The sequence below is a fragment of the Micrococcus sp. Mcc28 genome (assembly GCF_024519775.1).
Lineage (GTDB): Bacteria > Actinomycetota > Actinomycetes > Actinomycetales > Micrococcaceae > Micrococcus > Micrococcus luteus.
Genome location: NZ_JALJRH010000002.1, coordinates 111,596 through 167,656 on the forward strand (window position 1 = coordinate 111,596; position 56,061 = coordinate 167,656).

Here is a 56,061-nt window from a genome sequence, read left to right on the forward strand (position 1 = left end):
CACCGCCCTCGTGGACCGCCTGGCCGCCGCGGGCCACGTCCGCCGCCGCCGGGACGAGGGCGACCGGCGGCGCGTGCTGGTGGAGCACACGGACACGGCCCGCCGCGACGGACAGCGCGCGTTCGAACCGATGTCCCAGCGGCTGAGCGCCGCCCTCGAGGGATTCTCCGCCGCGGAGCTGCGGGCTGCGGTGCGGGTGCTCGAGGCGGCCACCGCCGCACTGACGGACCCCGCCCCGGAGGACCCGTGACTCGACCGGCGCTCATCGGCCTCGACGGCCGCTCGGGGTCGGGCAAGACCGTCCTCGCCGCCGCGCTCGCGGCCCGGATCGCACCGTTCGCGCGCGTCGAGGTGATCGAGATCGAGTCCATGTACCGGGGCTGGGACGGGCTGGCCGCGGCGGTGGGCGACGACGGCCCCTACCCGGCCGTCGTGCGCGCGCTGCGGGAGGGCGGCACGGCGACCTGGACCACATGGGACTGGCACCGTGCCGCCCCCGGTCCGCCGCGGGGGACCGCGCCGGCCGACGTCGTGGTGTGCGAGGGCGTGGGCGCGCTCAGCACCGCCGCCCGGCCGCTGCTCGACCTGGCGGTGTGGCTCGAGCTCGAGACCCCCGCGCGGCGCACGCGGGCGCTGGCCCGGGACGGTGAGACCTTCGCCCCGCACTGGGACCGCTGGGCCGCACAGGAGGAGGACTACCTGGCCCGGCACGCCCCGCGCGCCGCGGCGGACCTGATCCTGCGTCTGCCCTCCGCCTGACGGCGGCGGTGCCCGGGGCCGGGGGCGTCGGGGTCTGCGTGCGGGCCAGCCGGGCGCCCGCGCCGGGACCGGAGCGGTTCGCTCCGCTTAGGTGTAGCATCGGAGGCGGCGCGCCGCGTCCGGCCGCGTCCCACCCCAGCGCACGGAGACCTCCCCTTCCCATGGCAACACTGCTCTACCGTCTCGGCCTCGGCGCCGCCCGCCGCCCCCTCCTCGTGATCCTCGCCTGGGTGCTCGCCCTGGCCCTCGCCGTCGGCGGGTTCCTCGCCTTCGGCGGCACGCTCTCCTCCACCGTCACCATCCCCGGCACCCCCACCGCCCAGGTCACGGACCGTCTCAAGGAGGAGTTCCCCGAAGCCTCCCGCGGCAGGGGCCAGGTCGTGTTCACCACCGAGGACGGCTCCCCCCTGACCGACGCCCAGCGCGAGCAGATCACCGCCCTGCTGGACGACGTCGCCGAGCAGCCGGCCGTGGAGGGCGTCGTGGACCCGTTCGAGGCCCAGGCCCAGCAGGACGACGCCCGCACCCGGCTGGACGAGGGCCGCACCGAGCTGGCCGACGGCGAGCAGCGCCTCGCGGACGGACGCCAGGAGATCGAGGACGGCCGGGCCGAGCTCGAGCGTCGCACGGCCGAGGCCGACGCGGGCGAGCAGCGCCTGGCCGAGGCCGCCGCCCAGCTGGAGGAGGGGCAGGCGAAGCTCGACGCCGCGCGCGCCGACCTCGAGGAGCGTGGCCTGGACGCCCTGCCGGCCGAGGCCCTGGCCCCGCTCCGGGAGGCCGAGCAGCAGGTGGCCGAAGGCCAGGAGCAGCTCGACGCCGGCCGCGCCGAGCTCGAGGAGCAGGCGGAGCGCCTCGAGGCCGGGCAGGCCGAGATCGACGCGCGGCGTCAGGAGCTCGAGGCCGCGCAGGCCGAGCTCGACGCCCGGTGGGCCGAGCTCGAGGCCGGGCAGGCCGAGCTCGACGCCCAGGCCGAGCAGCTGGCCGCGGGCCGCGCCGAGCTCGAGCAGGCCCGGGACGCCGCACTGGCCGAGGCCGAGGCCGCCGGCATCCCGGCGGAGCAGGTCGCCGCGCAGTTCGCCGACCAGGAGGCGCAGCTCGCCGCCGGCGAGGCGCAGCTGGCGGCCGGTCAGGACCAGGCCGACGCCGCCCGCGCCCAGCTGGAGGCCGCCCAGGCCGAGGCCGACGCGGGCGCCGAACAGCTCGCGGCCGCCCAGGCCGAGGCCGACGACGGCGCCGCCCGACTCGCCGCCGGCCGGCAGCAGCTGCAGGAGTCCGAGGCCGAGCTCGAGGCCGGCCGCGAGCAGGTGGCCGCGGGACGGCAGCAGGCCCTGGACGCGGCCGAGGCTGAGCTGGACGCGCAGCAGCAGAAGATCGACGAGGGCCGGGCCGAGTACGAGCGTGGCGTCGCCGAGCTCGAGGACGGCCGGGCCCAGCTGGCCGCCGGCGCGGAGCGCCTGGACCAGGCCGAGGCCGACCTCGCCGACGGCCGCGCCGAGCTGGACGAGGGCCGCGTCGAGGCCGAGCGCGGCGAGCGCACCCTGGCCCTCGCGGAGGACTTCCGCACCGTGTCCGAGGACGGCAGCACCGCCGTCGGGATCGTCACCTTCACGACGCCGACCCTGGACGTGACCGCCGAGGACAAGGAGGCGGTCACCGGCGCCCTCACCGGCGCGGACATCGACGGCGTCGCGGTGCATCCGTCCCAGGAGCTCAACGCCACCGTGCTCTCCCTGCTCGGCCCGGGCGAGGTCGTGGGCCTCGTGGTCGCCGCGATCGTGCTGATGGTCATGCTCGGCACCCTCGTGGGCGCGGGCCTGCCTCTGATCAACGCGCTGGTGGGCGTGGGCGTGGGCGCCGCCGGGGCGCTCGCGTTCTCCTCCGCCGTGGAGATGATGTCCGTGACCCCGGTGCTCGGGGTGATGCTGGGCCTGGCCGTGGGCATCGACTACGCGCTGTTCATCGTCAACCGGCACCGCCATGAGCTGCGTCGCGGCACGGGCCTGCACGAGTCGATCGCGCTGGCCACCGGCACCTCCGGCAACGCCGTGGTGTTCGCCGGCGTGACCGTGGTGATCGCCCTCGCGGCCCTGAACGTCACCGGCATCGGCTTCCTGGGCCTGATGGGCACGGTGGGCGCGGCCTGCGTGGCCGTCGCCGTGCTCGTGGCGGTGACCCTGACCCCGGCCCTGCTGGCCCTGGCCGGCCCGCGCGTGCTCTCCCGCCGGGAGCGCGCACGGCTCACCGACACCTCCCCGGCCGTCGGCGAGGGCGCCCACGCCGTGCGCCGCGCCCACCGCCGCGCCACGCTGTCCACGCCGACCGCCCTCGCCACGGCACTCGCCTCCGTGGCCCTGCTCGTCCTCGTGGCCCTGCCGGTCGGCTCGATGCGCCTGGGCCTGCCGGACGGCGGGTCCGAGCCGGAGGGCTCCGACTCGCAGGTTGCGTACGAGCTCACCGCCGAGAAGTTCGGCTAGGGCTACAACGGCCCGCTCGTGGTGACCGTGGACCTGCCCGCCGGCCTGGACGAGGACGCGGCCGAGGACGCCCGCCTGGCGGTGGGCGAGCAGCTCGCCGGCCTCGAGCACGCGCACGCCGTGGTGCCCGCGGGCTTCAACGAGGACCGCACCGTCACCATGTTCCAGGTGCTGCCCGAGGAGGGCCCGAACGCCGTCTCCACCGAGGAGCTGGTGCGCGAGCTGCGCGCCACCGAGCCGGCCGGCGAGGCCTCCAACCTCGGCGTGGCCGGCATGACCAGCGGGTTCATCGACGTCTCGGAGAAGCTCTCCGACGCCCTGCCCCTCTACCTGGGCGTGGTGGTGGGCCTGTCCCTGCTGATCATGGTGCTGGTGTTCCGCTCGATCCTGGTGCCGCTGATCGCCACCGGCGGGTTCGTGCTCTCCATGTTCGCCGCCATGGGCGGCGTGGTGGCCATCTACCAGTGGGGCTGGCTCGGCTCGGTGTTCGGGGTCCACAACCCCGGCCCCGTGCTCAGCTTCCTGCCGACCATCATGATCGGCGTGCTGTTCGGCCTGGCCATGGACTACCAGCTGTTCATCGCCTCCGGCATGCGCGAGGCCTACGCCCACGGCCTGCCCGCCCGCCAGGCCGTGCTGACCGGCCTGCGCTCGGGCCGGGCCGTCGTGATCGCCGCGGCGATCATCATGATCTCCGTGTTCGGCGGGTTCATCTTCGCCCACGACGCGATGATCCGCCCGATGGGCTTCGGCCTGGCCTTCGGCGTGCTGCTGGACGCGTTCGTCGTCCGGCTGCTGCTGATGCCGGCCCTGATGCACCTGCTCGGGGACGCGGCGTGGTGGCTGCCCCGGTGGCTGGACCGCATCATGCCGGACGTGGACGTGGAGGGCGCCCAGCTCGAGCGCGCCCACGCCCCGGCGCACCCCTCCGGCCCCGCCCCGGACGGCGGCGCCCACCGGGCCTGACCGCCCCCGCCTGACGCCCGCCCCCGGCCCCGATCGGCCGGGGGCGGCGTCTATCCTGGGCGGATGCGTCCCACCTCCTTCTCCCCCGCCGCCGGCTCGCCCGTCCTCGTCCTGCTCGGGACGGACGCGGACGGTGCCCCCGCCCCGCGGCTCGCGGACCCGGCCGTCCCGCACCTGAGCGTCACGGACCAGGGGGTCACGCGCGGCGACGGCATCTTCGAGACCGCGCTCGCGGTCGCCGACGGCCTCGGGACCCTGCGCATGCGCAAGCTCGGAGCCCACCTCGGCCGGCTGGCCGCGTCTGCCTCCGCCCTGCAGCTGGCCGCTCCCGAGGCGGCGGCGTGGGAGGCCGCCGTCGCGCTCGGCCTGCGGGCGTTCACCGAGGCCAACGACGTCGCGCCCGGGGACCGTCTCGCCGTGCGCCTGACCGTCACGCGCGGCCCGGACGCGGCTCCCGGCGCGGTGCCCACGCCCACCGCGTGGGCGCTGCTGAGCCCGGCCCCAGTGGTCGAGGACGAGGAGCGGCGGCGGGGGCTGCGGGTGCTGCTGCTGGACCGCGGCATCGACTCGCAGGCCCCCGAGCGCTCCCCGTGGCTGCTCACCGGCGCGAAGACCCTCTCCTACGCCGTGAACATGGCCGCCCTGCGCTACGCCCGCGACCACGGCGCCGACGACGTCGTCTTCACCAGCGCGGACGGCTACCTGCTCGAGGGCCCCACCTCCACGGTGCTGATCGTGCGCACCGGGGAGGACGGCGTCCGCCGCCTCCTCACCCCACTGCGCCAGAAGGGCATCCTCGCCGGCACGTCCCAGGCCGTGATCTTCGCGGCCGCCCACGCGGACGGCTGGGAGCTCGGCTACGGCCCGCTCGTCCCGGCGGACCTCCAGGGCGCCGAGGGCGTCTGGCTCGTCTCCTCGGTGCGCGGCGTCCTGCCGGTGCGCGCCGTCGACGGCGTCGAGATCCCCGTGGACCACGAGCTCACCGGCATGCTGCAGGCCCATCTGGACGCCGACGGCGACCCCGGCCGGCACGTCAGCGGCGACCCGGTGCCCACCGCGGGCTAGGCTGGAGACCGGCCCGTCCGACGTCGTCGGCCGCGACCGCAACCGCACGTGATATCCCCGACCACGGAAGGCGCACCATGAACACGCTCGTCCAGAAAGCCCTGTCCGCCGGCATCACGCTGGTCGGCGGCATCGTCGGCTCCCGCGTGGTCGCGGGCGGCTGGCGGCTCGTCACCGGCCACAGCGCCCCGGACGACGCGGCCGACGAGACGCTGCCCCTCGTCGAGGCCCTGTCCTTCGCGTTCATCTCCGCGGGCGTCGCGGCGCTGCTGAAGGTCGCCGGCCAGCGCGGCGCCGGCGCCGCGATCCGCAAGGTGTCCGAGTCCACCGCGCACCGCGTGGACCACGAGGTCTGAGCCGCCCCGCCACCACGACGACGGCCGCCGTCCGGAGGGATCCGGACGGCGGCCGTCGTGCTGTGCGCGGTGGCGTCAGCGGCGCCCACGCGGCCGGGCGCCGGCGCGGCGGGGCCCGGGGTCCGCCGGGGGCTCGGCCCGACGGCCGACGGCGGCCAGCTCGTCCCGGTGCAGCAGCTCACGGCGGGCGTGCTTGGTGCGGTAGCCCGTGCGGCCCACCAGGTGGGAGGCCACCGGGGCCGTGACCATCTGGGTGATCCACGCCAGGAACAGCACGGGCAGCCACACCCACGACCGCCACACGATCCCCAGCCCGGCGAGCATGAGCAGCAGGCCGAGGACCTGCGGCTTGGCGGCGGCGTGCATGCGGGCCAGCAGGTCCGGCAGCACGAACAGGCCCACGCCGGCCACCAGGGAGAAGAAGGCGCCGCTGACGAGCAGGAACGCGGCCAGCCAGTCCAGGAGCGTGGCGGTGTCGGTCATCGGCCCTCCTCCCCGCCCGGCACGTCCGTGGTGCCGGGCACGCGCGCCTGGTCCTCGAGCGAGTGGTCCGGGCGCCGGTCCTCCGCGAAGCGCGCCACCGTCACCGAGCCGACGAAGCCGACGGTGGCGGCCAGCACCACGAGGACCACGTGGTGGGTGTGGCGGTGCGCGGCCATCTCCAGGACGAGCATCCCGGAGAACACCACGAGCAGCACGTCCGTGGCGACCGCCCGGTCCAGCAGCGAGGGGCCGCGCACGATCCGGTAGAGCGCACCGACGGCGCCGACCACGAGCAGCGCCCCGCCGGCCCACGTGGCCAGGTCCATGGGGTCCATCAGGCCTCCTCCTTCGGGGGGCGGGCGGCGGGGGGCGCCGAACTCGGGAAGCGGCGGACCAGCTCGAGGTCCTCACGCGTGCCGACGGCGCGGATGATGCCCGCCTCCACGTCGAGGGCCTTGGCGCGGAAGCCCTCCACGTCCTCGTCCGTGGTCGCGTCGAGCACGTGCAGGTACAGGACGGAGCGGACCCGGTCCACGTCCAGCACGATCGAGCCCGGCACCAGGACCAGGGCGTGGCTGACGAGCGTGATGATGAGGTCGTCGTGGCTGCGCAGCGGGACGCCCACGATCGAGCCGCGGGCGCGGCGGCCACGCAGCAGCACCACCCCGGTCACGTTGACCGAGGCGCGCACGACGTCGACGAGGAACCGCACCGTGAACACGAGGGACCACCAGGGGTTCAGACGGCCGCTGAACGGGATGCTCGGCATCGGGAAGAGCCCGAGGATCAGCAGCGCGAAGGCGAGGCCGGCCAGGGCCACGTGCGGGGCGAAGTCCTGCCACAGGGCGCACCACACGGCCACCATCACGAGGATCAGCGGCCACTGGGCCACGATGCCCCGGACCCGGTCGGGGCGCACCACGTCGCGGCGGGCGGAGTCACTTCCGGGCATCGTGCACCTCCGTCGGGTCGACGCTGAGGGTGGCCGCGGCCCGCTCCGCCGCGGCGTCGTCGAGCACCGCCGCGATGTAGGGCGAGCGGTCGAGCATGTCCGTGGCGGCCTCGTCGGCCAGGGCGAACAGCGGACCGGCGGCCACCGTGAACACCAGCGTCAGGCCCACGAGCGCCGTGGTGGGCAGCACGAGGCCCGGCTCGAGCGGGCGGGGGCGCTCGCCACGGGCGACGGCCCGCTCGTAGGCGGCCACGAGCTGGGCGGGCGGGTGCTCCACGTCCTCGACGCGGCGCCAGAACGCGCGGGTCCACACGCGCACCACCACGAGCAGGGTCAGCAGGGACACGAGCAGGGACACGCCCACCAGCGTGTAGGCCAGGGGCGTGGCCTGCTCGACGCCGCCGCGCAGCAGGCCGACCTTGCCGAGGAAGCCGGAGAACGGCGGGATGCCGCCGAGGTTGAGCGCGGGCACGAGGAACAGGACGCTCACGAACGGGGAGACCTTCGCCAGGGACCCGAGGCGGTCGATGTTCGCGGTGCCGGCGCGGTTCTCGATCAGACCCGTGACGAGGAAGAGCGTGGTCTGCACGGTGATGTGATGGGCCACGTAGTACACGGTGGCCGCCAGCCCCGCCTCCGTGGCCAGGCCCAGGCCGAAGATCATGTAGCCGATGTGGGAGACGAGGATGAAGGACAGGATGCGCTTGATGTCCGTCTGGGCCAGCGCGCCGAGGATGCCCACCACCATGGTCAGCGCGGCCACCACGAGCAGGAGCGCGTTGACGTGCTCCCCCGGGAAGAGCAGCGTCTCGGTGCGGATCATCGCGTACACGCCCACCTTGGTGAGCAGGCCCGCGAACACCGCGGTCACCGGGGCGGGCGCGGTGGGGTACGAGTCCGGCAGCCAGAAGGACAGCGGGAACACGGCCGCCTTGATGCCGAAGCCCACCAGGAGCAGCACGTGCAGGACCATCTGCACGTCGGTGGGCAGCTCGCCCAGCTTCACGGCCAGGTCCGCCATGTTCACGGTGCCGGTGGCCGCGTAGATCATCGCGATCGCGATCAGGAACACCACCGAGGAGAGCACGGAGACCACCACGTAGGTGATGCCCGCGCGGATGCGCTGGGCGGTGCCCCCCATGGTCAGCAGCACGTAGGAGGACGTCAGGAGGATCTCGAAGCCCACGTAGAGGTTGAACAGGTCGCCGGCGAGGAACGCGTTGGACACGCCCGCCACGAGGATCAGGAACGTGGGGTGGAAGATCGAGACCGGCCCACCCTCGTCCCGGTTGATCAGCCCCTGCGCCGAGGCGTACAGCAGCACCGCCAGGGTGATCAGCGCCGACACCACGAGCATGAGGGCCGAGAGCCGATCCACCACGAGGCTGATGCCCAGCGGGGCCGGCCAGCCGCCGAGGTGGACGGCCGCGACCCCGGTGTCCCAGACCGCGGCCAGCAGCAGCGCGTCCAGCACGAGGGTGAGCACGAGCGCGGAGACCGTGACGGTGATCTGCGCGCGGGGGCGGCGCACGAGCATGAAGGTCACGGCCGCGCCCAGCACGGGCAGCATGACGGCCAACGGGGCCAGGTCGGTCAGGGGGAGGGTGCCGATGCTCACGGGCGCGGCCCCCCGTCGGCGCGGTGGGCACGGACGGCGGACGCCGGGCCGGGACGGGCGGGCGGCGTAGGCGAGGCGTGGCGCACGTGGGGTCGGGACTCCGTGGCGTGCTCGTAGTGGGCGTTGGGGTCCGCGGCGTCGTCCAGGAACTCGGAGGACTCCTCCACGAGCTCCGCGTCGTCCTCCGCGTCCCAGGCGGGCATCCGGGCGATCTTGACGTCCTCCGCGTCCACCTCGACCTCGTCCTCGCGGATGAGCAGCCACGAGCGGTAGATCATGGCGGTCAGGAAAGCGACCACGGCGAAGCCGATCACGATCGCGGTGAGGATCAGCGCCTGCGGCAGGGTGTCCGCGTACTCGTGCGGGTCCCGGCCGCGCACAAACAGCGGGGCCAGGCCGACGCCGCCGGAGGCGAGGAACAGCAGCATGATGGCGCCGTTGTTGATCAGCATGATCCCCAGCAGGATGCGGGTCAGGCTGCGCTCGAGCACCAGGTAGATCCCCCCGGCGAACATCACGCCCATCGCCAGGAGCAGGGCCAGGTCGACGGTCATCATCGGGCGGCCTCCGGGGCGTCGGGGGTGGACGGGGTGGGCATGCGCGGATGACGACGGCGGGCCGCGGCGCGCAGGCGGGCGCGGCGGGCCTCCTCGCCCCGGCGGTCCACCTCACCGCCGAGCGAGCGCAGCACGTCGATCACGAGCCCGACCACCACGAGGTACACGCCGATGTCGAACGCCGTGGCCGAGACCAGCTTGAGGGCGTCGCCGAACAGCGGCAGGTCGGTGAACTCCACCACATAGGACTGCAGGATCTGCCCGCCGAAGAAGAGCGGGGCGATCCCGGTGAGCGTGGCGATCGCCAGGCCCAGGCCGATCATGGGCCCGGCCGGGATCACGGAGGCCTCCTGCAGCTCGTACCGGCCGCCGGCGAGGAAGCGCAGCGTGAGGGCCAGGCCTGCGAGCAGGCCGCCGGCGAAGCCGCCGCCGGGGGTGTTGTGCCCGGCCAGCAGCAGGTAGACGGAGAGCAGCATCATGATCGGGAACATGAAGCGGGTGACGACCTCGAGGATGATCGAGCGCCGCTCGGGGGCCATCGTGTGGCCGGCCACGAGCCACTGGCCCTTGCGATCGTCCACAGCGAAGCTGCGCACGACGGACAGCTCGCGGGCCCCGAGCGAGGAGTCGGCGCCGAAGTCGCCGACGGAGCCGGGGGCGACGTCGTCGATGCTGCGGGTGCGCCCGTCGCGGTGCTGCAGGAAGATCAGGGAGGCCACGCCGGTGGCGGCGGCGGCCAGCACGGTGATCTCGCCCCACGTGTCCCACGCGCGGATGTCCACGAGGGTGACGTTCACGGCGTTGGCGCCGTAGCCGTCCGTGTAGGCGAGCTCCGGCATGGGCAGCGAGATGCGCTCGGCGGTGCGGGCGGCCAGCGCGGTGGCGGCGATCCACATCATGGTCAGCGCGAACCCGACGGCCACGGCCAGGCGGCCCAGCCGCCGTGAGCCGGTGCGGCGGTCGTACCAGTCCGGCGGCAGCACGCGCAGGCCCAGGATGAGGGTGACCAGGATGATGGTCTCCACGAGCACCTGGGTGATGGCGAGGTCCGGGGCGCCGCGCAGGGCGAACAGGGCGGCGGCGCCGTAGCCGGTCACGGACACCAGCATGATCGCCTTGAAGCGGCGGCGGGCGCGGACGGCGAACACGGTGGCGACGGCGATCATGAGGACGATGACCAGCTGCGCCGGGCTCTCTGCCCAGATGATGTCCCCGTCGAGGAACGCGGTGGCCAGGAGGCGGTCCTCCCGCCCGGCGGGGAACAGGAGGAAGGCGACGGGCAGGCCGGCCGCCGTCGTGAGGATGATCGCCAGGTAGCGGCGCAGGGAGCCGGTCTGGGTGCGGCCCGTGACCCAGACGGCGACCTCGTCGAGGGCGCCGGTGATCTTCCGGTACGTGCGCAGGGCGTCGACCGGGAACTCGACGCGGCGCTGGAACGCCTCGACTCCCGGCCGGCCGAGGGCGAGCAGGGCACCGAGCAGCCACACCGCGGCGGAGACGGCGAGGGCGGGCGTCCAGCCGTGCCAGAGGGCCAGGTGGGCCGGAGAGGCGGCCGGGTCCAGGGCCGGGATCGTGGCCGTGTGGGCGGCCAGCAGGTGCTCGAGGGGCCCGGGCAGGACCGCGAGCACCAGACCGGTGAGCGCCAGCAGCCCGGCGGGGGCGAGCTCGAGGAAGGTCACGCGCGTGTGGAATCGGGTGGCGGGCACGGGGGCGCCCTCGGGGGTGCGCTTGGTGGCGAAGGCGCCCCAGAGGAAGCGCCACGTGTAGGCCACGGTGAGCACGGACCCCGCGGCCATCAGCACGAGGGGCGCCCACGCGAGCGGGCCGCCGTGGGCCGCGCCGTGGTCCGTCAGGCTCTGCAGGACCGCCTCCTTGGCCACGAACCCGAAGAACGGGGGCAGGCCGGCCATGGAGGCGGCGGCCAGGACGGCGACGGCGGCGAGGACGGGGTGGCGGCGGCCGATGCCGGAGAGCTCGCGCAGGTCGCGGGTGCCGGCCTCGTGGTCGATGATGCCGACCACCATGAACAGCGGGGCCTTGAACAGGGCGTGCGCCAGGAGCATCGCGAGGCCGGCCAGCGCTGCGTCGCGGACGCCCAGCCCGTTGGCCACCATGAGGAAGCCGAGCTGGGAGACCGTGCCGTAGGCGAGCACGAGCTTGACGTCGGTCTGCCGCAGGGCCCGCCAGCCGCCCAGCATGAGGGTCCACAGGCCCAGGCCGAGCACGAGCACCTGCCACGTGGCCAGCTCGTGGAAGGCGGGGGCCAGGCGGGCCACGAGGAACACGCCGGCCTTCACCATCGCGGCCGCGTGCAGGTAGGCCGAGACCGGGGTCGGGGCGGCCATCGCGCCCGGCAGCCAGAAGTGGAACGGCGCCTGGGCGGACTTGGTCAGCGCACCGATCAGCACGAGCCCGACGGCGACCTCGAGCAGGACGCGCCCGCCGTCGTCCGCGAGGAGGCGGGGGGCCGCGGCCAGCACGCCGGAGATCCGCCAGGAGCCGGCCGCGTGGGCCAGCATGATCAGGCCCGCCAGCATGGCCAGGCCGCCGAACGTGGTGACGATCAGGGCGGTGATGGCGGAGCGGCGGGCGAAGATGCGGTGGCCCGAGTAGCCGATCAGCAGGAAGGACAGGACCGAGGTGATCTCCCAGAAGGTGTAGAGCACCATGAGGTCGTCCGTGGTCACCAGGCCGAACATCGCGCCGGCGAAGGCCAGCAGCTGGCCGCCGAACACCGCGTTGCGCGGCTCGTGCTCGCGGAAGTAGCGGGCGCAGTACGCCAGCACCAGCGCGCCGACGCCCAGCACGATCAGGGACATGAACGCGGCCAGCACGTCCATGCGGAAGGCGAGCTCGATGTCCAGGTACGGCACCCACGGCACGCTGCGGTCCAGGTGGGCCGCGGAGGCCGGGATCGGCCGGCCCGCGTCGAGCGCCTCCTGCAGGGCGAACACGTGCGGCAGCTGGGTCAGGAGCCACACGAAGCCGGCGGCGGGGACCGCGGCGAGGAGGTAGAAGCCCTGACGTCCCGTCCACCGGAAGAGCACCGGGGCGGCGAGCGCGACGACGAAGAGCGCGGTCAGGGTGACGAGCATGCGGTCCCTTCGTCAGGCACGGGCGAGGGTCCTGTCCAGACTAGCGGAGGGATGCGCCCCGCCCGGGGTCAGCGAATCGATTCCGCGCTCCGCGTGATCGGCTCCGTGACCCGGGCGAACAGCAGCCCACCGGCCACGAGCACGACGGCGATCACGGGGATGACCACCCGGTTGTCCGGGTGCAGGGCGAGCGCGAGCGTCACGAGCGCGGGCGTGATGAACCCGACCGCGCGGCCCGTGGTGGCATACAGCCCGAACACCTCGCCCGCCGTCCGCGGCGTGGTGAGCCGGCCCAGGAACGCGCGCGAGGCCGACTGCACCGGGCCCACGAACAGGCACAGCGCCAGCCCGCCGACCCAGAACGCGAGGGTGCCCGAGGCGAAGAACAGCGCCCCGGCCACGAGGACCATGGCGGCCAGCGAACCGAGGATCACCCGGCGCGGGCCGACTGCGTCGTCGAGCCGCCCGCCCACGAAGGCGCCCAGGGCGGCCACCACGTTGGCCGCGATCGCGAACAGGACCACGTCCGAGGCCGCCAGCCCGTAGACCGTGGTGCCCAGGATGGCGCCGTAGACGAACACCGCGCCCACGCCGTCGCGGAACACCGCCGAGGCCACGAGGAACCACAGCGTGTTCCGGTCCTCGCGCCACATCCGGGCCAGCGTGGCCCCGAGCTCGCGGTAGGAGCCCAGCACCGACTCACGGCGCGGCCCGCCGTCCGCCGCCGGGGCGGGGGCCGGGTCCGGCACGGCCACCAGCACGGGGATCGCGAACACGAGGAACCACGCCGCGGCCACCAGCGCGACCACCCGGATGTTCAGCCCCTCGTCCTCCGTGATCCCGAACCAGTGCGCGTCCCCCGAGACGAAGCCCACGAACACGATCAGCAGCAGCAGGATCCCGCCGAGGTAGCCCGCTCCCCAGCCGATCCCCGAGATCCGGCCGATCGTGGCCGGCGTCGAGATCTGCACGAGGATCGCGTTGACCTGCACCTCCGCGAACTCGAAGAACACGGTGCCCAGGGCGATCAGGGTGACGCCCAGCAGCAGGGAGGACTCCCGGGGCGTGACGAAGAAGCACGCCGCGGTGCACGCGATCACCGCCGCCGTCATCACCCCCAGCCAGAGGCGGCGCCGGCCCGCGCCGTCCGCCCGCCGCCCCAGCACGGGCGCGGTGACCGCGATGACGACGCCGGCCACCGCCATCGCCGTCGAGAGCCACGCCGTGCCCCGCTCGTCCGGCCCGAACGCGTCCGAGGCCAGGTAGGTGCCGAACACGAAGGTGACCATGACCGCGTTGAACGCGGCCGAGCCCCAGTCCCACAGCGCCCACGCGGCCACCTGGCGACGCGGGGCGGCGGAGGCGACCGGCGGGAGCGCGACGTCGGTCATCGCTCGATGCGGGTGAGGTGGAAGTCGCGGTGCGCCCGCGAGGCCGTGGGCCCGCGCTGACCCTGGTACCGGTTCTGGTTGGCCCCGGTGCCGTACGGCGACTGGGCCGCCGAGGAGAGCCGGAAGAAGCACAGCTGACCGATCTTCATCCCCGGCCACAGCGTGATGGGCAGCGTGGCCACGTTGGACAGCTCGAGCGTGACGTGCCCGGAGAACCCGGGGTCGATGAACCCGGCGGTCGAGTGCGTCAGCAGGCCCAGCCGCCCCAGCGAGGACTTGCCCTCGAGGCGGGCGGCGAGGTCGTCCGGCAGCGTGACCTGCTCATAGGTGGAGCCGAGCACGAACTCCCCCGGGTGCAGGATGAACGCCTCGTCCGGGTCCACCTCCACCAGCCGGGTCAGCTCGTCCTGCTCCTGACGCGGGTCGATGTGCGCGTACCGGTGGTTGTCGAAGAGCCGGAAGAACCGGTCCAGGCGCACGTCCACGGACGCGGGCTGGACCATCGCCGGGTCGAGGGGGTCCAGGCCCACGCGGCCGGAGGCGAGCTCGGCGCGGATGTCGCGGTCGGAGAGCAGCACGGCTCAGTCCATCCGCACGACGACGGCCAGCGGGGTGCGCTCACGGCCCTGGCCCAGCGGGTTGTCCGCGAAGGCGGCCTCGAGGACGGCGGCCGACGCGGCGGTGTCCTTGCCGAGGGCGTTGCGGCCGATGTCGTTGGCGTCCATCACGACGGTGCCGGCGAAGGAGGCCTTCGCCCAGGCCGGGATGTCCGCCGCCCGGATCATCGCCGAGACCTCGGCGGCCACCCGGTCCGGCTCGGCCGGGGGCAGCTTGGCCGAGACGTTGGCCGGGAACGTGGAGTAGGTGGTGGGCCCGTCGATCGCGCGGACGTTGCCGCCCACCACGTTGTAGAACACACCGCGCTTGCCGGCGACCTTGCCGGCGGCGCCGGCGGCCGCGGAGAGCACGATGCGCGGCAGGCCGGCCTCCTGGATGGCCAGCTGCATGGTGGTGGGATCGCCCAGGCCGATGCCCGCGGGCGTGCGGGTGACCAGGCGGGAGAGGACGCGGGCGGCCACGGAGGGACGGACCTCCCACGTGTAGTAGGAGCGACCCTGGGTGATGGCCACGATCTTCTCGGACACGGAGAAGTGCCACGGGGCGTCCTGCGGCATCGCCTCCGCGGGCAGGTCGCGGAAGAAGTCCTCAATCTCGCCGCGCAGGTAGGCCTGCAGGTCCGTGTCCCGGTCCACCAGGCCGGTCTGCACAGGGAAGCGGCGGTAGCGGCGGCCGTCCTCGGCGGAGACCAGGTCGAGCTCCTTGCCCGGGTTCGGCTCGTGGTCCGGCTTGGCCGGCGCCGGGGCGCCCGCGGCCTCGTCGACCGCGGCGGCGGGGCTGGCCGGGGCGGCGTCGGGGTCCACGGCGTCGCGCAGCCACAGCTCGAGGTTCAGCAGACGCCAGAAGCGCTCGGGGTCGTGCCGGCGCGGGTGGGCGAGGAAGTCCTCGAACAGCGCGCGGACGGTGGGCGCATCGGCGTACGGGCGGGCGGCGAACGAGTCGGAGGCGAACACCTCGCGGACCGGCTCGCGCAGGGCGAGCAGCAGGCCGGCCGCGGCGTCGTCGTCCGCGGGACGGGCCGGCGGGAGGACGGCGTCCACGAGACCGGCGAGCCGCCCGCGCGGCACGCCGCGATCGGCGGGGCGCTCGTCCGCGTGGGCGTCGACGAAGGCCGAGTTCAGCAGCGCCTCGACGGGCACGTCGGCGCGCTCGCGGGAGTCGGCCAGGCGGGCGGCGACGTCGCGGCGGGTCGCGGTCAGGGTGCGCGCGGCACCGCGCAGGCCACGGGACGCGCCGGCGGCCGAAGGCGTCGGGGCGGGGCGGCCGCACACGTGCGCGGTCGAGGCCAGGGGGCCGCCGTGGGCGCGGATCGCGGCGCGGACCGGCTCGAGGTCGGCGACCGGGGACGGCGTCGCGGCGGGGGCGGGCGGTGCGGGCCGGGGACCGCCGACGAGGAAGGGGCGGTCCGCCTCCCCGAACGCGAGGTAGCGGTACACCGCCGCGTCGTCGGGGCGGGCGGGGACCTGGGCCGCGTCGGCCGTGGTGTCGCGCATGGGACGTCCTTCCGGGACAGGGGCTGCCGGACGCGTCCGGCCGCGGCCGGGCGCGGTTCGGACTCTACCAGCGGCCCCCGGCGCGCTTTCGTTCGGGAAACGGCGGCCCCTGGTGCGCTTTCGTTCGGGAAACGGCGTGGCCGGCCGCTGGCGCGCGGGTGCGGCCCTGACCATCCGCGGGAAGTTCTCCATCGTGATCGCCGGGCCGGTGCTCACGCGGTACGCGGACGCGTTCGGTCGTTCGCGCGCCCGGGCGGCGACGCGGCGGGTGCAGGCGCGCGAGGTCGCCGTGGCGGACCCGGTGCACTGACGTACGGGGCCGTGGGGCGCGAGGACGACGCGGGGCCGGTGCACCGGCCGGGCTGGTGTATGGTGGTGCCCGCGCCGCAGGCGGAAGCAGAGCGGTTGCGCGGGCGTAGCTCAATGGTAGAGCGCTTGCTTCCCAAGCAAGATACGCGGGTTCGATTCCCGTCGCCCGCTCCACACCACGACGACGGCCCCGGGCCCCTCACGCGAGGGACCCGGGGCCGTGTCGGTCCACGTCGCCCCGCCACGGCCGCACCGGGAACGCAAGACGTCGGAATGCGGCCACATTCCGGCGTCATGGCGACCGCTGGCGTTCCAGGTCGCCGCGTGGGGTCCCGCTCCCCTCAACGGCCCGCGCGGATCTCGCGCAGCCGGCGTTCCAGGTCGACCGGCAGGTCCGCGGCGAAGCGCGGGTCGAGGTCGGGCCCGGCGTCCGCCAGTCGGTAGACGCCGTCGGCGCGGGCGAGGAACCCGTAGTCCACGAGTTCGCGACGCAGCGTGGCCACGTCCTCGTGGGCGGGGCGCAGCAGGTCGTTGACCTCGGCCTCCGCGTAGGCGCGGCCCGCTCTGAAGCGACGCAGCAGCTCGAGAAGGACGGCCACCCGCGGCTTGCGACGCGCAGGGATGGAGCGCAGCCGGTCCCCGTCGAAGAAGCGGGTGAGCACGGTCGCGTGGTAGCGCTCGGCGGACTGCCACTCGTCGGCGAGGGCCGCCGCCGCGGCGGTGTACCGCTCACCGGTGACGGCCATGCGGGCGCGGATCAGGGTCTTGAGGTCGGACTGACGGGTCATGGTGCATCCTCGCCGGCGCGCTCCCGGCCATGCCGCGCCGCGGGTCGGGGACGACGTCCGTCGCGTGCGGGTGGGCCCGAGGATCCGCTCCCCTTCGCGCCGGGCCGCCGGGCCCTGCCGCGCGGGGCCGGGCCGCGTGGCGCGCTCGGCGGTGGGCGCCGCCGTCGTGATCCAGGCTAGCCGACGCCCGCGACGTAGGATCGCGCCATGCCCCTGACCCCGCCGCGGACCGCCCCACCCCGACCTGTGGAGGCCCGTCCGTGACCCAGGTGCTCTCCGGCTTCGCGGTCGTGTGGGTGATCATCCTCGTGGGCGTCCTGGTGGGGCGCACGGGGGTGCTCGGTGAGCACGGCCGCACCGTGCTCTCCCGCGCGGCGTTCTTCATCGGCAACCCGGCGCTGCTGTTCGTCACGCTCTCCCGCGCGGACGTGGGCGCCGTGCTGGGCCCCCAGCTGTGGGTGGCCACGCTGTCCGCGTTCACCGCGGCCGCACTGTACCTCGCGGTGACGGTCCCGCTGCTGAAGGGCAGGTCGGCCTCGGAGCGGATCATGTCCGCGCTCAGCGCCTCGCTCGTGAACTCGGCGAACCTCGGCATCCCCATCGCGGCCTACGTCCTCGGCGACGCCGCCCTGGCCGCCCCGGCGCTCATCTTCCAGCTGGCGATCTACACGCCGCTCTACGTGGCCGCGATGGACGCCGCCACCGCGCGCGAGGCCCGGCGACGCACGACGGCGGGCCGGCGCCGGGCGGTGCGCCGCTCCCCCGGGCGCGCCGTGGCCGACCAGGTCCGCCACACGGTCACCAACCCCCTGATCCTGGGCTCGGTGGCCGGCCTGGTCTTCTCCCTCACCGGCTGGTCGTTGCCGGGCCCCCTCATGGAGTCCGTGGAGCTCATCGGCGGGCTGTCCATCCCGGCGATGCTCCTGGCGTTCGGCATGTCGCTGGTCGGCTCGCGGCCGCTCGAGCGGGCCGGCGGGCGACGCGCGGACGTGCTGCTCGCCTCGGCGGTGAAGCTGGTGGTGCATCCGCTGCTGGCCTGGCTGCTCGCGCAGTTCGTGTTCGGCCTGGATGCGCGGCACGTGTTCGTCGCCGTCGTCCTGGCCTCCCTGCCGACCGCACAGAACGTGTTCGTCACCGCCGTGCGCTACGACGCGGGGCTGCGCGTCTCGAAGGACACGATCCTGGTCACCACGATCGTCGCGATCCCGGCGATGATCGCCGTCGCCCTGCTGCTGGCCTGAGGCCGACGACGGCGGCGCCCGGCCCGGTGTCACGCGCCGGACGCCTCGCCGCGGCTCAGACGTCCCGGCGGATCAGCTCGTCCAGCCCCGTGGGCGAGAGCAGGTACGGGGCGACCTCGAGCACGGTGCGCGCCCCCGTCTCCCCCTGGGCCTTCAGCCGCGCGGCGGCACGGCCGTAGGCGACCTGCGCGGCGGCGGTGAAGTCGGGGTTGGACTCCAGCTCCAGCACGAACTCGACCGCGCTGCGCGAGCCGCCGAGGTCGCCCGAGGTGACGACGTGGCCGCCGTGCGGCATGCCCTGGTGGTCGCGCTCGAACTCCTCCTCGGAGATGAAGTGCACGGTGGTCTCGTACGGGGCGAAGTAGTCCGGCATCGTGGTGATGGCCTCGGTGATGGCCGCGTGGTCGGCCTCGTCGGCCACCACGTAGCACTCACGCACGTGCGCGGAGGCGCCGGTGATCTCGGCGCCCCGTCCGGCGCGGGCCTCGGCGATCGCCTCCTCGCTGGGGATCGTGTACTGCACGCCGCGCCGGACGCCGGGGACCCGACGGACGGCGTCGGAATGGCCCTGCGAGAGGCCCTTGCCCCAGAACGTGTTCTGCTGCGGCTGAGGGAACAGCGCCGCGCCCAGCACCCGGTTCACCGAGAACAGGCCCGGGTCCCAGCCGGTGGAGATCATCGCCACGTGCCCGCCCTCCCGGGCCGCGGCGTCCATCTCGGCGCGGTGCCGCGGGATGAGCTGGTGGTTGTCGTAGGTGTCCACGGTGGTGAAGTGCCGCGCGTAGCCGGCCGCCTGCTCGGGGATGTCCGTGGCGCTGCCGAGGCAGAGGAACAGCACGTCGATCTCCCCGGCGTGCTCGGCGGCCCGCTCCGCCGGGAGCACGGGCGTGTCCGTGTCCAGGCCGGTGCGGCGCGAGAAGATGCCCACCAGCTCCATGTCCGGCTGGAGCTTCACGAGCTTCTCCACACTGCGTCCGAGGTTCCCGTATCCGACGATGCCGGCGCGGATGGTCATGTGCGTCCTCCTGGTGGGGTCGTGGTCAGGTCGGTCCCGCCAGCCTAGGCCCGGCGCCGCGGGGCGCCGAGTCCGCCCACCGGACCGCGCAGCAGGAGCACGACGACGGCGACCAGCCCCGCCAACGCCAGCACGCTGACCACGTAGATCGGCCAGGCCCACGGGCTGTGGTCGCCCCCGCCGACGCCGTAGGTGTCCGCGAGCGCCATGCCCGGCCCGAACGAGGCCATGAAGTAGGCCGGAGACGCGGCGACGAGCGAGGCGAGGCCCAGGGCGAGGACCGCCAGCGGGTCGACCTCCTCGCGACGCCACGTGAGGAACCACAGGACGGCGGCCACACCGAGCCCGGCCGCCAGGATCACGGCCGACAGGACGAAGGGGACGCCGAGCTGGCCCGCCGCGCTCAGGTCCGCGTAGATCCTCCCGAGGCCGCGGTCGCCGGGCGCGGCGGCCAACGGGTTGAGGACGAACACCTGCAGGGCCGCGAGCGCCGCGGCGGCGGCGATGACGCCCGGGACCACCGCGCCCGCGGCGAGCCGCACCCACCCGGGCCGGTCGGGCAGGGCGAGGGGCGCCGTCGTCGGGCGGGGCCGGGCGGGGCGGGAGGACGCGGCGGGGCGACGGGCGGAAGGGGACATGCGGCCAGGCTAACCGCTCGCCTCCGCCGCGGGCACGAGCGCCTCCGGCGCCGTTTCGTCAACGAAAGCGTCTGCGGAGGCTCCTCCGCCTCCACCGTCTCGTCGACGACAGCGGCGGGTGAGGTCAGCGCACGCCGGCGCCGGGGAGGGTCTTGGCCCAGGCCTCGATGGCGTCCCAGTCGCGGAAGTCGCCGTAGTGCTCGTTGCGGGAGAGCTTGAGCTTGAGCTTCTCCAGCCGGCCCAGGCGCTCCTCGACGAGCGCCCCGCGGAAGTACGCCACCTCGCGCGGACCGTAGGACTCGAGCTTCTCCCGCACCGGCCGGGCCAGCTCGGGCGCGCCGCCCGAGGCCAGGATCACGAGCGGCAGGTCCGTCAACTCGGCCCGACGGGTGTCAAGGAACGCCCGGGCGTCGGCGGCGAACGAGCCCGTGTAGACCGGAGCCGCGACGATCACCGCGTCCGCCGTGGCCAGCCAGGCGGCGGCGCCCTCGACGTCCTCCACCACGGTCGGGACGGCCTGCGACGTGCGCAGCACCTCCGCGACACGCTCGGCGATCTCTCGCGTGGATCCGTGGGCGGACGAGGTGACGATGAGCGTGGTCATGGTGGGGCGCAGCCTTCGGGGTCGGGGGCGGACGACGCGCTCAGTGTATCCCGCGCAGGTCCAGGTCCAGGCGGGTCTCGGCGCCCTCCGGGGCCCGGTCCGGGGTGTGCACCGTGACCGGGATGCCCCAGTCCTGCTGGTACAGGTGGCAGGCGGCGTGGTCGGGGATCGGCTGCCCCTTCTCCCCGTCGCATGCGGCGGCCCGGGCGGTGATGTGCAGGACGCCCTCCTCGACCTCGGGGTTCAGCCGCAGCGTCCGGTGCAGCCCCGTGGACGTGCCCGCGCCCTCGAGCAGCAGCTCCTCCGGGGAGGAGGAGATCTTCAGCTGCGTGGGGTCGCCCCAGCGGTCGTCCAGCTTCTGCCCCGTGGGCGCGGCGAAGCCGATCGTCAGGTCCAGGTCGCCGGCCACCACCGGGGTGCGGGGACGCTGCGTCTGCCGCGCGCCCTCGTCCACGGTGAGGAACTCCTCCGGCACCGCCAGCCGCGTGAGCCGGTGGGCGTTGGACTCGACCACCACGATCGCGGTGTCGTTCCCGTCCGCGTCGTGCTCCACGAGCACGTCCGAGGGCTCGAGCAGCCCCCGCGCCACCGTGGTCACCGTGGCCGGGACCGCCCGGCCCGCAGCGTCCTCGCCGGCCGGGGCGTACCGGCGGATCGCGCCGTTGTACGTGTCCGCGATCAGCACGGAGCCGTCCGGCAGGGCCGTGACGCCCAGCGGGTGCTGCAGGCGCGCGCGGTCCGCCTCCCCGTCCACGTGGCCGAAGTCGAACAGGCCCGCCCCGACGGCGGTCCCGACCTCGCGGCGCCCGTCCTCCCCGGTCCGCACCCAGCGCACCGCGGAGGTCTCCGAGTCCGCGACCCACAGCGCGCCGTCCGCGCCCACGGACAGCCCCGAGGGCTGCGCGAACCAGGCCCGTCCGGCGTCGCCGTCCAGCAGGCCCTCGAGCGCCGTGCCCGCGTGCACCGCGAGCGCGCCCGTGACGGGGTCGAAGTCGAAGAGCTGGTGCGTGCCGGCCATCGCGATCACCACACGCCCCAGGGCGGGGTGCCACACGACGTCCCACGGGGAGGACAGCGAGATCGCGGTCGGCTCCCCGGGCAGGTCCGCGAGGTCGACGGCGATGTCCCCCTCGTCGTCGACGGCGGCGGCCTCCTTGGCGCGCTCGGAGTCGATGAGCTTCTGCACGCCGTTGCCGGCGAGGGTGCTGACGTGCCCGTCCGACAGGCGCAGGCCCCGCAGCCGGTGGTTGACGGAGTCCGCCACGACCACGTCGTAGCCGACGCGCTCCGCGACGTCCTCGGGCAGCAGCGCCAGGCCCTGGGGCTCGTTGAACAGCGCCTCGTCCGGCCCGCCGTCCGCGTGGCCCTTCTCCCCGGGCGTGGGGAATGCGAGCTCGGCCTGGCCCGCGTCCGCCGTGGCGGGGTCCCCGCCGCCGAACGCGCGGAGCACCGTGGTCAGGTCCTCGGCGACCTCCAGGAGGCGGTGGTGGCCGGTGTCCGAGACGAGGAACGAGCCCGGGCGGGAGCCGCGGCCGCCGAGGGACACGGCCTTGCCGGGGAACGACAGGTCCCGGGCCACGGGCGCGGGCGGGACGTAGGGGCCGGAGCCGCGGTGCAGCGTGCCCTTGGCCTCGTGCTCGGCCACGAGCTCGCGCACGAGCCCGTAGAGCCCGGCCACGTGCCCCTCGCCGGACAGGTGCGCGGCGATGTAGCCCTCCGGGTCCACCACCACGAGGGTGGGCCAGGCGCGCGCCGAGTACGCCTGCCACGTGGTCAGCTCGGGGTCGTCCAGCACGGGGTGCTCGATGGCGTAGCGCTCGACGGCGGCCGCGAGCGCGTCCGGGTCCGCCTCGTGCTCGAACTTGGGCGAGTGCACGCCCACCGTGACGAGCACATCCGCGAACTCCTCCTCGAGCGGGCGCAGCTCGTCCAGGACGTGCAGGCAGTTGATGCAGCAGAACGTCCAGAAGTCGAGGAGGACGACCTTGCCGCGCAGGTCCTCGAGGGTCACCTGCTCACCGCCGGTGTTCAGCCAGCCGCGGCCCACCAGCTCGGACGCGCGCACCCGGGTGGCCGCGCGCGGCACGGCGGCGGGGGCGTCAGCGGACGGGGCGGGGTTCGGGGTCTGCGGTGCGGTCATGCCCACCATCATGGCGCACGTCCCGGACGCGTCAGCCGTGAGCGGACGCCGCGGCGTCACAGGGGGAAAGACGACGCCGCCGGGCGGGTCCGGCTCAGTCGGCGGCCAGGGCGGCGGCCAGCATCTCCTCCGCGATGAGGGTGAACTCCTTGCGCCCGGCCTCGGGCCGGCCCACGAAGGAGACCATCACCACGGCGTCGGAGGTGACGGCGGTGAGCACCTGGGCCGTGAGCTGGGGCTCGGACTCCGAGGCCACGGTCCGCTCCCACACGAGGGCGGACTGCGCCGGCGTGCCGTCGGACAGCGGCGCGTCGGAGACCTCGAGGCGGTAGTCGACGGTCGCGTCCCCCTCCTGCACGGTCATGGTCATCTCGCGGCAGTCGGCGCGCAGGGCGTTGACGGTCTGGATGTGCCGCTCGACGTCCTGGCGGCCCTGGCCCGTGAGCCGGGCGACCTCCACGGTGCCCGTGCCCGTGAAGGTGTCGGCGCCGACGTCCACGCGCGTGGCCTCGGCCCCGTCGAGGGCGATCGGAGAGAAGTCCAGGGCGGTCAGTGGCGCCTTGCACTGCGCCGGCTGCACGGTGGTCCGGTCCGCGTCCGCACGCCGGTCCCGGGAGTCCTCGCGGGCCGCGTCGATCTCCTCCGCCGTGGCGGCCCGCTGCCGGACGAAGCCGAACGTGGCCGCACGCTCGGCCGCGGCCTCCGCCATGCGCTCGTCCTGACGGTCGCCCAGGCCGAGCCCCTCCGGGGCCGCCGACTCCGTGTGCACCGCGGTGCCGGCGTCGTCGTGGACCCCGTCCGCGGGCACGGACGCGGCGGCCGGATCGTTGTCCCCGGCCCCGCAGCCCGTCAGGGCCAGCAGGCCGGCGGCGACGGCGGCCACGAGGCGCAGCCGACCACGCCGGGGCGCGGCCGGGCGGCGGAGGGGACGGACACGGTCAGCGGACATCACGGGCCTCCTCGGGGCCGGTGGAGGAGTCACGGGCCGCGGGCTCGGCGCCGCTCGGGGCGTCGGTGGCCGGGGTGCCGTGCATGCGGGCATACATCTCGTTCCAGCGGCGCAGCTCCGCGTCGCCGTCGCGGTCGGCCTGCCGGTCCAGCCGGACCGCGTTCTTGCGGTCGCTGCGATACCAGAGCACGGCCACCATCACCGCCATCATCACGGTGGGGAACTCGCCGATGCCCCACATCACCGCGCCGCCGATGCGCTGATCCTCGAGGGCGGTGGGGCCCCAGTCGCGGCCCATGTTGCCGAACCAGGACGCCTGCAGCAGACCGGTGGAGGTGGTCATGGCGACGCCGATGAAGGCGTGGAAGACCATCGTGGCCATCAGGAGCACGAGCCGCAGGGCGTACGGGGGCCGGCGCGGCAGCGGATCCGAGCCGATCATGACCAGGGCGAACAGGAACCCGGTCAGCAGGAAGTGGACGTTCATGAACTCGTGGCCCACGTGGGTCTCCAGCGAGAACCGGAAGAAGTCCGTGTAGTAGAACACCAGGATCGAGCCGGCGAAGTTGACCCCCGCCACGATCGGGTTCGTGATGAACCGCCCCCACGGGGAGTGCACGATCCACAGGATCCACTCGCGGGGGCCGCGCGTCCCATCCGTGCGGGACGGCAGGGCCCGCAGCGCCAGGGTGATGGGTGCGCCCAGGACGAGGAAGACGGGACTGAGCATCGTCAGCGTCATGTGGCCCACCATGTGCGCGCTGAACAGGACGCGGCCGTACACGGCCGGGGACCCGGAGGTCGCCCACAGCAGCACGGCCAGGCCCGCGAGCCACGCGACGGTGCGCAGCACGGGCCAGCGGTCGCCGCGGCGGCGCAGCTGCCACACGGAGCGCAGGTACCAGAGGGTCAGGAACGCGATGATCGCGACCCACAGCCAGTCGAACCGCCACATCGTGATCCACCGGGCGCCCTCGAGGGCCGGCGGCAGCTCGTAGCCGGTGAGGATGCGGGCCGGGGAGGCGTCCGGCGCGAGCTCCTCCGGCACGGGCGGGGCCGTCCGGGAGAGCACGGAGGAGACGCCCATGACGGCGCCCATGATCACGGCCTCCACGGCGATGAGCTGCCACAGCAGGCGACGCGCGGGGGCGGGGCTGGGACGGTCCGGGCCGGCGTCGAGGCGGGGGATCACCCACCGGCGGTGCAGCAGGCCGATCAGGCCGAGGCCCAGGGCCGCCAGGAACTTGGCCGACACGAGGATGCCGTAGGGGCTCAGCAGCTGGGCCGGATCGTCCATGCGGATCGACGCGTTGACCACGCCGGACAGCGCCACCGTGACCAGGCCCAGCCCGGCGAGCACGGAGTAGCGGGTCAGGACCGTGTGCAGCAGGGGCGCCGGGCCCTGCCGGCGCAGGCTGCGGCCCCGCCCCTGCGCCCCGTTGGGCCCCACGAGGGTGTCCGAGATCGCGACGAGCACGAGCAGTCCGCCCACCCACACGACGACGCCGAGCAGGTGCAGGCCGATCGAGTTCACGGCGCCGGTGTGGTCGTCACCGCCCGCCGCGTGCCCGATCAGGGCCAGGGGCACGAGGGCGAGCATCGCCAGGATGCCGGTCCAGAACAGGCCGTTGTGGGAGCGGACGGCGATCGCCAACGTGGTCACGACGGCGGCGATCACGGTGACCCAGAACCACGCCTGGCCCACCGAGATGCCGACCACGTAGGCCGCCAGGCCGTCCGTGAAGCCCTGCCCCGCCGTGACGGGGATGCCGGCGAGATCCGAGTAGGACAGCACGCCGACGGCCAGCGCGGCCACTGTCCACACGCCGGCGCTGACGGCGGCGATCCGCATCACGCGGGTGAACGCGGGGTGCTCGGGCAGCGGTGCGGCGTCCGCATCCTCGCGCCGCTGCCGGGCGGAGCGGTGCCACCGTTCCGTGCCCGCTGCGTGCGGCGGCAGGACCCCGGCCGCGAAGATCAGCGCGGCGATGGTCAGGGACATCGCCAGGTTGGAGACGAGCTCCCCCACGGGCACGCCCCAGCGGGTGATCCACCCCGGGTCGGAGAGCTGGCGCGCGGCGGTGACCCCGGTCAGCCAGCCGGCGGCGGCGAGGCCGGCGGCTCCCGCGGCGGCCACGAGCATCCAGATCCACCGGGGCACACCGACCGGCCCCGACGGACCGGGGCGGGCGGCGTCGTCGTTCTCGGCGGGGTGGCTGCCCCGGGCGGGGGCGGTGGCGGCGGACATGGGGTCCATCCTCTCAAAGCGTGCGGACGCCCGGCGACGACGGGAGCGGCCCCGCCGTCGTCGGGCCCCTGGGTCAGGCGAACAGGGCGTCGCCCACGAACCCGCCCTCGGTGCAGCCGGGCGGGATCGCGAAGACCGCCGAGCCGACGGGCACGGTCCACAGGTTCAGGTGGTCCGACTCCGCGAGCCGGGCCTGGACGGGGACGAACTGTCGGTCCACGTCCGCCTGGTAGGCGGCGAAGATCAGGCCGGAGCCCGCCTCCAGCGCCCCGCGCGGGTCGTCGTAGTTGTAGCCGCGACGCAGCATCCCGTACTCGGGCTCCTCCCCGCGGGCCCGCCGCAGGTGCGCGATGTCCGAGATGACCGGGAAGCCCGTGGGGCCGACGGCGTCGAAGTCCGGCTCGTCGTGCTCCTGCTCCCCCGTGAGGGGGGCGCCGGTGCCGAGGCGACGGCCGATGACCTTCTCCTTGGCCGGGCGGTCGAGCTCGTCCCACGTGTCCATGAGCATCTCGATGCGCCGGATCACCACGGACGTGCCGTCCGTGATCCACGGGGTGACGCCCACCTGCTCGGCGCCCACGCCCCACACCACGCGGTCGAGATGCGGGGTGTCCGCCGCCGGGTTGCCGGTGCCGTCCACCTGCCCGAAGAGATTGCGCATCGTGGTGCCGGTGGGGTGGGCGCCGCGGGCGGAGCGGAAGCCCTCCTGCACCCAGCGCTCGGTGGCGAACGGCCGGGCCGCCTTGAGGAGCATGCGCCGGGCGTGGGCCACGGACATCCGGTCGTCGCCGCAGATCTGCAGCAGCAGGTCGCCGTCGCTGAACGCGGGGTCCAGGCGGTCGATCTGCTCGAACGCCGGCAGCGGGCGCAGCCAGGCCGGGGCCCGGTCCGGGGCCACGCGGCGGACGAGCTCCGGGCCGAAGCCGAACGTCACGGTGAGCCGCGCGGGGGCGGCGGCGAGCTCCGGCTCGGTGTCGGCGATCGTGGCGCGGCCCTGGGTCAGGCGCGCAGCGTCGTCGGTGAGCAGGCGCAGCATCCGCTCGATGCGCACCCGGCCCGTGTCCTCGTGCAGGTCGAAGGCGAGGAAGACGGCGTGGGCCTGGGCGGGGGTGTCGACGCCGGCCTGGCGCGGCCCGTGGAACGGCACGGTGTCCGTGCCCACGGGCGAGCTGACGGCCACCCGGGCGGCCTGGCCGCCGGGCTCGGCCCAGCCGGCCCGGCCGACGTCGCCCTCGATGCCGGTGTCGCCCATGACCTCGGAGGGCGAGGCCCCCGCCCCGGGCGCGGCGGACGCGCCCGGGGCGGTGGAGGCCGACGCGTGGCCGGCGCCGTAGCCGAGTGCCGTGCCCAGCAGGCCGCCGCCCACCGCACCCGCCCCGAGGAGCAGGCCGCGGCGGGAGGGGCCCCCCGGGGCCGGACGGGCGCCCTCGCGCCCGTCCGGCCCGTGGTGGTCGTCCGGCCGGACGGCGGGGTCAGTGGTCGGCATGGCCCTCCGATTCGTGGGAGTCGCCGCCGTGGTACGACTCGTTGGCGCCGGTGAAGGGCCGGACCACGGAGGTGACCTCGAGGGTGGAGCCGTCCTCGAGCTCGAGGTCGTAGGTCACGTCTTCACCCGGCTCGATCGGGTCGGTCAGGCCCATGAACATCACGTGGTTGCCGCCCGGGGCGAGCTCGAAACTCCCGCCCGCGGGCACGGTGAAGCCGTCGGGGCTCTGCTGCATCACCATCTGGCCGTCCTCGCCGGAGACCATCTCGTGGAGCTCGACCGTCTCGCCCAGCTCCGAGCGGACGCCGACGATGTGCAGGTCCTGGTCCGAGGAGTTCTCGAGCATCCCGAAGGAGCCGGTCATGCCCTCCTCGGTGGCCTTCGTCCACGGGTCGGTGATCGTGAGGCCGGCGGCCTGGCCGTCCGCGGTGGACGCGGCCGGCGAGGCGTCCGTGGCCGGCGCGACGCTCGAGGCGTCCGACGCGCTCGGGGCGGAGCCGGCGTCGTCTCCGGCGCAGGCCGTCAGGCCGAGGGCGGCGACGGCGAGCACGGCGGCGGCGCCGAGGCGGCGAGGGGCGCGGGGGGAGGTGGTGGTCATGTCTGCGGGGTTCCTTGTCAGGCGGGCGCGCGACGACGCGCGGGGCGTGCGGGCGCGCGAGGGCGGGGCCGGTCCCCTCAGGGGGCCGGCCGGGGATCAGAGGTCAGCGGCCGTCGTCGAGGTGGCCGAGCGCGCGGGCGCGGCGGCCCATCAGGAGGAAGGCCACCACGAGCACGGCCAGGCCGGCGATGCCGGCGACCCACACCCAGGCGGGCAGCGCGTCGGAGTCCGCGGGCTGCGCGGCGTCGGAGGCGTCCGCCTGCGCGGTCGCCTCGGCCGAGGCGGCGTCGCCCTGGCCTGCCGTGGCCTCCGGGGAGGCGGCGGTCGAGGCCCCGGCGACGGCGGTGCCGCAGCCCTGGGGCGCGGTGCCGGCGGCCGGCGCGGCCGGGTCGTCCACCGCGAAGTCGAACGAGCGCTCCTCGGAGTGTCCGTCCGAGTAGACGACGCGGTAGGCGACCTCGTAGTCGCCGTTGGGCAGCCCCTCGCACAGCGGCGCGGAGAAGGTGGGGCCGTCCACGGTGCCGGCAGCGGACTGCCACTGGTTGCCGTCGGCGTCGCGGACCTGCAGGAGGTTCTGGATGCCCTCGCCGTCGATCAGCTCGCCGCTGAAGGTCAGCGAGACCTCCGACGGCGCCGTCGTGGCCGTCTCGCCGACCGCGGGGGCGGTGCGGATGAGCTCGTCGTGCGCGGCCGCGGGGGCGGCTCCGGCGACGACGAGGGCGGGCAGCAGGGTGAGTCCGGCGGCGGCGCGAGCGGCGCGGCGGACAGGGGTGGTCTGGTGATGCATGGTGGTGTCCTCACGGGTCTGCCGCGGTCCCGGACGGGAGTCGCGGGCGGACCGTTCCGAAGGGTCGTCGGGCGCGGTCGGGCCTCGAGACGCGGACGGAGCCGGCGTCCTCAGGCCGCGAGGGCGAACGGCGGGCCGCGCCGCCCCGGAGAGCTGAGGAGGGCGAGGGACGTCGCCGGACGGAGCGCCGGCGGGACGGGGACCCGGACGCGGGCCGGCGTCGGGAGGGGGCCGTGCGCGGCCGGCGGCGGGCAGACGGCGGCCACCACGCGTTCGGCGATGGTGAGCACGAGGGCCTCGCCGCGCCGCAGCACCAGCACGGTGAGGACCGCGGCGATCACGTGGGCCGCGAGCATGCGCAGGTCGGTCAGGTGGCCGGTGGGGGCGCCGGACAGGGCCTCCCCCGGTGCCAGGAGGGCCCCGGCGCCGGGATGGGCGTGGCCGAGGTGGGCCGGGTCGACGCCGGCGGCAGGCGCCACGGCGTGGCCGCCGGTGGCGAGCCCGTAGAGCACGTGGAACAGCCCCTGGGCGATCGCGACGGCCGCGGCGGTGCGCCACAGCGAGAGGGCGCGGCCCGCCAGGGCGGTGCAGAGCGGGGCGGCGAGGACGGCCGCGAAGGCGACCACGCCGACCTCGGGGAACCCGTGACCGGGCTCGGCGGCGGTGTGGAACAGCGCGGCCAGGGCGGTCATCGCCAGGGCCCCGGCCCAGCCCCGGACCAGACGGGCCGGCCCACGCACGACGCGCGGAGGGGCGTCCTCGAGGCCGGACGGGGCCCACGGAGCGGCGGCGACGGCGCTGCGCATGCCACGACTCCTCTCCGCACGGCCCCGGCCCACGTCGGCCGGACGATCGTCCGCCCATCCTACGCGCCCGCAGACGACGACGGGCGCCCCACCCGAGGGTGCGACGCCCGTCCCGCGGCGTGCGGCGTGGGTCCGGGGACCCGCACCGCGACCGGGATCACTCGGAGGCGGCGGCCTTGAGCTTGGAGCCGGCGGTCACCTTCACGGAGTGGCCGGCCGGGATGGTGATCTCCTCGCCGGTGCGCGGGTTGCGGCCGGTGCGCTCCTTGCGCTCGGTGCGCTCCACGGCCAGCCAGCCCGGGATCGAGACCTTCTCGCCCTTCTTGACCTGGGCGGTGAACACCTCGAAGAGGGCGTCCAGCACATCGCTGACGGCGGCCTGGGTGTTGCCGGAGCGCTCGGCGACGGCGGCGACGAGTTCCTTGCGGTTCATGGCCATGGGTCCTCCCTATGGGACGTCGGTTACGGTTCCCGGGCCGTTCGGACCGGGCTGCCAGTTGTGAACGTACCACCTCTCCGCGGGCGAATCGCCCCTGAACCGCGAGAATCCGCGATTTCCCGTGACCCGGGCGGCCCTGATCCCCGAGGCACGACGACGGCGGCGCCCCTCCTGAGGAGGGACGCCGCCGTCGCGGTGGTGCCGAGCGCCCGGAGACCGGGCCTCAGGTCACCAGGAGGACTTGGTCACGCCGGGCAGCTCGCCACGGTGCGCCATGTCGCGGAAGCGCACGCGGGAGATGCCGAAGCGCTGGAAGGTGCCGCGGGGGCGACCGTCGATGGCGTCGCGGTTGCGCACGCGGACCGGGGAGGCGTCGCGGGGCAGCTTCTGCAGGCCCAGGCGGGCGGCCTCGCGGGCCTCGTCCGACGCGTTCGGGTCCACGAGGGTCTTGCGCAGCTCGAGACGCTTCTCGGCGTAACGGGCCACGATGGCCTTGCGCTGCTCGTTCTTGGCGATCTTGGACTTCTTGGCCATCTCAGCGCTCCTCTCGGAAGTCGACGTGCTTGCGGACCACCGGGTCGTACTTCTTCAGGGTGATGCGGTCCGGGTTGTTCCGGCGGTTCTTGCGGGTCACGTAGGTGAACCCGGTGCCGGCGGTGGACTTCAGCTTGATGATCGGACGAACGTCCTTGTCCTTGGCCATGTCAGAGCTTCACTCCCTTCGCGATCAGGTCCGCCACGACGGCGTCGATACCGCGCACGTCGATGGTCTTGATGCCCTTGGCGGACAGCGTCAGGGTGACGTTGCGGCGCAGGGAGGGGACCCAGTAGGTCTTCTTCTGGATGTTGGGGTCGAACCGGCGCTTGGTGCGACGGTGCGAGTGGGAGATGCTGTGGCCGAATCCCGGCCCAGCCCCGGTTACCTGGCAGTGAGCTGCCATGATCACTCCTCGTGGCAAGTAGTAGTAAAAGGACGGGCGGAACCCGCATGGCGGCGAGCCGCGGACCTGTCCGCGGACACCTGTTGTGAGCCCCGCCCCGGGTGTGGACACCGCACTCTTACTGCGACTTCTCGAAAAGGGGGACCAGGCTGGGTGAGAGCCAACCGAAGTTCCTTATGGGATCGCTGGTGTGGACGGTGAGCCCCGGTCCGTCCTGAGGACGTCCCGGGATCCGGTCTGCGGGAGCGCGTTGCTTTTCCGACCCGCCGTCCGCCCGGTCACCTGACCGATGGAACGACGAGAACAACGCGGCGTGCGCCGTCCCACCTTACGCGAACCGTGGGCGTCGCTTCAACTCGGCGGGGGCGCCTGTGGTATGCGCACGGTCCTCGGCCCCCAGGGCCGCTCCGCTCGTCACGGCTCGGCGCGGCCACGGGCGCTGGGCAGGCCCACCCCTCCGGCGTGGATCAGGCGACCGACGCCCCCAGCAGCGAGCCCACCGCGAAGGTCAGGCCGAGCGCCAGGGCGCCGCCGAGGACGACGCGCACGGCCGCCCGCAGCGCGGGCGCGTCGCCGAGCCGGGCCCCGACCCAGCCGGTGACGGCGAGGGCCACGAGGGTGACGCCGAACGTGAACGGGACGCGGAGGCCCACCGGCGCCAGGACGACCGTCAGGAAGGGCAGCAGCGCGCCCACGAGGAACGCGAGGAAGGACGCTCCGGCGGCGGCCCACGGGCTGACGACGTCCTCCTCCGCCATGCCCAGCTCCATGCGCAGATGCGCGGCGAGCGCGTCCTTCTCGGTGAGCTCCCGCGCGGCGGCCTCGGCCGTGGCCCGGCTCAGGCCGTCCGCCTCGTAGAGCTGCACGAGCTCCTCCAGCTCGCCCTCGGGATCCTCCTCGAGCTCACGGCGCTCCTTGGCGATCAGCGACTTCTGCGAGTCGGAGGACGAGGAGACGGACACGTACTCGCCCAGCGCCATGGAGAAGGCGCCGCCGACCACGGCGGCGGCGCCGGCCAGCAGGATCGGGGTGAGCGCCGTCGTCGCACCGGCGACACCGACGACGGTGGCCGCAACGGACACGATGCCGTCGTTGGCGCCGAGCACGCCCGCCCGGAGCCAGTTGAGGCGGGCATGCACGCCGCCGGCGGCGTGCGGCTCGTCGGGACCGCCCGGCGGGACCTGATCGGTCAGGGGCGAGGACTGTTCAGACGTGTGCGACATGTCTCCATGCTCGCGGCGCGGGGCGGGGCGCGCCAGGCAGGTGAGGCGGTCCTTCGGACGGGGACGCCACGGCACCCGGTCTCGCTGTTGCCAGGATTGTTCAACAACAGCTACCGTCTCCCCCAGCGCCTCGTGACGCCCGTCACCTCGCCCGGCGCCCTCGACGAAGGTGACCACCGTGTCCCACGCAGACATCCCCTACGCCGGGCCGGACGGCTCGACCCCCTCGGGCACCGCACCGAAGACGGACTCCCGTGCCGCGAGCGCCACCCGGCGCACCGCACTGCTCGGCGCCATGTTCCTCATGGCCACCTCGGCCATCGGCCCCGGCTTCATCACGCAGACCGCCACGTTCACCGTCCGGATGGGCGCCGCGTTCGCGTTCGCCATCCTGGTCTCGATCCTCATCGACGTCGCCGTCCAGATGAACGTGTGGCGCGTCATCGGCGTCTCCGGCATGCGCGCCCAGGAGCTGGCGAACCGCGTCCTGCCCGGCCTCGGCTGGGTCCTCGCCGCGCTCGTGTTCCTCGGCGGCATGGTCTTCAACATCGGCAACATCGCCGGCACCGGCCTCGGCGCGAACGCCATGCTCGGCGTCGACCCCCTGATCGGTGGCGGCGTCTCCGCGCTCATCGCGCTGTTGATCTTCCTCTCCAAGCGCGCCGGCGTGGCCCTGGACCGGATCGTGGTGGCGCTCGGCGCCGTCATGATCCTGCTGATGCTGTACGTGGCCATCACCTCCGCCCCGCCCGTGGGCGAGGCCCTGCGCCAGTCCGTGATGCCGGAGGAGGTCGACTTCTTCGTGATCGTCACCCTCGTGGGCGGCACCATCGGCGGCTACATCACCTACGCGGGCGCCCACCGCATGATCGACTCCGGAGTGAAGGGCGTGGACGACGTCCAGGACATCACCCGCAGCTCCGTGGCCTCGATCCTCGTGACCGGCCTGATGCGCGCCCTCCTGTTCCTGGCGATCCTCGGCGTCGTCGCCTCGGGGGCGGTGCTGTCCAAGGACAACTTGGCCGCCTCCGCCTTCCAGGCCGCCGCCGGCGACATCGGCCTGCGCATGTTCGGCATCGTCCTGTGGGCCGCCGCCGTCACCTCCGTGATCGGTGCGTCGTACACCTCGATCAGCTTCGTCACCCGCTCCACCACCAGCGCCCGCACCCGCAACCTGCTGACGGTCGCCTTCATCGTGGTCTGCACCGCCCTCTACCTGGCGCTGCGCCAGGCCCCGCAGACGCTGCTCGTGTTCGCCGGCGCGTTCAACGGCATGATCCTGCCGGTCGGCTTCGCCGCCCTCCTCTACGTGGCCTGGCGCCGCCGCGACCTGCTGCACGGCTACCGCTACCCCGGGTGGCTGCTCGTGATCGGCGCGCTCGCGTGGATCGTCTCCGTGTTCATCGCGGTGCGCGGGTTCATCCCCATGGTCGAGATGATCACCGGTGCCTGAGATGACCACGACGACGCCGCTGCCGCCGCTGGACGGCGCCACGACCCCCGCGCAGGCCCGCGAGCGCTTCCGCGCGGGGCTCGTGCGGCCGACCTCGGGGATCGCCGACGGCTACGCGCAGGCGAACCTCGTCTCGATCCCGCAGGACCACGCCTACGACGTCCTGCTCTTCGCCCAGCGCAACCCCCAGGCCCTGCCGCTGCTCGGCGTGTTCGAGGCCGGCGAGGTCAACGGCCCCGCACTGGACGGCGACGTCCGCACGGACGTGCCGCAGTACGTGGTGTACCGCGACGGCGTCGAGACGGACCGCCCCACGGATCTGCTCGACGTGTGGCGGGACGACCTCGTGACGTTCGTGATCGGCTGCTCGTTCACCTTCGAGTCCGCCCTGGTGGCCGAGGGCATCCGGATGGCCCACCAGGACGCCGGCGTGAACGTGCCGATGTACCGCACCACGCGGCGCTGCGCCTCGGCGGGCCGCCTCTCGGGCCCGCTCGTGGTCTCGATGCGCCCCCTCCCCGCCGACCGCGTGGCCGACGCCGTGCGCATCACCTCCCGCTACCCCGCGGTGCACGGCGCGCCCGTGCACGTGGGCGACCCGGCCGGCCTCGGGATCACGGACCTGTCGGCACCGGACTTCGGCGACGCCGTCGAGGTCCCGCAGGGCCACCTGCCCGTGTTCTGGGCGTGCGGGGTGACGCCGCAGGCGGCGATCATGGAGTCCCGCCCGCCGCTGGCCATCACGCACGCGCCCGGGCACATGCTCATCACGGACCTGCCGGACCGGATGTTCCAGGTCCCGTGACCGTCGGGGCCCGGGGAGGCGGTCAGTCCCCCACGGCGGCGAGGTGCGCCAGGACGAACTGCTCCGCCTCGTCCAGGTAGTCGCCGAACATGGCGTGCACCGCGGGGAGGTCGCCGGCCAGCAGCCGCTCCACGATCCACCGGTTGCGGTCCGCGAACTGCACGTGCAGGCGCGTCTGCTCGTCCATGGGATGGAACGCCAGGCGCACGCGGGCCTGCACCGACGCCATGAGCCGCGTGAGCTCGGGGGCGCCGGCCAGGTCCACGATGCCGACGTGGACGCGATGGTTGGCGTCACCCAGGACCCGCGCGGGGGTGTCCGGGCCGCCCGAGAGCAGGTCCTGGGCACAGCGCAGCTGGCGCGCCGCACCGGGGGTGAGCTCGCCGTGTTCGAGGGCGCCGAGCTGGATCACCCGACGCGTGCGGTACAGCCCACGCACGTCCTCCGGACCCGGCGCCGCCACGAACACCCCGCGGTGCGGCCGGCGCTCCACGAGGCCCTCCGAGGCCAGCATGGTGAACGCCTCGCGCAGGCTGTTGCGGCTGACCTGGAGCTCGGCGGCCAGCGCCACCTCCCCCAGCCGCTCCCCCGGCACGAGCCCGGCCGCCGCGATCCGCTGCCGCAGCTGTGCGGCCGCGGCCACGGGAGCCGGAGCCGGGGCGGACTCGCCGCCGCCGACGCCGGGCGCGAGGCCTTCCCCGGTGACACCGCCGCGCGCCGGCACCCTCACGCCCCCAGCCGGGCGATCGCCTGGCCGCGCGTCACCGAGGCCGGGGTCTCGGCCACGAGGAGCTGGATCCGGCCCGCACGCGGGGCACGGATCGGCGTCTCCATCTTCATCGCCTCGACGATCGCGACCGTGTCACCCTCGACCACCTCGGCGCCGTCCTCGACCTTCCACGAGGCCAGGGTGCCGGTGACCGGCGAGGCCACGGCGCCGTCGTCGTCGGGCTTCCCGGCGCCGGCAGCGCCGGCCGGGGCCGCGGCACCCGCGCCGCCGCCTCCGAGGAGGGCCGCGTAGAGATCGGCGGGCAGGCCCAGGCGCACGGCGCGGCCGTCCAGCTCGACGGTGACGGCGGTGCGGCCGCCGGCGGGCACCTCGGCGCTCAGGTAGGGGGACTCGGCCAGCGGCTCGGCGAACTCGGACTCGATCCACGTGGTGTAGACGCCGAGGCGGTCCCCCGAGGTGAAGGCGTCCTGCTCGAGCACGGCGCGGTGGAACGGCACCACGGTGGGCACGCCGTCGATGCGCAGCTCGGCCAGGGCGTCGCGGGCGCGGGCGACGGCCTGGGCGCGGTCCTCGCCCCACACGATGAGCTTGGCGAGCAGGGAGTCGTACTCGCCCGGCACCACGGAGCCGGTGCGGACGCCGGAGTCCATGCGGACCCCGGGGCCGGTGGGGGCCTCGAACGCGTCGATCGGGCCGGGCACGGGCAGGAAGCCGTACGCCGGGTCCTCGGCGTTGAGGCGGAACTCGAGGGCGTGGCCGCGCGGCGTCGGGTCCTCGGGGATGCTCAGCGGCTCGCCGGCGGCGACGCGGAACTGCTCGCGCACCAGGTCCACGCCGAAGACCTCCTCGGTGACCGGATGCTCCACCTGCAGGCGGGTGTTCACCTCCAGGAAGCTGATGAGGCCGTCCGGGGCCACGAGGTACTCGACCGTGCCGGCCCCGGTGTACCCGGCGGCGCGGCAGATCTCGCGGGCGGAGGTGTGGATGCGCTCGCGCTGCTCGTCCGTGAGGAACGGCGCCGGGGCCTCCTCCACGAGCTTCTGGTTGCGGCGCTGCAGGGAGCAGTCGCGGGTGCCGAGCACGGCCACGTGGCCGTGCTCGTCGGCGAGGACCTGGGCCTCCACGTGGCGGGGGCGGTCCAGGAAGCGCTCCACGAAGCACTCGCCGCGGCCGAACGCGGCGACGGCCTCGCGGACGGTCGCCTCGAACGCGTCCTCGACGTCGCCGAGCTCGCGCACCACGCGGATGCCGCGGCCGCCGCCGCCGAAGGCCGCCTTGATGGCGATCGGCAGGCCGTGCTCCTCGGCGAACGCGCGCGCGGCGGCGGCGTCCGGCACGGGGCCGTCCGAACCCGGCACGAGCGGGGCGCCCGCCTGCTGGGCGAGGGAGCGGGCGGTGATCTTGTCGCCGAGGGCGCGGATGGCGTCCGGCGACGGGCCGATCCAGGTCATCCCGGCGTCGATCACGGCCTGCGCGAAGTCGGCGTTCTCGGAGAGGAAGCCGTAGCCCGGGTGCACGGCGTCGGCGCCGGCGCGGCGGGCGACGTCGAGGACCGCGTCGATCTTCAGGTAGGTGTCCGCCGAGGACGCGCCCGGCAGGTGGAAGGCCTCGTCCGCGACGGCCACGTGCAGGGCGTCGGCGTCCGGATCCGAGTAGACGGCGATCGAGGCGATGCCGTGGTCGCGGGCGGCGCGGGCCACGCGCACGGCGATCTCGCCGCGGTTGGCGATGAGCACCCGCGTGACGGGGCGGGCGGCGGGGGTGGTGGTCATGCGGGGGTCTCCTCGGAGGGCGATGCGGAGTCGACGACGGTCTCGGCGCCGGGGCGGGGATGGGGGATGAAGCGGACGCGGGCGCCCGGCGGCAGCTGGGCCGCCAGGCTGAGGTCCGCGCGGGCCACGACGCCGATCACCGGGTAGCCGCCGGTGACCGGATGGTCGGAGAGGAACAGGACGGGCTCACCCGAGGGCGGCACCTGCAGCGCGCCGCGCACGGCGCCCTCGGACTTCAGCTCGCCCTCCCGCACGCGCTCGAGCGGCGCGCCGTCGTCGGGGGCCGTGAGGCGCACGCCGATCCGGTCGGTCTGCTGGCTCACGTCCCAGTCCTGCGTGAACAGGCGCTCCAGGCCCGCCTCGCCGAACCAGTCGTCGCGGGGGCCGGGGACCACGCGCAGCACGGCCACCTGGCCGGGCGCGGGCATGGGGCGCAGCGAGGTCTCCGGGTCCCCCACCGTCGCGACGCCGGCCTCCGCCGAGGCGGGGGCGCCGGCGGCGGTCGGGCTCGCGGCGGAGGCGCCGGCGGCGCCCCTCGCATCCGGGCCGACGCGGCGGGCGAGGCGGTCCCCCGCCGTCAGCGGGGCGGGGCCGAGCCCGGACAGGGTGTCGGTCGAGCGGCTGCCGAGCACGGGCGGCACGTCGATCCCGCCCCGGAGGCCCACGTACACGCGCAGGCCGCCGACCGGCTCGTCCACCGTCAGCGTCTGGCCGTCCAGCACGACGAACGGGGTGCGGGCGGGCACCCGGCGCGTGGCGCCGTCGGCCGCGGTGATCGTCCCGCCTGCCTCGGCGCCGGCCAGGGCCATCACCTGGTGGCCGTGCGCGGTGAGGGTGAGGCCGCCCAGGACGGTCTCCAGCACCGCCTCGCGGGAGCGGTTGCCCACGAGCCGGTTCGCCTGGTGTGCCGCGTCCCGGTCGGCCGCGCCGGACGCGACGACGCCGAGGTCGCCCAGGCCCGGGCGGCCCAGGTCCTGGACCAGGGTCAGGAGCCCCGGGTCGACGACGGTGACGCCGCGGCGGCCGGCCACGGACGGGAGGCCGGCCGCGGCGTCGGCGGGCGGGGTGGCGTCGACCGCCGCGTCCGCGCCGGAGGTGAGGGACGCCGTCGGGCGCACGGGGACGTAGCGGACACGGTCGCCGGGCTGCAGCAGGGCGGGCTGCTCGCGGCCGAGGTCCCACAGGGCCGCGGTGGTGTGTCCGAGGAGCTGCCAGCCGCCGGGCGAGGTGCGCGGGTAGACGGCGGAGAAGGCCCCGGCGACGGCGACGGCGCCTGCCGGGACGGCCGTGCGGGGCGAGCTGCGACGGGGCGCCTCGAACGGGGCCGCCTCGGAGGCGCAGTACATGAACCCCGGCGCGAAGCCGCCGAACGCGGCGAACCAGTCGGCCTCGCTGTGGGCCCGGATGACGCCGTCGACGCCGAGCCCGGTGAGCCGGCCGACCTCGGCGAGGTCCTCACCGTCGTAGACCACGGGGATCTCGACTATGCGGCCCCCCGTCAGCTCACCGGCGTCGGGGGTGAGGGTGCTGACCCGCGGTGCGGCGTGCTCGGCGGCGGCCTGCGAGGTGAAGGTCACCAGGACGGTCGCGGCGGCGGCCATGACCTGGCGCTGGCCGCGCGCCGGGTGGGCCGTGAGGTGGGCGTGGACGGCCATGACGTCCTCGAGCGAGGCGCACTCGACGAGGAAGCCCTGCGTGCCGACCCAGCGGATCGGGCGGGCCGGCGGTGTGGCGGCGGGGTGACGTGGGGCGCTCATGCGAAGGCCTTGATGGACACGCCCGCGCCCTCGAGCGCGCGGCGCACGGCCGCGGCCATGGCCACGGCGCCGGGCGTGTCGCCGTGCAGGCAGATGCTCTCGGCGTCGACGCGCACGTCCGTGCCGTCCACCGCCGCGACGACGCCCTCGGTGGCCAGGCGCACCATGCGGGCGGCGACGTCGTCCTCGTCGTGGAGGACCGCGCCGGGCTCGCGGCGGGAGACGAGCGTGCCGTCCGGGTTGTAGCCGCGGTCCGCGAAGGCCTCGGCGACGCCGCGCAGCCCCGCGGCGGCCGCCTTGTCCAGGGCGACGGAGCCGGGCAGGAGCAGCAGCGGGAGGTCGGAGCCGAACGCCCTGACGCCGTCGACGACGGCCTGGGCGTGCGCCTCGTGACGGACGATCGTGTTGTAGAGGGCGCCGTGCGGCTTCACGTAGCGGACCCGGCCGCCGGCCGCGCGGGCGAGCGCGTCGAGGGCGCCGATCTGGTAGAGGACGTCGTCGGCCAGCTCGGTGGGCGTGCAGTCCAGGAAGCGGCGGCCGAAGCCGGCGAGGTCGCGGTAGCCCACGTGCGCGCCGATCGTGACGCCTGCGGCGACCGCGTCACGGCAGGTCTGGGCGATCCCCGAGGGATCGCCCGCGTGGAAGCCGCACGCGACGTTGGCAGAGGAGACGGAGGGCATGATGGCGGCGTCGTCCCCCATCGTCCACGAGCCGAAGGACTCGCCGACGTCGGAGTTCAGGTCGATCTGCGGCGCGTGAGACACGGTGCAGTCCTCTCGGATCGGGCCCGGCTGAGGTGCCGGTCACACAATCTTGAGGCATGAGGGGGGATTGTTCAACAATCCTCGGCGCGTCCTCCTGGCGCCCACCCGCGCCGCACACCCCAACGCGGGTTGAGTTATCGCGGGTGTCCGAGCCCCGGACCCGCGATAACTCAACCCGCGTTGCGGGCCGGGCCGAGCGGCCTCACCGCAGCGGCGTGTGCTCCGGGTCCACGCGCTCGCCCTCGCGCACGGGCCCGGGTGCGGTGCCGCCGCCCCACGGGTCCCCGCCGAACGCCTCACGCCCGTGCTCGCTCAGCCAGCTCGCCAGCTCCGGGCCGGCGGGCACGATGCCCGTCGGGTTGATGTCCTCGTGCACCACGTAGTAGTGCTCCTTGATCTGCACGAAGTCGATCGTGTCGCCGAAGCCCGGGGTCTGGAACAGGTCGCGCGCGTAGCCCCACAGCGCCGGCATCTCGGTCAGCTTGTTCCGGTTGCACTTGAAGTGCCCGTGGTACACGGGGTCGAACCGCACCAGCGTGGTGAACAGCCGTACGTCGGCCTCGGTGATCCGCTCCCCCATCAGGAAGCGGCGCGTCGTCAGGCGCTCCTCGAGCCAGTCCATCGCGGTCCACAGCCGCTCGTACGCGGCGTCGTACGCCTCCTGGGACCCCGCGAAGCCGCACCGGTACACGCCGTTGTTCACCTCGGTGAACACGCGCTCGATCACCTCGAACATCTCGTCCCGCTCCGGCCCGGCGTCGGGGATCAGCTGCGGGGCGCCGTCGCGGTGGAACGCGGTCCACTCCGTCGAGAGGTCGAGGGTGATCTGCGGGTAGTCGTTGGTCACGACGCCGCCCGTCGGCACGTCCACGATCGCCGGCACCGTGATGCCCCGCGGATAGTCGGGGAACCGCGTGAAGTAGTTCTCCTGGATCCGCTCGGTGCCGAGCACAGGGTCCTTCCCGCCCTCGTCGAGGTCGAAGGTCCAGGACCGCTCGTCGTGGGTCGGCCCCGGGGTGCCCAGCGAGATCGCGTCCTCCAGGCCGAGCAGGCGCCGCACGATGATCGTCCGGTTCGCCCACGGGCACGCCCGCGCCGCCACGAGCCGGTAGCGGCCCGCCTCGACGGGCCACGCCTCGGCCCCCTCGGTGAGCCCGCCGCCCACGCGACCGACCGTGGACGGCTCGGCCACGGGCAGGGCCCGCACGGCCTCCGGGTCCGCCACGATCCGGTCCGCGATGTAGTTCGTGTCCCGCGTGAACTCCGCCCCGGACTGCACGTAGTTGCCCTTGAGCCCCTCGCGCGAGTCGATGGTGCCGCGGTCCGCGGCCTGGCCGGTCTGCTGGTTCTCCATACACTCGAGCCTATGACGACGACCACCGCCACGCCCGGCCTCACGCCCGCCCCACTGGTGCGCTGCGTGACCGCCCAGAACCCCTCCCCGATGACCCTCGCGGGCACCAACACGTACGTGGTCGCCGCACCGGACTCGGACGCGGCCGTCGTGGTGGACCCGGGCCCGGAGGACGACGTCGCCGCCCACCTCGAGCGCGTCCGCGCGGCGGCCGAGGGGCGCCGGATCGCGCTCATCCTGGTGACGCACCGGCACGCCGACCACACCGGCGGGGTGGACGCGTTCCACGCGGCCACGGGCGCCCCCGTGCGCGCCGCGGACCCGGACTGGTGCCGTGGCGGGGCCGCCGTCCTGACGCCGGACGAGCGGATCGACGCCGCCGGCACCCCGGTGCTGGCGTGGCACACCCCGGGCCACACCTCGGACTCCTACTCGTTCGCCGTCCCGGACGCGGGCGCGCACGGCGCGGTCATCACGGGCGACACCATCCTCGGCTCGGGCACCACCATGCTCGACCACCCGGACGGCACCCTCACCGACTACCTGGCCAGCCTGCGCCGCCTCGAGGCGGCGGGCCCGCTCACGGTGCTGCCCGCGCACGGGCCCGTGCCGGAGCCGCTGGACGTCGTCGCCCGCGACTACCGGCACCACCGCGAGGGCCGCCTGGAGCAGATCCGCGCCGCCCTGGCCGCGCTGCCCGAGACCGAGGCGGCGACGATCACGCCCGAGGACCTGGCCCCGCGCATCTACCCCGGCCTCACCGGCACCGTGGCCCGCGTGGCCGTCCAGACGGTGGCCGCGCACCTGCGCCACCTGCGCGAGGGCTGAGCCCCTCCGCCGCGGGCCCGGCCCGCACTACGCTGACCTCAGACCCGTCCCCTCGACCCCGCGGAGGCACCCCATGACCATCCTCGTCGGCTACGCCCCCTCGAAGTCCGCGGACGCCGCTCTGGACACCGCCCTGGACATCGCCCGCTCCACCGGCGAGCACGTGGTGGTGGTCAATGCGGGCCCCGGCGGCGAGCACCGCACCAAGTCCCTCGTCACGGAGGAGCAGCAGCGCGGCGTGCAGGCCCGGTTGGACGCCTCCGGCGTGACGGCCGAGTTCCGCCAGTACGCGCGCGGCCGGTCCACGGTGGAGGAGATGAAGGACGTGGCCGCGGAGCTGGACCCGTCCATCGTGGTCATCGGCGTGCGCCGCCGCGGCGGCTTCGGCCGGTTCGTCATGGGATCGGTCTCGGACGAGCTGCTGCAGGAGATCGATCAGCCCGTGCTGTGCGTGAAGGAGTACCGGCAGTACGGGGACCACACGCCCGAGGCCGTGAGCCACGTCGCCGAGACGGACCCGGCCACCCACGGCCTGCCCGCGTCCGAGCCGATGGCCGAGCGGCGTCGGCTCACGCCCGTCGATCCCGGGGACCCGACGCTCGAGCGCTGAGCGCTCCCGCCGGGCCTCAGTCCTCGTCGTCCTGACGGCGGCGCGTGACGGCGTCGTCGAGGAGGCCGTCCGTGTGGGAGCCGGCGCCGCTGCGCCGTCCGGCCTCGTCCGCCGCCGCGGCCTCCGCCGCCTGCTTGGCCTGCTGCGCGCGCCGCTCGGCGAACGCCTCCTCGCCCGGGCCGGCGAGTTCGCGGTTGCGCTGCACCGCCGTCATCGAGCCGGTGTACAGGCCGGAGTGGTCGCCCACGCGGGTCAGCGGTGTGGTGAGGGTGTCCGGGCGCGGATCGGCGCCGTCGACGCGCGGCAGCGGCGCGGTGCGCGGGCGCGGCTCGCGGGCCGCCACCCCGGAGCCGTCCGGGCCCGGCTCACCCGTCCGGTCGCCACCGCGGGCCTCCGCGTCGGAGCCTTCGGAGGCGGGTGACGCGTCGCCGTGGGCGGGGTGCCGGACCACCATGCGCTGCACCACGATGCCCTCGGGGTGCTCGTGGCGCAGGAAGGACACGAGGTCCTCGCGCACGAGGCAGCGCAGGTCCCAGAGGTCGCCGGAGTTGCGGGCGGAGACCACGGCGCGGATGCGCACGATGCCGCCGGTCGCGTCGGTCACCTGCAGCGCGTGCTCGCGTCCGTCCCACAGGTCCGTGGACTCGAGCAGCTGGGTGAGTCGTGCGCGCAGCGCGTCCATGGGCACGCGCCAGTCCACGTCCAGCTCCACGACGCCGGAGACCTCGGCGCCCACCCGCGTCCAGTTCTCGAACGGCCGGGTGGTGAAGTGCGAGGACGGGTAGACCATGCGGCGGCCGTCCCAGAGCTTGAGCACCACGTTGGACAGGGTGATCTCCTCGACGGTGCCGAACACGCCCTCCATGTCCACCACGTCGCCCACCCGGATCGCGTCCGTGAAGGCGAGCTGGAAGCCGGCGAACACGTTGGTCAGCGTGGACTGCACGGCCAGGCCGGCGATCACCGAGATCACACCGGCGGAGGCGAGCAGGCCGGCCCCGAGCGAGCGCACCTCGGGCACCCCCAGCAGGACCACGGCGACGACCACCACCACGATCACCGCGTTGAGGATGCGCCGGATCAGGATGGTCTGCGTGCGGATGCGTCGCTCGCGGCGGTGCTCGACGCCGGTCTCCTGGTAGCGGCCGAGGATCCCCGCCTCGATCACGCCGACCAGGCGCCACGCGGCCCACGCGCCCGCGGCGGCCACGGCGATGAGCAAGAGGAACGACGCCGGCCGGTACCAGGCCTGCTCCTCGGCCATGACCCCGAGCCAGATCCGGGAGGCCAGCAGGCCGGCGGCGACGGCGGCCGGCAGGCTCAGCCGTGCGGCGCCGTGCTGGAACGCGGGGCGGCGCACGAGCACGACGCGTGCCACCTGCAGGGCCAGGTACACGACCGCCGCGCCGATCGCGAACGCCATCAGCACGGTCAGCAGCGTCCCCCATTCCACGCCGAAGGCCCGGGTGGTGGCGGCCGCCCCGTCCTGGATGTCCCCCTCCACCCCGGACGGCACGGTCTCGCCCGCCAGGAGGCGGTCCAGGGCGGTCAGCAGGGGCGGGGTCGCGAGGGCGGGCAGGACGGGGAGGACCATGACGACAGTCTGACACCCGCCCCCGGACGCACCCCGGAGAAGAGCACAATGGAGCCTGACCGTCCGCGCGGTCCGGGCCCGGCCGTCGTCGTGCCCCGTCCCGCCGGCCCGCCACCGCCCCTCTGGAGGAATCCGTGCTCTCCGTCACCGACCTGCGCCCGCTCGACACCGCCACCGCGGACCTGTCCCGCATCATCCCGCGGGCGAACGTGGACGTGTCCTCCGTGGTGCCGGTGATCGCCCCGATCATCGAGCAGGTCCGCCACGGCGGTGAGCAGACCCTGCTGGACCTGGCCGAGCGGTTCGACGGCGTCCGTCCGCCCGCCCTGCGCGTGCCCGGGGAGGCGCTCGAGGCCGCCCTGGCCGGGCTCGACCCGCGGGTGCGTGCCGCCCTGGAGGAGTCGATCCGCCGGGCCCGGCTCGTGCACGCCGCCCAGCACCCCCAGGACTCCACGGTCGAGCTCGGCGAGGGCGCCGTCGTGGAGAACCACTGGATCCCCGTGGGCCGCGTGGGCCTGTACGTGCCCGGCGGCCGCGCCGTGTACCCCTCCTCGGTGGTGATGAACGTGGTGCCCGCGCAGGCCGCCGGCGTGGGGAGCCTCGCGGTGACCTCACCCCCGCAGCGGGACCACGGCGGCCTGCCCCACCCCACCGTGCTCGCCGCGTGCGCGCTGCTCGGCGTGGACGAGGTCTACGCGGCCGGCGGCGCCCAGGCCGTGGCCATGCTGGCGCACGGCGTCCAGGACGACGACGGCGGGTGGCTCTGCGCGCCCGTCGACCTGGTGACGGGGCCCGGCAACGTGTACGTGGCCGCCGCGAAGCGCGCCCTGCAGGGCGTGATCGGCGTGGACGCCGAGGCCGGGCCGAGCGAGATCGCCGTGATCGCGGACGGCACCGCCCGCGCCGACTGGGTGGCCGCGGACCTGATCAGCCAGTCCGAGCACGACCCGCTGGCCGCCTCCGTGCTCATCACCGATTCCGAGGACCTGCTCCGGGACGTGCAGGCGGCGATCGAGGCGCAGGTGCCCGGGGCGTTCCACGAGGATCAGATCCGCGAGGCCCTCACCGGCCCCCAGTCCGGCGTGCTGCTGGTGCGGGACATGGACCAGGCCGTGGAGGTCTCCGACCGCTACGCCACCGAACACCTCGAGATCCAGACGCGCGACCCCGAGGCCCTCGTGGGGCGCATCCGCAACGCTGGCGCCGTGTTCGTGGGCCCGTACGCCCCCGTGCCGCTGGGCGACTACTCGGCCGGGTCCAACCATGTGCTCCCCACCTCGGGGACGGCCCGGCACTCCTCCGGTCTGAACACCGTGACGTTCCTGCGCCTGCAGCAGCGCATCCGCTACACGGAGACCGGGCTCGAGGAGGTCGCGGACGGGATCGGCGTGCTGGCCGAGGACGAGCGCCTGCCCGCGCACGGCGCCGCGATCCGCGCCCGCTTCGCGTGAGGGGGCGGGCGTGAGCGGCGTCCGCATCGACGCGTGGCTGTGGGCCGTGCGGCTGTACAAGACCCGGTCGGCGGCCACGGCGGCCGTGCGCGCGGGCCACGTGCGCATCGACGGCGAGCCCGTGAAGGCGGCGACGCCCGTCGTCGTCGGGAACCGGGTGCGGGTGCGCCAGGACGGACGTGAGCGGATCCTCGAGGTCACGGGGCTGATCGCCAAGCGGGTGGGTGCCCCCGTGGCCCGGCAGCAGTATGTGGACCACTCCCCGCCGCCCGTGCCGCGTGAGCTGCTCGCGGTGCCGTACCGCGAGCGCGGCGCGGGCCGGCCCACCAAGCGTGACCGCCGGCAGCTGGACGCGCTGCGCGGCCGCGACCGACGCTGAGCGACTCAGTCCTCCCCGCGCCGTCATCCGCCGTCGTGATGGCGGCCTCATGCGGAGGGTGCGGTCAGCACCATCCGGAACGGCTTGTCGTTGTCCACCGTGGCGGTGAACGTCATCGGCCCCGCCTCATCCACGGGGGGGGAGTCGCCGCCGACCAGCCGCCGCACAGCGCCTCCGACCCGGCCATCCAGGTCTTCGTTCCCCCGCCACTCCGTGAGGTCAGGATCTCCGTCTCACCGGTGGCATCCGAAGGACACAGCACGATGACCCGAAGGACCGCACCCTGTTGGGCGTCCACGGTGATCTGCTGTGTGCCCGTCCCGACCGCCTCCTCCAGGACGGACTCCTTCTCCGGGTCGAGATGGTCCGCATCCGGATGCCGGCGCGTGTACTCGACCAACGTCATCCCGTCCTCCTCGAACAGCGCGGCGGGGAGTGCTTCTTCGCCGGCGGGTGACGACGCGGACGAACCGGTGGCGGAGGCCGACCGGGTTGCAGAGGGGGCCGCTGACGTCGCGGTGACGGAGGACGCCACAACGGTGGATGCCTTGGCGGTGGAGGAGACGCTGCCCGGGGACGCGGAGCATCCCGAGATGGCGGTACCGAGGAGAGCCGCGACGACCACGGCGGCCGGCAATGCCGCAGGCTTCTTCTCGATGTCCATCCGCATGATCCGGTCCCTCTCGGAGAACCGACTGCGGGGGCCGCGGGCTGCGGTCTCGAGCTCCCCCCTCTCGAGTGAGATGATCCTGGCTGGGGATGCGCGGTGTGTCAAGCATCACATCGGCAGCTCGGATGACGCCGCGCGACCGCCGCGCTTTGACCGCCCCACGGACCCCTCCGTAGGCTGGTGCCCAGAATCACGAGTTCCCGTCATTCACGGCCCTGGCCGGCGGGACGGCAACCCTCTCACGCAGTAGTGGGGTGCTCCAGGTGATGATTCGGCCCCTCGGACACCCCGACGGGCAAGTACCGCGTCTCCGCGGATCCGGGCGATCCGCGTTCCCGCCGTCTGCGGAGCCGCGTCAGTCATCGGAAGAGGACGCGCGCCATGACCCTGACCCACGAACCCCACACCGCCGCGTGGGACACCGACCTGTCCCTCGGCAACCTCCGCTCCGGCCTCTCGGCCTTCCCCACCGGGGTCGTCGCGCTGGCGGGCCTCGCCGACGACGTCCCCGAGGTGATGGTGTCCTCCTCCTTCGGCGTGGGCATCTCCTGGGAGCCGGCCCTCGTGTCCTTCTCCGCGCAGAACAGCTCCCGCACCTGGCCGCGCCTGCGCCGGGCCGGGGCGATCGGCGTCTCCCTGCTCGCGGCGGACCAGACGCCGCTGTGCCGTCAGCTGGCCTCCCGCGAGGGCGACCGCTTCGCCGGTCTCGACGTGCACCGCAGCCCGCACGACGCCCTGCTGATCGGGGGCTCCTCGCTCTGGCTCGAGACGCGGGTGCACGCCGAGGTCCCGGCGGGCGACCACACGGTGGTGCTGCTGGAGGTGACGGCCTTGGCGGATCACACGGACGCCGCTCCCCCGGCCGCCCTGCACCGCAATCTCTTCCACGGCCTGCGCGCGCTCTGAGCGAACTCCAGGTGAACAATCGGGCCCCTGGTTCCCGGTCGGCGAGATCCGTGCAATGATGGAGCCTGAAGTTGATCAAGCTGTATCCCGCCATCTTCACTGCTCGTCAGCCCGGCATCGCCGGCGTCGATGAGTGTTGGGCAAGCGGTTCAGTCTCGCCGCTTCACCCGCGTCCCACATCCGGGCCGCGGTCCAACACCGCCACCGCACCGCGGGGGCACATCGAAAGGACACCATCATGGCTGTCGGTACTGTCAAGTGGTTCAACGCTGAGAAGGGCTACGGCTTCATCGCCCCCGAGGACAACTCCGCGGACGTGTTCGTGCACTTCTCCGCCATCCAGGGCGGGGGCTTCAAGGAGCTCCAGGAGAACGACCGCGTCGAGTTCGAGACCCAGGACGGCCCCAAGGGCCTCCAGGCCGCCAACGTGACGAAGCTCTGATCTTCGCCTGACGCACGGCTTCCGACGCCCCCGGTCCACACGGACCGGGGGCGTCGTCGTGTGCGCTTCCGCACGCCCCGCCGCGCACTGCGCCGCACTCCGCCGTACGCCCGTTCGACCGCGGCGCTGCGACACCACCGCAGGGCTGCACTGCGGTGATGTCGCTGAGGCGCGGTCCTCCGGGGTGGGCCTCGTCCTGGCCCTGCGCGTCAGGCCGCGCCCCGCCGACCCACGTGGCGACGCAACAGCAGCACCACGCCCAGGGCCAGCAGATACCCGGCCGCGACGACCGCGAAGCCGGCCCGGTAGTCGCCCGTGACGTCGCGCAGCACGCCCATCAGCAGCGGGCCCAGGGCGAAACCGGCGTACATGCCCATCGAGTTCGCCCCGGTCGCTCGGCCCAGCCGCTCGGCCGGCACCTCACTCAGCAGACCCGCGTTGATCACCACGTTGGCGCCCAGCACCGTCAGTCCGTGCACCGCGGCGCCCACCCACAGCAGGACCGGCAGATCCAGCAGGTCCGCTGCGAGGAACACCACGACGCCGGCCACGGCACCCAGGCAGATCACGGTCAGCAGGGTGGTGGGCCGGTCTCCGGAGCTCATCCGCCGGCTCCACCCGATCCGGGAGAGAACCCCCACCACCCCGGACACGGCCGCCGCGGCACCGCCGGCCACGAGCGTCATCCCCAGCGTCTCGACCGCGAACAGCGGCAGGTACGTGTTCGTGGCCTGCATGCCCAGGCCGGTGAGGAACGCGATCGCCGCGAAGAACCAGACCGTGGCCGGCAGGGGCGAGGTGTCCCGCCGTCGTCGTCCGCCGACGGGGCCGGTGGCCGGCGGCGGCGCCCCGGGCAGCGGCGGGGCGGCGACCAGCGCGAGCACCCAGAGCGCCCCGATGAGCACCGCGGCCCCCAGCGCGGCGCCCGTCCAGCCGAGGGCGAGGGACGCGTCCGGGAAGAACAGGCCGCCGACCAGCTGGGCCGCCTGCACGCCGGACTGCTTCACCCCGACCCACCCGATGCGCCTCTCCGGCGGCACCACGGTCCGGATGATCCGGTTCGTGGTGGGGTTGGAGATGGCCTGCGTGACGCCCGCGACGGCGGCCGCCGCGTACAGCACGGGCAGGGACGGGGCGACGGCGCCGAGCACGAGCGCCGCGGCGGTGCCGCCGAAGATGATGCTCAGCTGTGCGCGGGCGGACAGGCGGTCGGCGGCCCGGCCGAGGCCGAGCGAGGTGACGGCGGCCGCCGCGAACACGACCGTCATCACGGTGCCGAGCTGGCCCGAGGTGACGTCGAGCCGCTCCATCACGACCGTGGAGGAGGCGGAGACGCCGTAGTTGAACAGGGGCCCGGCGCCCATGGCCGCCAGCAGCACCCACAGCAGGGCCGTGGAGGGGCGGCGAGCGGCGGGGGCGGGCGGGGTCACGGCCCCAGGCTACGACCCCTCACGCGACGAGGCGGGAAATCCATCTCATGGGCGCCCGGGGGCGTCGTGTGAGGTGGATTTCCCGCCTCGAAAGGGGCGGGGGTGACTGCGGGGGCGGGTCAGCCGACGCGGCCCTCGCCGCGGTGCTCGCCCTCCACGCGGCCGGTGGTCCCCCGCTGGGTGACCTCCTCGCCGTCCTGGCGCTCGGGCCGCTCGCCGGCCTCCGCCGGCAGGCCCTCGTTCTCGTCGGTGGGCGTCTCGCCGGCGGTGGCGGCGGGTGCCGGATCCTGCGGGGCCCGACGACGGCCGCCGTGCGGGGACAGCGACTCACCCTCACCCAACGAGCTGACGCGCGGCATCGGCGACGTCGTCAGCGGCACGGACTCGGTCTGCCGGGCGTCGACGAGCGTGGAGCCCGTCCCGGAGATTGGGGAGCCCTGCACGGGGGCGCCGGCCGCCTCGCGGCCCGGGATCAGCAGCTCGGAGCGCCACTGGGGGTCGCGCTCGGTGAGGTAGTCCACGCGGGCGTGCTCGCCGAAGTGGTCCGCGTCCGCCTCCTCCCAGTCCATGGCCCAGCCGGCGGGCGGGTCGTTGAGCAGCTCGTCCGTGCGCAGCCAGTGGTAGATGGACGCGTACGAGCGGGTGCTCAGGTGGTCCACGCGGCGGCGCAGCATGCGGGTGTTCAGCTGGGACGGATGCGTCAGGCCCATGGACGCCATGATCTGCACGGCCTCGCGCACGGTCAGGCGGTGGTAGTTGAAGACGCGGTTGCCCTTGTCCTCCACGTCGAGGGCGCGCATCAGACGCGGGTCCTGCGTGGCCACCCCCACGGGGCACTCGTTCGTGTGGCACTTCTGCGCCTGGATGCACCCGGTGGCCATCATCATCGCGCGGGCGGACATGGTGAAGTCCGCGCCCTGGATCAGACGCTTGACGATGTCCGAACCGGTGGCGACCTTGCCGGCCGCGCCGAGCTTGATCATGTGGCGCAGGCCGGTGCCCACGAGCGCGTTGTGCACGAGCATGAGGCCCTCGGTCAGCGGGGTGCCCACGCGGTCCGAGTACTCGAGCGGGGCGGCGCCGGTGCCGCCCTCGGAGCCGTCCACGATGATGAAGTCGGGGGCGATCCGCTCCTCCCAGATGGCCTTGGTCATGGCCAGCACGTCCACGCGGGAGCCCACGCAGAACTTGATGCCGATCGGCTTGCCGTCCGAGAGCTCACGGAGCTGCTCGATGAACCTGACCATCTCGCGCGGGGTGCGGAACGCGGAGTGGGACGCCGGGGACAGGCAGTCCTTGTCCATCGGGATCTCACGGGCCTCGGCGATCTCGGGGGAGATCTTCTCCTTGGGCAGCATGCCGCCCAGGCCGGGCTTCGCGCCCTGGGAGATCTTGATGGTGATGCCCTTGACCTCGGGCAGCAGCGCCTTCTCGGCGAACTTCTCCGGGCTGAAGGTGCCGTCCTCGTTGCGGCAGCCGAAATAGCCGGAGCCGATCTCCCAGAACAGGTCCGCGCCGTTGCCGCGGTGGTACTTGGTGAGGCCGCCCTCGCCGGTCTCGTGGATGAACCCGCCCAGGCCGGCGCCCTTGTTCATGGCGATCACGGCGTTGGCGGAGAGGGAGCCGAAGGACATGGACGAGATGTTCATCAGCGAGATGTCCACGGGTCGGCGGCAGTCCGGGCCGCCGATCCGCACCGTGGGGGGCTCCTCCGGCGGGTTGACCGGGGCGGTGGAGTGCAACAGGAACTCGTAGCCGATCTCCGAGGTGTCCCGCTCGGTGCCGAACGCCTTGTGGCTGTCCAGTCCCTTCGCACGGGCGTAGACGATCGAGCGGGTGTCCCGGTCGAACGGCTTGCCGTCGAAGTTGCGCTCGATGAAGTACTGCTGGATCTCGGGGCGGATCGACTCCAGCAGGTACCGCATGTGGCCGAGCACGGGGTAGTTGCGGAGGATCGCGTGCCGCTTCTGGGTCATGTCCCACACGGCGAGCACGAGCAGCGCCACCAGGAGCACCGCCAGCACCCACCACGCGCCGCCGCCGATGGCGGCCACCAGCACGACGACGAGCGCGGCCAGCGAGAGGGTCGCGACGATCAGGAGTCTGTTGTTCACCCGACCATCGTGCCCCATATCACTCGAACGTTCATCCTCGCCGCACTGTATCGAGGTCCCACGTGTGGGGCAGGGGCGTCCGGGCCGACGGCAGGGCCACGCTGCGCCGCCACTCGTGCAGCCACTCCGGCAGCGTCGGCTCCCCCGCGAGGTCGTGGCCGGCCGCCGCCGCGATCGCCCGGACCTCGTCGTTCTCCACGGGGCGGCCGTCCTTCGTGCGCAGGCGCGTGCAGATGTACGCGCGCACCGCGACGTCGCCGTCGACCACGACGCGCTGCTCGAACCACACTGCGCGCTCATCCAGGCCGATCATCCGCGTCTCCACGTCGAACCGCTGCCCCAGGGTCACCGAGCGGCGGAACGCGATCTGCTCGGCCTGCACCACAGGCGTCCAGCCGCGACGGCGGATCTCGTCCCACAGGCCGGTGCGGACCATCGCGTCGAAGCGGCCGAGGTCGAACAGCCCGAAGTACTGGCCGTTGTTGACGTGCAGGGCCATGTCCACGTCCGTGGGCAGGGCGCGCATCGGCAGCGTCGTCGGCTCCCAGAGTCCGGCGCGCGGGCGGCGACGCGCGCGGGCGACGACCCAGATCGTGCGGGGGATCAGATGCATCGGATGTTCCTCCTCGGGGTCACAGGACCCCCTCGGTCAGATGGTCCGGCGTGCCGAACCGGTGGGCGGTCACGGACACGGCCTGTTCGTGCAGGAACGGCAGCAGCTCCACCTCGCCGGCGCTCACCACGGGGCCAGCGTAGACCGCCACGTCGGGGGTGTCGCCGAGCGCCGCGTGGAGCGCGCTCCGCGCCGCCTCGGCCGCCTCCCGGTCGCCGGCCCAGTCGGCGACGAGCCGGATCCGTGCGTCGCCGCCGCCCTCCGCTGCGGGCGGGATGAGGGCCAGCCGCCGGGCGCGGTCGTGGAACGCGGCGTCATCCTCGACGACGACGTCCACCGGCGCGGCCGTGCCGGCACCCTCCGTGCGGGCGGACCGGACCAGCTCCTCCACCCGGCCGCGCACGGCCTCGGCCGAGAGTCCGTCCGTATCGGGCCCCTCCGCGGTGGGGGTCGGGCGCAGGCTCACGGTCATGGGCGCCCCGGCGCGCAGGCCGGCGGAGACGATGCGCAGCAGGTGGTCGGCGGGCCCCGAGTGCCGGCGCACGAGGACCGGGGTGGGGACGTGACGCAGCACGTTCCGCTCGGCCTCGAGCGCGGAGACGTCCGTGGCCACCCCGAACACGGTGGTCCACGCGTGGGTGTCGAGGGCGCGGGCGGTCTCGAGCCAGGACGCGCCCGCACCGTCGGCCTCGGCCCCGGGCCGCCCCTCTCCCCCGGCCCACGTGGGCGCGTCCTCCCAGTCCACGAGGCCGTGCAGGTAGTGCGGCCCGCCGGCCTTCGTGGTGGGGCCGACGACGGAACGCTTCCAGCCGCCGAAGGGCTGGCGGCGCACGATGGCCCCGGTGATGCCGCGGTTCACGTAGAGGTTGCCGGCGCGCACGCCGCGCAGCCACACGTCGATCTCCTCCCGGTCCAGCGAGTGCAGCCCGGAGGTGAGGCCGTAGTCCACGGCGTTCACGATCCCGATCGCCTCCTCGAGCGTCTCGGCCGTCATCACGGCCAGCACGGGGCCGAAGTACTCGGTGAGGTGGGCGTCGGCGCCGGGTCGTACGCCGGAGCGGATGCCCGGGCTCCACAGGCGACCCGTCTCGTCCAGCTGCCGCGGGCGCAGGGCCCACCGCTCCCCCGGGCCGAGCTCGGTGAGCCCGCGGCGCAGCTTCTCGCCGGGGGCCTCGATCACGGGGCCCATCTCGGCGCGCGGGTCCGCGGGGTGCGCCACGTGCAGGGACGAGGCGGCGTCCAGCAGCTGCCGGTGGAAGCGCTCGGAGGTGCCCACGGAGCCGACGAGCACCACGAGGGAGGACGCCGAGCACTTCTGGCCGGCGTGACCGAACGCGGACTGGACCACGTCCTTCGTGGCCAGGTCCAGATCCGCGGACGGGGTCACGATCACGGCGTTCTTGCCGGAGGTCTCGGCGAGCAGGTGCAGGTCGGGGCGCATCCCCTTGAACAGCCGTGCGGTGTCCCAGCTGCCGGTGAGGATGAGCCGCTCGACGGCCGGGTCGGTCACGAGCGCCGCGCCGACCTCCGCCTCGTCCTCGTCCGCCAGCGTCACCAGGCGCACGAGGTCCGCGGGGTCGTGCCCGGCGAGCGGGCCGCGGTCGTCGAACAGCCCCGAGTCCCGCAGCCCGGCCACGATCAGCTCCCACGCGACCGCGCCCGTCCGCTCGGACTGCGGGGCCGGCTTGAACACCACGGGCGAGCCGGCCCCGAGCGCGGCGAGGACGCCCCCGACCGGGATGGCCACGGGGAAGTTCCACGGCGGGATCACCAGGGTCAGGCGGACGGGCACGGCGCGGGCGCCCTCCACCGCGTCCAGGCCGCGTGCCAGGCGCGCGTAGTAGTGCGCGAAGTCCACGGCCTCGGAGACCTCGGGGTCGCCCTGGTCCAGGGTCTTGCCGGTCTCGGCGGCGGCCACCTCCAGCAGGCGGGCCCGGCCGGCGTGCAGGGCCCGTCCGACGGCGTCCAGCGCGTCGGCGCGCTCGTGGCCGGTGAGCGCGCCCCAGCGGGCGCCGGGGTCGGCGGTGGCGGCGATGGCGGCACGGGCGTCGTCGGCCGTGGTGGCGCGGTGGGCGCGGACGGTGTCCGCCCCGAGGGCCGAGCCCGGGACGGCCGCGAGGATCCGGCGGGCCCACTCCCGGTTGCCGGGCAGCGCGGGGTCCGTGTCCGGGGTGTTGGCGAAGCCGTCCACGGGGGCGGGGGTCGGCCCGTCCTCCCCACGGGACCGGTCCTGGACGCGGTTCGGACGGGGCACGGCCGCGTCCAGGTGGCGCAGCGAGGCGCGGAAGCGCTCCTCCTCGCGCGCGAACAGGTCCGCATCCGCGTCCAGGTCGAACACGGCGGACATGAAGTTCTCCGGGGAGGCGCCCTCCTCGAGGCGGCGCACGAGGTAGGAGATCGCCACGTCGAACTCCTCGGGCCGCACCACGGGCGTGTAGAGCAGCAGGGCGCCGACGTCGGCCCGGACGGCGGCGGCCTGGCCGGTGGCCATGCCGAGCAGCATCTCGAACTCCACGGCGGCCGGGTCGAGGCCGCGGCGCTCGATCAGCCGGTGGGCCAGGGCGACGTCGAAGAGGTTGTGCCCGGCCACGCCGATGCGCACGTGGGCCAGATGCTCCGGGGTGAGCGCGTAGTTGAGCACGCGCTTGTAGTTGGTGTCCGCCTCCTGCTTCGAGCCCACCGTGGCCAGCGGCCAGCCCGTGAGGGAGGCCTGCATCCGCTCCATGGGCAGGTTGGCGCCCTTGACCACGCGCACCTTGACCGGGGCGCCGCCGGCGGCGACGCGGCGCGCGGCCCACTCCTGCAGGCGCACCATGGCCGCGAGCGCGTCCGGCAGGTAGGCCTGCAGCACGATGCCGGCCTCGTAGTCGCGCAGGCCCGGCTGCTCGAGCAGGGCGGTGAACACGTTGAGCGTGAGGTCGAGGTCGCGGTACTCCTCCATGTCCAGGTTGATGAAGGTGTCCCGGTCCCGGGCGAGCTCGAACAGCGGGGTGAGCCGCTCGGTGATGTCCGCGACGGCCTCGTCGAACGCGTAGGGCGCGTGCGGGGCGGTGGCGGCGGAGACCTTCACGGACACGTAGTCGACGTCGTCGCGGCGGATCAGCGCGGCGATGCCCTCGAGCCGGCGGTCCGCCTCGCCCTGGCCGAGGATCGCCTCGCCCAGCAGGTTGATGTTCAGCCGGGTGTGCTCGTCGCGCAGGGCCGCGATGGCCTTGCCGAGCTGTCGGTCCCGCGCGTCGACGATCAGGTGGGAGACCATGTGCCGCAGCACGCGGCGGGCCGTGGGGACGGCGATGCGCGGCACGAGCGGGGCGGCGCGGCCGCCGACGCCGAGGACGGCGCGCAGGGCCGGGGGCAGGAAGCCGGGGGCGCGACCGGCGAGCTCCCGCAGCGCCCGGGCGGCGATCGCGGGGTCCTCGGGACGGACCACGTGGTCCACGAAGCGCACGATGAAGTCGAGGCCGCCCGGCTCCTTCAGGGCGCCCGCCAGCTGGCGGGCCGCGAAGTCGGCCTCATGGTCGCGGGACTCGGCGAGCCAACGCCGCACCTGCGCGACGGCGTCGTCGGCGAGGGCGTGCAGGTCGGCGGGGTCGGGGATCCCGCCGGTCGCGCCGAGGACCCGGTCGAGATCGTCGTGGTCCTGGGCGGAGAACATCGCGGTCATGGCCGCACTCTGCACGTGTGCCGGGTCACAGGTCAAACCGCCGCGGCTTCCTGTCAGACGCCTATGCTCGATGGACATCCCCTCGCCGCGCGCCCGCGCGTCGCCGCCGTCTTCCCAGGAGCCCGTCCGCCATGGCCGCCGCCGACCCCGTCCCCACCGACGCGCGGGAGCGCCGGGACGTCGTCGTGCCCGTGCCCGGACCCGAGGATCCGCCCGAGCGGGCCTGGCTCGTCCTGCCCCACCGCCACCCGGTGCCGACGCTGTTAGACGAGACGCGGGACGCCGTCGTGGGCCTGGCCGAGACGCTCGCCGCCGTGCTGCCGGTCACCGTGCTCGCCCACCCGCGCGACGCCGGGGCGGCGCGGCTGGTGCCCCCGGAGGTGGACCTGCTGCGCGCGCCCGTGGGCTCACCGCTGCTGGGCCGCACCGGGCCGAGCTTCATCCGCCGCCCCGAGGGCCTGGCCGCCGTCGCCTGGCGCAGCGCCGCGGGACTGACCGGGACCGGGCCGCTCGACGGCGCGGCCGCGACGGCCGTGGCGGAGGCGGCGGGACTGCCGCTGCTCACCCCCCTGCTGTGCGCCCCGCGCGGGGCCTGGGTGAGCGACGGCGAGGGGACGGCCGTGGTGGCCGCGGACCCCGTGCTGGACGGGCGGATCAACGGCGCGTGGACCCCCGGCCAGGTGGCC

The 56,061-nt window shown here is 74.6% G+C and carries 53 protein-coding genes, 1 tRNA gene, 1 pseudogene and 1 riboswitch (2 of these 56 only partly in view); of the genes and pseudogenes, 18 read left to right on the top strand and 37 right to left on the bottom strand.

Annotation, left to right across the window (positions count from 1 at the left end):
- The 6 genes from NR073_RS01480 to NR073_RS01505 all read left to right on the top strand — a co-directional run.
- Nucleotides 1-250 carry the 3' portion of a MarR family winged helix-turn-helix transcriptional regulator gene (locus NR073_RS01480; protein WP_123244407.1) on the top strand. It extends 227 nt beyond the left edge of the window, so only the last 250 of its 477 coding nucleotides appear in the window; its start codon lies beyond the left edge, outside the window; the stop codon is at nt 248-250.
- Complete coding sequence (locus NR073_RS01485) at nt 247-759, top strand: para-aminobenzoate synthase component I (protein WP_036340014.1); 513 nt, start codon at nt 247-249, stop codon at nt 757-759. Before NR073_RS01480 ends, NR073_RS01485 begins: the two co-directional genes overlap by 4 nt.
- Nucleotides 760-920: 161 nt before the next feature.
- Complete coding sequence (locus NR073_RS01490; protein ID WP_256748552.1) at nt 921-3,233, top strand: MMPL family transporter; 2,313 nt, start codon at nt 921-923, stop codon at nt 3,231-3,233.
- Between the two features lie 21 nt (nt 3,234-3,254).
- Nucleotides 3,255-4,199: an MMPL family transporter gene (locus NR073_RS01495; protein WP_256748553.1), complete on the top strand. Its 945-nt coding sequence runs from the start codon at nt 3,255-3,257 to the stop codon at nt 4,197-4,199.
- 63 nt (nt 4,200-4,262) lie between these two features.
- Complete coding sequence (locus NR073_RS01500) at nt 4,263-5,264, top strand: aminotransferase class IV (protein ID WP_101967513.1); 1,002 nt, start codon at nt 4,263-4,265, stop codon at nt 5,262-5,264.
- 77 nt (nt 5,265-5,341) lie between these two features.
- Nucleotides 5,342-5,620, top strand: coding sequence for a DUF4235 domain-containing protein (locus NR073_RS01505; protein ID WP_036317169.1), 279 nt, complete (start codon nt 5,342-5,344; stop codon nt 5,618-5,620).
- Nucleotides 5,621-5,695: 75 nt separating this feature from the next.
- Here NR073_RS01505 and mnhG read toward each other — a convergent pair whose 3' ends face one another.
- From mnhG to NR073_RS01555, 10 genes and pseudogenes are all read right to left on the bottom strand, one after another.
- A complete protein-coding gene (gene mnhG / locus NR073_RS01510; protein ID WP_041104525.1) occupies nt 5,696-6,103 on the bottom strand; it encodes a monovalent cation/H(+) antiporter subunit G in 408 nt (135 codons plus the stop codon).
- Nucleotides 6,100-6,438: a monovalent cation/H+ antiporter complex subunit F gene (locus tag NR073_RS01515; RefSeq protein WP_127435190.1), complete on the bottom strand. Its 339-nt coding sequence runs from the start codon at nt 6,436-6,438 to the stop codon at nt 6,100-6,102. The genes mnhG and NR073_RS01515 overlap by 4 nt, the downstream gene beginning before the upstream one ends.
- On the bottom strand, nt 6,438-7,055 hold the full coding sequence (locus tag NR073_RS01520; protein ID WP_070708908.1) for a Na+/H+ antiporter subunit E: 618 nt from the start codon (nt 7,053-7,055) through the stop codon (nt 6,438-6,440). The genes NR073_RS01515 and NR073_RS01520 overlap by 1 nt, the downstream gene beginning before the upstream one ends.
- Nucleotides 7,042-8,673, bottom strand: a complete 1,632-nt coding sequence (locus NR073_RS01525) for a Na+/H+ antiporter subunit D (protein ID WP_101967511.1) — start codon at nt 8,671-8,673, stop codon at nt 7,042-7,044. Before NR073_RS01525 ends, NR073_RS01520 begins: the two co-directional genes overlap by 14 nt.
- Complete coding sequence (locus NR073_RS01530; RefSeq protein WP_010080214.1) at nt 8,670-9,230, bottom strand: NADH-quinone oxidoreductase subunit K; 561 nt, start codon at nt 9,228-9,230, stop codon at nt 8,670-8,672. Before NR073_RS01530 ends, NR073_RS01525 begins: the two co-directional genes overlap by 4 nt.
- Nucleotides 9,227-12,325, bottom strand: coding sequence for a Na+/H+ antiporter subunit A (locus NR073_RS01535; protein ID WP_256748554.1), 3,099 nt, complete (start codon nt 12,323-12,325; stop codon nt 9,227-9,229). The genes NR073_RS01530 and NR073_RS01535 overlap by 4 nt, the downstream gene beginning before the upstream one ends.
- A 68-nt stretch (nt 12,326-12,393) precedes the next feature.
- The gene (locus tag NR073_RS01540) at nt 12,394-13,296 is read right to left on the bottom strand and encodes an MFS transporter (RefSeq protein WP_256748561.1); all 903 of its coding nucleotides are present in this window, start codon (nt 13,294-13,296) and stop codon (nt 12,394-12,396) included.
- Nucleotides 13,279-13,794: pseudogene (locus NR073_RS11305) on the bottom strand (MFS transporter); the annotation flags it as partial. The pseudogene NR073_RS11305 and the gene NR073_RS01540, both read right to left, overlap by 18 nt.
- Entirely contained in the window at nt 13,713-14,294 is a 582-nt protein-coding gene (gene dcd, locus NR073_RS01550) for a dCTP deaminase (protein ID WP_036341271.1), read from the bottom strand. The pseudogene NR073_RS11305 and the gene dcd, both read right to left, overlap by 82 nt.
- Nucleotides 14,295-14,297: 3 nt before the next feature.
- Complete coding sequence (locus tag NR073_RS01555; protein ID WP_256748555.1) at nt 14,298-15,827, bottom strand: hypothetical protein; 1,530 nt, start codon at nt 15,825-15,827, stop codon at nt 14,298-14,300.
- A 136-nt stretch (nt 15,828-15,963) separates the two neighbouring features.
- Here NR073_RS01555 and NR073_RS01560 point away from each other — a divergent pair, with 136 nt between their 5' ends.
- Together NR073_RS01560 and NR073_RS01565 are read left to right on the top strand one after the other, a co-directional pair.
- Nucleotides 15,964-16,137: a hypothetical protein gene (locus NR073_RS01560; RefSeq protein ID WP_228070739.1), complete on the top strand. Its 174-nt coding sequence runs from the start codon at nt 15,964-15,966 to the stop codon at nt 16,135-16,137.
- A gap of 99 nt (nt 16,138-16,236) precedes the next feature.
- Nucleotides 16,237-16,310 (top strand) — tRNA-Gly (locus NR073_RS01565).
- 167 nt (nt 16,311-16,477) lie between these two features.
- On the opposite strand, the gene NR073_RS01570 is transcribed toward NR073_RS01565, so the two are convergent.
- The gene (locus NR073_RS01570) at nt 16,478-16,924 is read right to left on the bottom strand and encodes a DUF2087 domain-containing protein (RefSeq protein WP_036385001.1); all 447 of its coding nucleotides are present in this window, start codon (nt 16,922-16,924) and stop codon (nt 16,478-16,480) included.
- 260 nt (nt 16,925-17,184) lie between these two features.
- Between NR073_RS01570 and NR073_RS01575 the strand changes: the two genes are divergently transcribed.
- The gene (locus tag NR073_RS01575) at nt 17,185-18,165 is read left to right on the top strand and encodes an AEC family transporter (RefSeq protein WP_060973616.1); all 981 of its coding nucleotides are present in this window, start codon (nt 17,185-17,187) and stop codon (nt 18,163-18,165) included.
- 55 nt (nt 18,166-18,220) lie between these two features.
- Here NR073_RS01575 and NR073_RS01580 read toward each other — a convergent pair whose 3' ends face one another.
- From NR073_RS01580 to NR073_RS01650, 15 genes are all read right to left on the bottom strand, one after another.
- A complete protein-coding gene (locus NR073_RS01580) occupies nt 18,221-19,180 on the bottom strand; it encodes a diaminopimelate dehydrogenase (protein WP_036385002.1) in 960 nt (319 codons plus the stop codon).
- A gap of 44 nt (nt 19,181-19,224) precedes the next feature.
- The gene (locus tag NR073_RS01585; protein WP_069941970.1) at nt 19,225-19,818 is read right to left on the bottom strand and encodes a hypothetical protein; all 594 of its coding nucleotides are present in this window, start codon (nt 19,816-19,818) and stop codon (nt 19,225-19,227) included.
- Nucleotides 19,819-19,942: 124 nt separating this feature from the next.
- On the bottom strand, nt 19,943-20,422 hold the full coding sequence (locus tag NR073_RS01590; protein WP_152743748.1) for a flavodoxin domain-containing protein: 480 nt from the start codon (nt 20,420-20,422) through the stop codon (nt 19,943-19,945).
- Nucleotides 20,423-20,462: 40 nt separating this feature from the next.
- A complete protein-coding gene (locus tag NR073_RS01595; protein WP_119217973.1) occupies nt 20,463-22,562 on the bottom strand; it encodes an NHL domain-containing thioredoxin family protein in 2,100 nt (699 codons plus the stop codon).
- Between the two features lie 94 nt (nt 22,563-22,656).
- Nucleotides 22,657-23,511, bottom strand: coding sequence for a hypothetical protein (locus NR073_RS01600; RefSeq protein ID WP_228070732.1), 855 nt, complete (start codon nt 23,509-23,511; stop codon nt 22,657-22,659).
- The gene (locus NR073_RS01605) at nt 23,501-25,759 is read right to left on the bottom strand and encodes a cytochrome c oxidase assembly protein (protein WP_163721018.1); all 2,259 of its coding nucleotides are present in this window, start codon (nt 25,757-25,759) and stop codon (nt 23,501-23,503) included. The genes NR073_RS01600 and NR073_RS01605 overlap by 11 nt, the downstream gene beginning before the upstream one ends.
- Before the next feature lie 73 nt (nt 25,760-25,832).
- Nucleotides 25,833-27,245: a Dyp-type peroxidase gene (locus tag NR073_RS01610; protein WP_060974370.1), complete on the bottom strand. Its 1,413-nt coding sequence runs from the start codon at nt 27,243-27,245 to the stop codon at nt 25,833-25,835.
- Entirely contained in the window at nt 27,232-27,843 is a 612-nt protein-coding gene (locus NR073_RS01615; RefSeq protein WP_135019720.1) for a copper chaperone PCu(A)C, read from the bottom strand. Before NR073_RS01615 ends, NR073_RS01610 begins: the two co-directional genes overlap by 14 nt.
- Nucleotides 27,844-27,946: 103 nt before the next feature.
- Entirely contained in the window at nt 27,947-28,630 is a 684-nt protein-coding gene (locus NR073_RS01620; protein WP_060973852.1) for a copper resistance CopC family protein, read from the bottom strand.
- Nucleotides 28,631-28,740: 110 nt separating this feature from the next.
- Nucleotides 28,741-29,436: a hypothetical protein gene (locus NR073_RS01625; RefSeq protein ID WP_060973851.1), complete on the bottom strand. Its 696-nt coding sequence runs from the start codon at nt 29,434-29,436 to the stop codon at nt 28,741-28,743.
- A gap of 157 nt (nt 29,437-29,593) precedes the next feature.
- On the bottom strand, nt 29,594-29,875 hold the full coding sequence (locus tag NR073_RS01630) for an HU family DNA-binding protein (protein ID WP_002858339.1): 282 nt from the start codon (nt 29,873-29,875) through the stop codon (nt 29,594-29,596).
- A 228-nt stretch (nt 29,876-30,103) separates the two neighbouring features.
- Nucleotides 30,104-30,409 (bottom strand): 30S ribosomal protein S14, encoded by a 306-nt coding sequence (gene rpsN, locus NR073_RS01635; protein ID WP_002858338.1) that lies wholly within the window; start codon nt 30,407-30,409, stop codon nt 30,104-30,106.
- 1 nt (nt 30,410) lies between these two features.
- On the bottom strand, nt 30,411-30,578 hold the full coding sequence (rpmG, locus tag NR073_RS01640) for a 50S ribosomal protein L33 (protein WP_002858336.1): 168 nt from the start codon (nt 30,576-30,578) through the stop codon (nt 30,411-30,413).
- 1 nt (nt 30,579) lies between these two features.
- Nucleotides 30,580-30,816, bottom strand: coding sequence for a 50S ribosomal protein L28 (gene rpmB / locus NR073_RS01645; protein ID WP_002858335.1), 237 nt, complete (start codon nt 30,814-30,816; stop codon nt 30,580-30,582).
- A gap of 467 nt (nt 30,817-31,283) precedes the next feature.
- Nucleotides 31,284-32,039 carry a VIT1/CCC1 transporter family protein gene (locus NR073_RS01650; protein WP_060973850.1) on the bottom strand — a complete coding sequence of 252 codons (756 nt, stop codon included), beginning with the start codon at nt 32,037-32,039 and terminating at the stop codon, nt 31,284-31,286.
- A 169-nt stretch (nt 32,040-32,208) separates the two neighbouring features.
- Here NR073_RS01650 and NR073_RS01655 point away from each other — a divergent pair, with 169 nt between their 5' ends.
- Both NR073_RS01655 and NR073_RS01660 read left to right on the top strand, forming a co-directional pair.
- Nucleotides 32,209-33,492 carry an NRAMP family divalent metal transporter gene (locus NR073_RS01655; RefSeq protein ID WP_036339771.1) on the top strand — a complete coding sequence of 428 codons (1,284 nt, stop codon included), beginning with the start codon at nt 32,209-32,211 and terminating at the stop codon, nt 33,490-33,492.
- Nucleotides 33,485-34,297 (top strand): putative hydro-lyase, encoded by an 813-nt coding sequence (locus tag NR073_RS01660; protein WP_036339768.1) that lies wholly within the window; start codon nt 33,485-33,487, stop codon nt 34,295-34,297. The genes NR073_RS01655 and NR073_RS01660 overlap by 8 nt, the downstream gene beginning before the upstream one ends.
- A gap of 22 nt (nt 34,298-34,319) precedes the next feature.
- Here NR073_RS01660 and NR073_RS01665 read toward each other — a convergent pair whose 3' ends face one another.
- The 5 genes from NR073_RS01665 to NR073_RS01690 form a co-directional block, all read right to left on the bottom strand.
- Complete coding sequence (locus NR073_RS01665) at nt 34,320-35,027, bottom strand: GntR family transcriptional regulator (RefSeq protein ID WP_036339766.1); 708 nt, start codon at nt 35,025-35,027, stop codon at nt 34,320-34,322.
- A complete protein-coding gene (locus NR073_RS01670) occupies nt 35,024-36,799 on the bottom strand; it encodes a biotin carboxylase N-terminal domain-containing protein (protein WP_136939944.1) in 1,776 nt (591 codons plus the stop codon). Before NR073_RS01670 ends, NR073_RS01665 begins: the two co-directional genes overlap by 4 nt.
- Entirely contained in the window at nt 36,796-38,556 is a 1,761-nt protein-coding gene (locus tag NR073_RS11135) for a carboxyltransferase domain-containing protein (RefSeq protein WP_216881121.1), read from the bottom strand. The genes NR073_RS01670 and NR073_RS11135 overlap by 4 nt, the downstream gene beginning before the upstream one ends.
- Entirely contained in the window at nt 38,553-39,320 is a 768-nt protein-coding gene (locus NR073_RS01685) for a LamB/YcsF family protein (RefSeq protein WP_060973977.1), read from the bottom strand. Before NR073_RS01685 ends, NR073_RS11135 begins: the two co-directional genes overlap by 4 nt.
- A gap of 202 nt (nt 39,321-39,522) precedes the next feature.
- Complete coding sequence (locus NR073_RS01690; protein ID WP_044658830.1) at nt 39,523-40,674, bottom strand: glutathione S-transferase family protein; 1,152 nt, start codon at nt 40,672-40,674, stop codon at nt 39,523-39,525.
- A gap of 12 nt (nt 40,675-40,686) precedes the next feature.
- On the opposite strand from NR073_RS01690, the gene NR073_RS01695 reads away from it, so the two are divergent.
- Nucleotides 40,687-41,502: an MBL fold metallo-hydrolase gene (locus tag NR073_RS01695; RefSeq protein ID WP_044658829.1), complete on the top strand. Its 816-nt coding sequence runs from the start codon at nt 40,687-40,689 to the stop codon at nt 41,500-41,502.
- A 73-nt stretch (nt 41,503-41,575) separates the two neighbouring features.
- On the top strand, nt 41,576-42,112 hold the full coding sequence (locus NR073_RS01700) for a universal stress protein (RefSeq protein ID WP_036338766.1): 537 nt from the start codon (nt 41,576-41,578) through the stop codon (nt 42,110-42,112).
- Between the two features lie 16 nt (nt 42,113-42,128).
- On the opposite strand, the gene NR073_RS01705 is transcribed toward NR073_RS01700, so the two are convergent.
- Nucleotides 42,129-43,706: a mechanosensitive ion channel family protein gene (locus tag NR073_RS01705; protein ID WP_052001153.1), complete on the bottom strand. Its 1,578-nt coding sequence runs from the start codon at nt 43,704-43,706 to the stop codon at nt 42,129-42,131.
- Between the two features lie 134 nt (nt 43,707-43,840).
- Between NR073_RS01705 and hisD the strand changes: the two genes are divergently transcribed.
- Both hisD and NR073_RS01715 read left to right on the top strand, forming a co-directional pair.
- Entirely contained in the window at nt 43,841-45,157 is a 1,317-nt protein-coding gene (hisD, locus tag NR073_RS01710) for a histidinol dehydrogenase (protein WP_036338764.1), read from the top strand.
- A 10-nt stretch (nt 45,158-45,167) separates the two neighbouring features.
- Nucleotides 45,168-45,536 carry an RNA-binding S4 domain-containing protein gene (locus tag NR073_RS01715; RefSeq protein WP_002855797.1) on the top strand — a complete coding sequence of 123 codons (369 nt, stop codon included), beginning with the start codon at nt 45,168-45,170 and terminating at the stop codon, nt 45,534-45,536.
- 112 nt (nt 45,537-45,648) lie between these two features.
- On the opposite strand, the gene NR073_RS01720 is transcribed toward NR073_RS01715, so the two are convergent.
- Complete coding sequence (locus NR073_RS01720) at nt 45,649-46,200, bottom strand: hypothetical protein (RefSeq protein ID WP_230956264.1); 552 nt, start codon at nt 46,198-46,200, stop codon at nt 45,649-45,651.
- A gap of 194 nt (nt 46,201-46,394) precedes the next feature.
- Nucleotides 46,395-46,514: riboswitch (SAM riboswitch) on the top strand.
- A gap of 73 nt (nt 46,515-46,587) precedes the next feature.
- Between NR073_RS01720 and NR073_RS01725 the strand changes: the two genes are divergently transcribed.
- On the top strand, nt 46,588-47,112 hold the full coding sequence (locus tag NR073_RS01725; RefSeq protein WP_036338761.1) for a flavin reductase family protein: 525 nt from the start codon (nt 46,588-46,590) through the stop codon (nt 47,110-47,112).
- A gap of 238 nt (nt 47,113-47,350) precedes the next feature.
- Nucleotides 47,351-47,554 carry a cold-shock protein gene (locus tag NR073_RS01730; RefSeq protein ID WP_020628179.1) on the top strand — a complete coding sequence of 68 codons (204 nt, stop codon included), beginning with the start codon at nt 47,351-47,353 and terminating at the stop codon, nt 47,552-47,554.
- A 209-nt stretch (nt 47,555-47,763) separates the two neighbouring features.
- On the opposite strand, the gene NR073_RS01735 is transcribed toward NR073_RS01730, so the two are convergent.
- The 4 genes from NR073_RS01735 to NR073_RS01750 all read right to left on the bottom strand — a co-directional run bounded on the left by NR073_RS01735 (nt 47,764) and on the right by NR073_RS01750 (nt 55,375).
- Complete coding sequence (locus tag NR073_RS01735) at nt 47,764-48,984, bottom strand: MFS transporter (RefSeq protein WP_216881118.1); 1,221 nt, start codon at nt 48,982-48,984, stop codon at nt 47,764-47,766.
- A 119-nt stretch (nt 48,985-49,103) separates the two neighbouring features.
- Nucleotides 49,104-51,116, bottom strand: a complete 2,013-nt coding sequence (locus tag NR073_RS01740) for an FMN-binding glutamate synthase family protein (protein ID WP_256748556.1) — start codon at nt 51,114-51,116, stop codon at nt 49,104-49,106.
- Nucleotides 51,117-51,129: 13 nt separating this feature from the next.
- Nucleotides 51,130-51,711, bottom strand: a complete 582-nt coding sequence (locus NR073_RS01745; protein ID WP_036338752.1) for a thioesterase family protein — start codon at nt 51,709-51,711, stop codon at nt 51,130-51,132.
- A gap of 19 nt (nt 51,712-51,730) precedes the next feature.
- Nucleotides 51,731-55,375, bottom strand: a complete 3,645-nt coding sequence (locus NR073_RS01750) for a bifunctional proline dehydrogenase/L-glutamate gamma-semialdehyde dehydrogenase (RefSeq protein ID WP_256748557.1) — start codon at nt 55,373-55,375, stop codon at nt 51,731-51,733.
- A 131-nt stretch (nt 55,376-55,506) separates the two neighbouring features.
- Between NR073_RS01750 and NR073_RS01755 the strand changes: the two genes are divergently transcribed.
- On the top strand, nt 55,507-56,061 hold the 5' portion of the coding sequence (locus NR073_RS01755) for an agmatine deiminase family protein (protein ID WP_256748558.1). It continues 495 nt past the right edge of the window; 555 of the gene's 1,050 nt are visible here — the first part of the coding sequence; its start codon is at nt 55,507-55,509; the stop codon falls past the right edge of the window.

Coding starts and splice junctions, on each gene's coding strand:
- NR073_RS01500 (WP_101967513.1), top strand. CDS start 4,263: ATGCGTCCCACCTCCTTCTCCCCCGCCGCCGGCTCGCCCGTCCTCGTC.
- NR073_RS01730 (WP_020628179.1), top strand. CDS start 47,351: ATGGCTGTCGGTACTGTCAAGTGGTTCAACGCTGAGAAGGGCTACGGC.
- NR073_RS01595 (WP_119217973.1), bottom strand. CDS start 22,562: ATGACCGCACCGCAGACCCCGAACCCCGCCCCGTCCGCTGACGCCCCC.
- NR073_RS01530 (WP_010080214.1), bottom strand. CDS start 9,230: ATGATGACCGTCGACCTGGCCCTGCTCCTGGCGATGGGCGTGATGTTC.
- NR073_RS01690 (WP_044658830.1), bottom strand. CDS start 40,674: ATGGAGAACCAGCAGACCGGCCAGGCCGCGGACCGCGGCACCATCGAC.
- NR073_RS01650 (WP_060973850.1), bottom strand. CDS start 32,039: ATGTCGCACACGTCTGAACAGTCCTCGCCCCTGACCGATCAGGTCCCG.
- NR073_RS01740 (WP_256748556.1), bottom strand. CDS start 51,116: ATGGGGCACGATGGTCGGGTGAACAACAGACTCCTGATCGTCGCGACC.
- NR073_RS01535 (WP_256748554.1), bottom strand. CDS start 12,325: ATGCTCGTCACCCTGACCGCGCTCTTCGTCGTCGCGCTCGCCGCCCCG.
- NR073_RS11135 (WP_216881121.1), bottom strand. CDS start 38,556: ATGAGCGCCCCACGTCACCCCGCCGCCACACCGCCGGCCCGCCCGATC.
- NR073_RS01705 (WP_052001153.1), bottom strand. CDS start 43,706: ATGGTCCTCCCCGTCCTGCCCGCCCTCGCGACCCCGCCCCTGCTGACC.
- NR073_RS01695 (WP_044658829.1), top strand. CDS start 40,687: ATGACGACGACCACCGCCACGCCCGGCCTCACGCCCGCCCCACTGGTG.
- NR073_RS01670 (WP_136939944.1), bottom strand. CDS start 36,799: ATGACCACCACCCCCGCCGCCCGCCCCGTCACGCGGGTGCTCATCGCC.
- NR073_RS01605 (WP_163721018.1), bottom strand. CDS start 25,759: ATGTCCGCCGCCACCGCCCCCGCCCGGGGCAGCCACCCCGCCGAGAAC.
- mnhG (WP_041104525.1), bottom strand. CDS start 6,103: ATGACCGACACCGCCACGCTCCTGGACTGGCTGGCCGCGTTCCTGCTC.
- NR073_RS01585 (WP_069941970.1), bottom strand. CDS start 19,818: ATGTCCCCTTCCGCCCGTCGCCCCGCCGCGTCCTCCCGCCCCGCCCGG.
- NR073_RS01590 (WP_152743748.1), bottom strand. CDS start 20,422: ATGACCACGCTCATCGTCACCTCGTCCGCCCACGGATCCACGCGAGAG.
- NR073_RS01490 (WP_256748552.1), top strand. CDS start 921: ATGGCAACACTGCTCTACCGTCTCGGCCTCGGCGCCGCCCGCCGCCCC.
- NR073_RS01505 (WP_036317169.1), top strand. CDS start 5,342: ATGAACACGCTCGTCCAGAAAGCCCTGTCCGCCGGCATCACGCTGGTC.
- NR073_RS01570 (WP_036385001.1), bottom strand. CDS start 16,924: ATGACCCGTCAGTCCGACCTCAAGACCCTGATCCGCGCCCGCATGGCC.
- NR073_RS01720 (WP_230956264.1), bottom strand. CDS start 46,200: ATGGACATCGAGAAGAAGCCTGCGGCATTGCCGGCCGCCGTGGTCGTC.
- rpmG (WP_002858336.1), bottom strand. CDS start 30,578: ATGGCCAAGGACAAGGACGTTCGTCCGATCATCAAGCTGAAGTCCACC.
- NR073_RS01555 (WP_256748555.1), bottom strand. CDS start 15,827: ATGCGCGACACCACGGCCGACGCGGCCCAGGTCCCCGCCCGCCCCGAC.
- NR073_RS01630 (WP_002858339.1), bottom strand. CDS start 29,875: ATGGCCATGAACCGCAAGGAACTCGTCGCCGCCGTCGCCGAGCGCTCC.
- NR073_RS01580 (WP_036385002.1), bottom strand. CDS start 19,180: ATGACCATCCGCGCCGGCATCGTCGGATACGGGAACCTCGGACGCAGT.
- NR073_RS01600 (WP_228070732.1), bottom strand. CDS start 23,511: ATGTCCGCTGACCGTGTCCGTCCCCTCCGCCGCCCGGCCGCGCCCCGG.
- rpmB (WP_002858335.1), bottom strand. CDS start 30,816: ATGGCAGCTCACTGCCAGGTAACCGGGGCTGGGCCGGGATTCGGCCAC.
- NR073_RS01625 (WP_060973851.1), bottom strand. CDS start 29,436: ATGCGCAGCGCCGTCGCCGCCGCTCCGTGGGCCCCGTCCGGCCTCGAG.
- NR073_RS01520 (WP_070708908.1), bottom strand. CDS start 7,055: ATGCCCGGAAGTGACTCCGCCCGCCGCGACGTGGTGCGCCCCGACCGG.
- NR073_RS01610 (WP_060974370.1), bottom strand. CDS start 27,245: ATGCCGACCACTGACCCCGCCGTCCGGCCGGACGACCACCACGGGCCG.
- NR073_RS01515 (WP_127435190.1), bottom strand. CDS start 6,438: ATGGACCCCATGGACCTGGCCACGTGGGCCGGCGGGGCGCTGCTCGTG.
- NR073_RS01615 (WP_135019720.1), bottom strand. CDS start 27,843: ATGACCACCACCTCCCCCCGCGCCCCTCGCCGCCTCGGCGCCGCCGCC.
- rpsN (WP_002858338.1), bottom strand. CDS start 30,409: ATGGCCAAGAAGTCCAAGATCGCCAAGAACGAGCAGCGCAAGGCCATC.
- NR073_RS01745 (WP_036338752.1), bottom strand. CDS start 51,711: ATGCATCTGATCCCCCGCACGATCTGGGTCGTCGCCCGCGCGCGTCGC.
- NR073_RS01700 (WP_036338766.1), top strand. CDS start 41,576: ATGACCATCCTCGTCGGCTACGCCCCCTCGAAGTCCGCGGACGCCGCT.
- NR073_RS01725 (WP_036338761.1), top strand. CDS start 46,588: ATGACCCTGACCCACGAACCCCACACCGCCGCGTGGGACACCGACCTG.
- NR073_RS01750 (WP_256748557.1), bottom strand. CDS start 55,375: ATGACCGCGATGTTCTCCGCCCAGGACCACGACGATCTCGACCGGGTC.
- NR073_RS01620 (WP_060973852.1), bottom strand. CDS start 28,630: ATGCATCACCAGACCACCCCTGTCCGCCGCGCCGCTCGCGCCGCCGCC.